The sequence below is a fragment of the Variovorax ureilyticus genome (genome assembly GCF_037889935.1).
Taxonomy (GTDB): domain Bacteria; phylum Pseudomonadota; class Gammaproteobacteria; order Burkholderiales; family Burkholderiaceae_C; genus Variovorax; species Variovorax ureilyticus.
On record NZ_JBBKZU010000010.1, the window covers coordinates 111147 to 165222 of the forward strand.

The following is a 54076-nucleotide window of genomic DNA, read 5'->3' on the forward strand; positions in this document are numbered from 1 at the left end:
GCGTTCATGGGCTTGCTGTACTTGGTGCCGAGCACGAACACATGGCCGACCTCGATGCCGCGTTCGATGGCCAGCACGCCCTTTCCATCGGGCGACGGATCACCGGCGACCACATTGCGAAGGTCGGCCACGGCGTCGGGCTCCGGCAGGTCGCGGCCCCAGTTGACGCCGGTGATGTGGAAGTCGACTTCGTTGGCGCCACAGATCCAGTCCGCCATGACGGCCACTTCGCGGTCGGCGACGATCCTGACCGGCTGCTTGAGGTTCAGCGGCCCGAGGTAGCCCGGCTTGCATCCGAAGTGGTCCTCGATCTCGGCGGTGGTCGCGAAGCGGAAGCCCTTGTCCAGCCCCGGCACCTTGCTGACCTTGATCTCGTTCATGTCATGGTCGCCACGAACCAGCAGCAGCCAGACCTCGGCACCCTTGACCTCGCCGGCCTCATCGAGGAGATCGGTCGCGAGAACCAGCGACTTGACCGTGGTCGACAGCGGCACCTCGAGCAGTTCGGCAACGTCCTCGCAGGTGGCCTTGCCCGGCGTCGGCGTCCTGGTCATCGGCTTGGCCGCCGCGGGACGGGGGCCAGTCGGCGCGAGCGCCTCCGCCTTTTCCATGTTGGCGGCGTAATCGCTGTCCGGGCAGTAGACGATGGCGTCCTCGCCGGTCGCTGCGATGACCTGGAATTCCTGGCTCACATCGCCGCCGATCGCGCCGCTGTCGGCAGCCACGGCCCGGTAGCGCAGGCCGAAGCGGTCGAAGATCCGCCGGTAGGCATCGGCCATCACCTTGTAGCTGCCCTTGGCGCTGTCCAGGTCCCGATCGAAGCTGTAGGCGTCCTTCATGATGAACTCGCGGCCGCGCATCAGGCCGAAGCGCGGACGGCGTTCATCGCGAAACTTGGTCTGGATCTGGTAGAAGTTCTTCGGCAGCTGCTTGTAGCTGCGGATTTCCTGCCGGGCGATGTCGGTGACGATCTCTTCGCTGGTCGGCTGGATCACGAACGAGCGATCGTGCCGGTCCTTGATGCGCAGGAGTTCCGGGCCGTAGGCCTGGAAGCGGCCGCTCTCTTCCCAGTATTCGGAGGGCTGAACCACCGGCATGGTCAACTCGACCGCGCCCGCACGGTTCATTTCCTCGCGCACGATCGCCTCGACCTTGCGGATCACGCGCAGGCCCATCGGCATGTAGGTGTAAATCCCGGTGCCCAGCTTCTTGATCATGCCGGCCCGCATCATGAGGCGGTGGCTGACGACTTCGGCATCCGCCGGCGCTTCCTTGAGGGTGGAGATAAAGAACTGGGAAGCTTTCATCGGGCGCGCAAAGTCTAGAGGTTGGGGGCAACGGGACGGGCCTTGAGGCCCAGGGACTGGCCGCTTGCCCTGCGCAACTCGGCAGGCATAATCGACTCAGTTCAAAAAATTGGGGTTTGATTATGCTCGACCGGGACGGCTTCAGGCCCAACGTCGGCATCATCCTGCTCAACCAGAGAAACCAGGTTTTCTGGGGCAAGCGAATTCGTACGCATTCCTGGCAGTTTCCGCAAGGCGGCATCGATCGCGGCGAGAGTCCCGAGCAGGCCATGTTCCGGGAACTGCACGAGGAAGTAGGCCTCCACCCGGAGCACGTGCGGATCGTGGCCCGTACCCGCGACTGGTTGCGCTACGAGGTGCCGGATCGGTTCATCCGCCGTGACGCACGCGGCCACTACAAGGGCCAAAAGCAGATCTGGTATTTACTGCAATTGATCGGGCACGACTGGGACTTGAACCTGCGTGCCACCGATCATCCGGAATTCGACGCATGGCGCTGGCACGACTACTGGGTGCCGCTGGACGTGGTCGTCGAATTCAAGCGCGGCGTCTATGAAATGGCGCTGACTGAACTTGCCCGCTACCTGCCCCGGCAGGATTTTCGCAACCGCTTCCTGCGCAGCAACGTGCGCGCCCGCGAATTCGAGCGACATCCGCCCGGATCGGGCCACGAGCCGACTTTCGAACTGCCCCCCGGTGCCAGTTTCGATCCCAATCCGAATGCCAATCTTGCGAATGAGCCTCCCTCGACCAGCGACCCATTGCATGCTCCGCGCTAGCCGGGGCGCTGTACTTGCCTGCCTTCTTGCCGCCTCGGGACTCGCAAATGCCGAGCTGTTCGGGAACTCCGACTGGAAGGAATCAGAAGCGCCTCCCGCTCCCGCCTTCAGCCAGGACAAGCTGATCGACATCGAGATGCCGCGCTACTCGAGCCTGAAGTTCGGCATCGACCCGAACACGATCAAGGTGAGCGGCGATGGCGTCGTGCGCTACGTGATCGTCGCCACGAACAAGGAAGGCGGCGGATTCAACGCCTTCTACGAGGGCGTGCACTGCGCCACCGACGAATACAAGACCTACGCGCGCGCCTCCAGCCCGGGGGCATGGGAAGCCGCCCCCAATCCCGAGTGGAAGCGGATCGGCGATCGCGCCTCGCGCCACACCCAGGCCGTGGCGCTCCAGGGGCTCTGCCGCGGTCACGCACCGCGCGCGTCGGTCTCGGAAATGGTCCGGTTCCTGAAGGCGCCGATCCGCGAAGTCGAGTGAGCGATCAGCGGCCCATCAGGACCATGTTGTCCCGATGGACCATTTCGGCCTCGGCGACATAGCCAAGAAGGCGCTCGAACTCGGAGGACGGCTTGCGACACAGCAGACGCGCTTCGGCGCTCGAATAGTTCGCGAGGCCCCGGGCCACCTCGAGCCCCTGCTCGTCGCGGATCGCGATCACGTCGCCGCGAGAAAACTCCCCGTCGACGCCGGTCATGCCGATCGGCAGCAGGCTCTTGCCTTCCAGGCGCAGCTTGGCCGCGGCGCCAGCATCCACGGACACGGCGCCGCGCAGTTGCAGGTGGTCGGCCATCCATCGCTTGCGCGCCTGATGCTTGGCGGTCTGCGCGAGCAGGAGCGTCCCGATGGATTCCCCCCGCGTCAGCCGCAGGAGCGCATCAGGCTCGCGCCCCCAGGCGATCACCGTCGAAGCGCCGGAACCCGCCGCGCGCTTGGCCGCAAGGATCTTGGTGAGCATGCCGCCTCGCCCGATGCTGCTGCCTGCGCCGCCGGCCATGACCTCCAGCGCGGGATCGCCGGCGTTCGCCTCGTGCACGAAGCGCGCGTCCGGTTCCTTGCGCGGGTCGGCGGTGAACAGGCCCTTCTGATCCGTCAGGATGACCAGGGCATCGGCCTCGACGAGGTTGGCCACCAGTGCGCCGAGCGTGTCGTTGTCGCCGAACTTGATCTCGTCGTTGACGACGGTGTCGTTTTCATTGATGACCGGCACCACGCCCAGCGCCAGCAGTGTGACAAGGGTGGTGCGCGCGTTCAGATAGCGCTCGCGGTCGGCCAGGTCCGCGTGGGTGAGCAGGACCTGCGCACTCCCGAGGCCGTTCTCTCGCAGCTTGGTTTCATAGATCTGCGCGAGGCCCATTTGGCCGACCGCGGCGGCGGCTTGAAGCTCGTGGACTTCATGCGGACGAACGCGCCAGCCGAGCCGCTTCATCCCTTCGGCGATCGCGCCGCTCGACACCATGACGACTTCTCGGCCATCGCGTACCAGCGTCGCCAGCTGCCGGCACCATTCGCCGATGGCGTTCTCGTCCAGGCCGCGGCCCTCGTTGGTGACAAGGCTCGAGCCCACCTTCACGACGATGCGGCGGGCGTCACGAAGAGCAGTCGAACCAGAACTCGAAGTCACGGAAGCGATGGCCATCTTGATGCTGTTGAACCGGCCGCCTCGCGGGCGACCCGGAGAATTACAAACTCACGAAAACCGCGGGTCGACTTCTGCAGGCGGCTGCTCGGCTGCCTGCTGAGCCTTCACCTGCTGATAGACCGCCTGGACGAGCGGCTCGCAGCCCTCGCGCGTCAGCGCGGAGATCTCGAAAACCGGTCCCTTGAACCGAAGGCGCTTGACGAAATCCTTCACACGCGCAGCGCGCTCATCGACTGGAATCATGTCCAGCTTGTTCAGGACCAGCCAGCGCGGCTTTTCGTACAGCGTCGGATCGTACTTCTTGAGTTCGCCGACGATCGCCTTCGCCTGCCCGACCGGATCGACGCCTTCGTCGAACGGCGCGAGATCGACGACGTGCAGCAACAGGCGGGTGCGCTGGAGATGACGCAGGAATTGATGGCCCAGGCCGGCGCCTTCGGAGGCGCCTTCGATCAGGCCGGGCAGGTCGGCCACGACGAAGCTCTGCTCGGGCCCGACCCGGACGACGCCGAGATTGGGGTGAAGGGTCGTGAAGGGATAGTCCGCCACACGCGGCCGTGCGTTGGAAACGGCGCTGATGAACGTCGACTTGCCGGCGTTCGGCATGCCCAGCAGCCCGACGTCGGCGAGGACCTTCAGTTCCAGCTTGAGATTCTTCTTCTCGCCGGGCCAGCCGGGCGTCTTCTGACGCGGGGCGCGGTTGATCGCGCTCTTGAAGCGCATGTTGCCGAATCCACCGTCCCCGCCCTTGGCGATGGTGATCACCTCGCCCGGGTTCAGGAGCTCGTACAGCACCTCGCCGGTCTCGGCATCGGAAATGATGGTTCCGACGGGCATCTTGAGGGTGATGTCGTCGCCCGCGGCGCCGAACATGTCCGACCCCATGCCATGCTGGCCCCTCTTGGCTTCGTGGCGACGCGAATAGCGGAAATCGACCAACGTGTTGAGGTTCGGATCGGCGACCGCGAAGACGTGGCCGCCTCGACCGCCGTCGCCGCCGTTCGGGCCGCCGAACTCCTTGTATTTCTCATGGCGGAACGACACGCAGCCGTTGCCGCCATCGCCAGCAGCAACGTCGATGAAGGCTTCGTCCACGAACTTCATGAGATGTCCAGTTTACAAATGAAGAAGCCCCGGCAAAGCGGGGCTTCGAAAGATCGAAGTGATCGGCTCAGGCCGGGGTCACGTTGACCGTCTGCTTGTTGAGAGCACCCTTGGTGCCGAACGACACGTGGCCGTCGACCAGTGCAAACAACGTGTGATCCTTGCCGACGCCGACGTTCACACCGGGGTGGAACTGGGTGCCGCGCTGGCGCACGATGATCGAGCCTGCGCTGATCAGTTCGCCGCCGAAGGCCTTCACGCCGAGCATCTTGGGCTTCGAATCGCGCCCGTTTCGCGTAGAGCCGCCGCCTTTTTTCTGTGCCATGGAATCAGCTCCAGTACTAAATCAAGCGGCAATCGCGCCGATTTGCAGCTCGGTGAACTGCTGGCGATGGCCTTGACGTTTCTGATAGTGCTTACGACGGCGCATCTTGAAGATGCGAACCTTGTCGTGCTTGCCGTGCGACAACACCGTTGCCGTAACCGTTGCACCGGACACCAGGGGCGTACCGACCTTGATTGCGCTGCCGTCGCCGACTGCGAGCACTTGGTCGATCACGATTTCCTGGCCTACGTCCGCAGCAATCTGTTCTACTTTGATTTTCTCGCCGGAAGCAACGCGATACTGCTTGCCGCCGGTTTTTATGACCGCGTACATGTGGACCTCTTGGGAAAAGATGGCTCTACGGCGAATTCCGCAGAGCCTGAGATTCTAGCACGCCACCGACAATCAAGCATCAGCCGCGGCCGCCCGGATCCCTCACGGCATGATCCCTCCCTATAATCGTCCGCTTCCGGCCCAGCGCCATCGTCGCACTTCCACGCAGCGCGCAAGCGCCCTCGCCTTGTCAGTTTCTGCCCCAGACACCTCCCCCGCCGCCGGCGTACTCCGCCTGATCGCCGACGACATGGCTGGGGTCGATCGCGTGATCGCACGGCGCCTCGACACCGGCGTGCCGCTCGTGAGCGAAGTTTCGAAGTACATCATCTCCGCCGGCGGCAAGCGGCTGCGCCCAGCCCTTCTTCTGTTGATGGCGGGTGCGCTGGGTTATCAGGAGGACCAGCGCTTCAACCTTGCAGCGGTCGTGGAGTTCATTCATACAGCCACCTTGCTGCATGACGACGTGGTCGACGAATCCACCCTTCGGCGCGGACGGCCGACCGCCAACGAATCCTTCGGAAACCCCGCGAGCGTGCTGGTCGGCGACTTTCTGTACTCGCGCGCATTCCAGATGATGCTGGACGCGCATGACATGCGCGTCATGGAAATCCTGGCGGAAGCGACCAACGTCATCGCCGAAGGCGAGGTCCTTCAATTGATGAACATGCACGACGCCTCGCTCGACGAAGAGGCTTATCTGCGGGTCATTCGCTCCAAGACGGCGAAGTTGTTCGAAGCCAGCACGCGCCTTGCCGCCGTACTTGCCAAAGCCCCCTCGGATGTAGAGGAGGCCTGCGCGACCTACGGCCAGGCGCTGGGCACCGCATTCCAGGTCATTGACGACGTGCTGGACTACGCCGGCGACGCCAGCGAAACGGGCAAGAACGTGGGCGACGATTTGCGCGAGGGCAAGACGACGCTGCCTCTCATCCTCGCCATGCAACGCGGAACACCGGAGCAGCGCGACCTCATTCGCGCCGCCATCGAAGCAGGCGACACCACGCAGCTGCCGCAGATCGTCGCAATCGTCAGAGAAACCGGCGCACTGGAAGCCACGAGAACGGCCGCCGCGGCAGAGGCACAACGTGCGATCGATGCACTTTCCGGCTTCCCGGTGAATTCTTACTCTTCCGGTTTGCTACAATTGGCGGCTCAGTTGCTTGAGCGACGCGCCTAAGTCACCACGAAGGACGACTCTCTTTCTTTGCAACCATCGGGGTGTAGCTTAGCCTGGTAGAGCGCTACGTTCGGGACGTAGAGGCCGGAGGTTCGAATCCTCTCACCCCGACCAGATTTCCTGGTCTTTGCTCATTTCGCGAATCACCGCACCGCGGCACATCGCGCAATTCTTCAACAACGACACGATGCCTCGACATCGCTGCTGTTGGGCATCGACAACATCTTCTGCCTTATGACGGGATCAGCCCAGTCCTTCGGCCCGCAGGACTGCTGCTAAGATGGCCCTCCCTCTGCCGCGGTGGCAAGGTGGGCCCGATCGTCGCCACGACTCGCTCGGGATCTGGAAGCCGGAGGTATTAATCCCCGCTCAGCCCGACCAGCCTTTTGTGCCGCAAACGCCAAATGCTTCTCTGGCAAAGACGGCTCTGCGGTTTACAGTGCGAAGGCGATCAGCGATGATCCTGAAGCAAATTCTCACGTTTTTTACATTCGTTGAATGGCCGCTGCCGAACCCCTGATCAAAGAAAACTCGCCAGTCGCTCTGCCGGGACTTGCGCGTGCCTTGGTTTCGGCCGGAAAACTCCCCGCGAAGGCCGCGGAGGACATCTACCAAAAATCGCTGAGCGGACGGACCAGCTTCATTGCAGAGTTGACCGGCACCGGAGCCGTTTCGGCGGCCGACTTGGCGCACACCTTGTCGAGCGCCTTCGGCGCCCCGCTTCTCGACCTCGACGCGATCGATCCGCAGCGCCTGCCAAAGGATCTCCTGGACGCCAAGCTGTGCCAGGCCTACCGCGTGGTCGTCCTCAGCAAGCGCAACAACCGGCTCATCGTCGCGACCGCGGACCCATCGGACCAGCAGGCAGCGGAAAAAATCAAGTTCGCCTCGCAGATGGGCGTGGACTGGGTCATTGCCGAGTACGACAAGTTGTCGCGGATGATCGAGGCGGCCGCAGTGACCGCCTCCGAAACCATCGACAACATCATCGGTGCCGAGTTCGAATTCGATGATGTGTCGGCGGATGCCGCCAGCGACACGGCCGAGCAGGCAGTCGCCGAAGTCGAAGATGCGCCAGTCGTCCGCTTTCTGCACAAGATGCTGCTCGACGCGTTCAGCATGCGCGCGTCGGACATTCACTTCGAGCCGTACGAACACAACTATCGCGTGCGCTTTCGGATCGACGGCGAACTGCGCGAGATCGCGAGCCCACCGACAGTCATCAAGGACAAACTCGCTTCGCGCATCAAGGTGATCTCGCGGCTCGACATCTCAGAGAAGCGCGTCCCGCAGGACGGGCGGATGAAGCTGAAGATCGGTCCGGACCGCGTGATCGACTTCCGCGTGAGCACGCTTCCCACGCTGTTTGGCGAGAAGATCGTGATCCGTATTCTGGACCCGAGCAGCGCCCGCCTCGGCATCGACGCTCTCGGTTATGACGCGGACGAGAAGGAACGCCTGCTCAACGCCATCAACCGCCCTTACGGGATGGTGCTGGTGACCGGACCGACCGGTTCCGGCAAGACCGTGTCGCTCTACACCTGCCTGAACCTGCTCAACAAGGCCGGCGTGAACATCGCGACGGCTGAAGATCCGTCCGAAATCAACCTGCCCGGCGTCAACCAGGTCAACGTCAACGAAAAGGCCGGCCTGACTTTCGCGGCCGCGCTTCGCGCATTCCTGCGGCAGGATCCGGACATCATCATGGTCGGCGAAATCCGCGACCTGGAAACTGCCGACATCGCGATCAAGGCCGCACAGACGGGTCACCTGGTGCTGTCGACCCTTCATACCAACGACGCGCCGACCACGCTGACGCGGATGCGCAATATGGGCATCGCGCCCTTCAACATCGCGTCGAGCGTGATCCTGATCACGGCCCAGCGTCTTGCCCGCCGCTTGTGCACCGCGTGCAAGGCACCTTCGGATATTCCCAAGCAGGCACTGCTGGATGCAGGCTTCAAGGAACACGAACTCGATGGCACGTGGAAGCCCTATCACCCGGTCGGCTGCTCTGCCTGCAACGGTGGCTACAAGGGGCGTGTCGGCATCTATCAGGTGATGCCGATCAGCGAAGAGATCCAGACGATCATTCTTCGGGACGGGTCGGCGCTCGACATTTCGAGGCAAGCCGAAGCCGAAGGCGTACGTTCGCTGCGTCAGTCAGGATTGAAGAAGGTCATGCAGGGACTGACGTCGCTTGAAGAAGTGCTCGCAGTCACCAACGAATAGCGTTCAATCGCGGAGAACCAATGGCAACGGCAGCAGCATCAAACCGAACGCTCAAGGAATACATCTTCGAGTGGGAAGGAAAGGACCGCAACGGCAAGGTCGTGCGCGGAGAGCTTCGCGCAGCCGGCGAGAACCAGGTCCAGGCTGCATTGCGGCGCCAGGGCATCCTCACGACGAAGATCAAGAAGCGGCGGATGCGGGCGGGCAAGCCGATCAAGCCGAAGGACATCGCCATCTTCACACGGCAGCTGGCCACCATGATGAAGGCCGGCGTGCCGTTGCTCCAGGCCTTCGACATCGTGGGCCGCGGCAACGCCAACCCCAGTGTCGCGAAGCTGCTCAACGACATTCGCAGCGACGTCGAAACCGGCACGTCGCTGTCGTCCGCATTCCGCAAATTCCCGAAGTACTTCGACAACCTCTATTGCAACCTCGTGGAAGCAGGTGAGGCCGCCGGTATTCTGGAAGACCTGCTCGACCGCCTCGCCACCTACATGGAGAAGACAGAGGCCATCAAGTCGAAGATCAAGTCGGCGCTGATGTACCCCACCTCCGTGATCGTGGTCGCCTTCGTGGTGGTGGCGATCATCATGATCTTCGTGATCCCCGCCTTCAAGCAGGTATTCACCTCCTTCGGCGCGGATCTGCCCGCGCCCACGCTGATCGTCATGGGCATCAGCGAGTTTTTCGTTTCCTACTGGTGGCTGATCTTCGGCGTGCTCGGCGGCGGGATCTATTTCTTCCTCCAGGCCTGGAAGCGAAACGAGCGCATGCAGCAGGTCATGGACCGCCTCCTGCTTCGCCTGCCGATCTTCGGCGATCTCATCGACAAGTCTTGCGTGGCGCGCTGGACCCGAACACTCGCGACCATGTTCGCGGCCGGCGTGCCGCTCGTCGAAGCGCTGGATTCGGTGGGGGGCGCCTCCGGCAACTCGGTGTATGCGGAAGCAACGACCAAGATCCAGCAGGAAGTGTCGACCGGCACGAGCCTGACCACGGCGATGACCAACGCCAATCTGTTTCCGTCGATGGTTCTGCAGATGACCGCCATCGGCGAGGAATCCGGTTCCATCGATCACATGCTGGGCAAGGCAGCGGATTTCTACGAACAGGAAGTCGACGACATGGTCGCGGGCCTCTCGAGCCTGATGGAGCCGATCATCATCGTGTTCCTCGGCGTCATCATCGGTGGCATCGTGGTGTCGATGTACCTGCCCATCTTCAAGCTCGGCCAGGTCGTCTGATGCTCGTCTCCCAGGGTGTGGACGCCGCCTTGGCGGGTGTCCTCGGGCTGCTGATCGGCAGCTTTCTCAACGTGGTGATCTATCGCCTGCCCAAGATGCTCGAGCAGCAATGGGCCGCGGAGTGCGCCAGCCTGAACGGCGGCGAAGCGCCGGCCGCAGAACGGTTCAATCTCATGGTGCCGCATTCGCGTTGCCAGCAATGCGGCCATGCCATCCGCTGGTACGAGAACATCCCGGTGCTGAGCTATCTCGTCCTTCGCGGCAAATGCTCTTCATGCAGGACGCCGATCAGCCTGCGCTACCCATTGGTCGAACTGGTTACGGCCGCGCTGTTCGCGTGGAGCGTGTGGCACATGCCCGGGCAGTCCGGAAGCCTTGCCTGGTGCGGATTCGCGGCGGCGCTTCTTGCCTTGGCGCTGATCGACTGGGACACGACGCTTCTGCCTGACGACATCACACTCCCCTTGTTGTGGGCCGGGCTCCTGGCTTCCATCGCGGGCTTCACAGGTGTCAGCCTGACGAACGCAGTGTGGGGCGCCGTCGCGGGCTATACCTCTCTCTGGGCGGTCTACTGGCTGTTCAAGCTGACCACCGGGAAGGAAGGCATGGGCTACGGCGACTTCAAGCTCTTCGCCGCATTTGGCGCATGGTTCGGCTGGCAGGCGCTGGTGCCGATCATCCTGATGGCGTCGGTGATCGGCGTCATCATCGGACTCGCGCTCAAGTTCAACAGCGGATTGCGCGAAGGCGGCTACGTCCCCTTCGGCCCATTCCTGGCGGGCGCCGGCTTCACCGCGATGCTGTTCGGCCCCGACGCGATCCTTCGCGTGATCGGCCTTTGAAGGAGCGCGCGCGATGCGCATCGGCTTGACCGGCGGCATCGGAAGCGGCAAGAGCACGGTGGCCGCCATGCTCGTCGCGCGCGGCGCGAAGCTGGTGGATACCGATGCGATTGCGCGATCCATCGCCGAACCGGGTGGCGCCGCAGTGCGCGCACTCGTCACGGAATTCGGCCCCTCGATCCTGACGCCCGAAGGTGGCATGGACCGGGCACGGATGCGGGAACTCGTGTTTTCCGACGTTCAGGCGAAGAAGCGGCTCGAAGGCATCCTCCACCCCTTGATCGGCGCCGAGTGCGAGCACCAGGCGGCCTCCGCCGAGCCCGGCCAACTCGTCGTCTTCGATGTGCCGCTGCTGGTGGAGTCGAAGCGCTGGCGTGCCATCGTCGATCGCGTCCTCGTGATCGATGCGAGCGAGCAGACGCAGTTGGAGCGCGTCATCGCCCGCTCCGGCTGGGCGCCCGACGCGGTCCGTGCCGTCATTTCGCAGCAGGCGCATCGCACCCTTCGCAGAGCTGCAGCGGACGCAGTGATCTACAACGAAGGGCTGGGCCTTGCGGAACTCTCCGCCCACGTCGAGGGTCTCTGGGAGCGGTGGACCGTCGCCAGCGCGCGATAATCCCCGGTTGGCCGGCCTCCAGCGCCGGAGAACAAGAAAGCGGCGTGCCAGCGAGCCCCGCGGCAACGCTTCCCCAAGATGCTCTTCAACTCGTACGCGTTCATCTTCTGCTTTTTCCCGATCGTCCTTTTCGGGTTCTTCCTCGTCGGAAAGCGGAATGTGCGCGCTGCAGCCGGCTTCCTCTCGCTGGCGTCGCTGTTCTTCTACGGCTGGTGGAGCGTCGAAGCCCTGCCGCTGCTGCTGGCATCGATCTGTTTCAACTACTGGGCGGGCCTCCGCCTGACGCGCGGACCCGGCCGCACCGATGCGGGCCGAAAGCGCATGCTCGTGTTCGCGCTGACGGTGAACCTGGCGGTACTCGCCACTTTCAAGTACGCGAACTTCTTCCTCGCCAATGTGAACGAGGGGATCGCCGCAGCGGGATTCACCCCCGTGGCGATGCTGCACATCGCGCTGCCGATCGGCATTTCCTTCTACACGTTCACGCAGATCGCGTTCCTGGTGGACTGCTGGCAGGACAAGGTCCACGAACGCAGCTTCATTCACTACGTGCTGTTCGTCACGTACTTCCCCCACCTGATCGCGGGCCCGGTGCTGCATCACGCGCAGATGATGCCGCAGTTCGCCAATCCGGCGACGTACCGCGCGGACACCAACAAGATCGCGCTCGGCCTGGCCATCTTCGTCTTCGGCCTCGCCAAGAAGCTCCTCATCGGCGACAAGGTGGGTGAGTACGCCGACCTCATGTTCAACGGCGTGCACAACGGCACGACCCCCATGCTCTACACGGCATGGCTCGGCGTGCTCGCCTACACGCTGCAGATCTATTTCGATTTCTCGGGCTATTCGGACATGGCCGTGGGCCTGTCGTTGTGCCTGGGCGTGAAGCTCCCGCTCAACTTCAACTCGCCCTACAAGTCGACCAACATCATCGAGTTCTGGCGCCGCTGGCACATCTCCCTGTCGACCTTTCTCCGCGACTACCTCTACATCCCCCTGGGAGGCAATCGCAAGGGGCCGGCGCGCCGCTACCTGAACCTGTTCATCACCATGCTGCTCGGTGGCCTGTGGCACGGCGCCGCATGGACCTTCGTGATCTGGGGCGGCCTGCATGGCATGTACCTCGTGATCAACCATCTCTGGAACAGCAAGATTCGTCGCGATTCGAAGCCCGGCCGGCTGGCGAAGGTCCTCGGATGGTTCGTCACGTTCCTGAGCGTCATGATTGCCTGGGTGGTCTTCCGCGCGGACAGCATGCATGCGGCGATGGAGATCTACAAGGGCATGCTGGGGTTCCACGGAACCGCGCTGGAGGCATTTACCGAGTTCGGTCCCGTCCCGTCTCGCAAGCCGGAGTTCTTCCAGACCCTGCTCGTCGGGCTCTTCATCTGCCTTGCACTGCCACCGACCATTACGCTGCAACGCTGGGTTCCGCAGGCCGAGTCGCTGGCCGGCCGGCCGCGGGCGTCGCTCGCGTTCACTGCAGTCATGGCGCTCCTGACAGTCCTGCTGCTGGGGCTCTGCGTCTCGAGGCTGGGCTCCTACAGCCCGTTCCTCTATTTCCAGTTCTGATATGACGCCCGCAAAACTTTGGCTGCAAGTGTTCACGGCTGGCTTCGCCGTGATCGTTGCGATGCTGATCATCACGTTGAACACGCCCATTCCCTATGGCGATCTGTCACGCATCGGAATGGTCTCCGATCACGAGTTCGGGTGGCAGAAGGACCAGCCGCAAGTCGACAGGGCCTTCCTGCGCGCATCGCCGATCAACGAAGCCGATGTCCTAGTGATCGGCGACAGCTTCTCCGCCACGGCTCGTTGGCAATCCGTGCTGAAGCAGCATGGCTATCGCTTCGCGACGGTCTTCTGGAGCGAATTTCACGAGTCGCTCTGCGACGATTTCGACGATTGGCTCGACCGCGCAGGGTTCAAGGGCAAGCTGGTCATCATCGAGAGCGTCGAACGCCTCCTCGCAGACCGTTTGGCCAACACGCAGAAATGCAAGGCAATGGGCAATGTCCCCGGCACCCGCATCGAGCCCTTCTTCGAGCCGGTCGAAAAAGTGCCGGGCTTCGCGCTCAACTGGAAGGCCAGGTTGACCTCGGGCTATGTCACCTACCGCAACACACGCGCTGCGAAAGAGGCCCAGGGGCCGACGCTGGCCGTCAATCAGAGCTGGGTCCGTCCAGTGCCCGATGGCTGCTCGCTGTTCAGCAACCGGCTGTGCGACAAGGCATTGTTCTTCAAGGACGATGACGACAATGGCGAACTGACGGTCCAGCACGTCGAGCAGATGCGCGCATTTTCCGAGGCGCACCACAGCCGGTCCATCATCTGGATGGTGATCCCCAACAAGACGACGACGTACCTCACGCCGGAACACTCGCAAGATTTTGTGACTGCTTTTGCAAGGGCCGGGCTGGGACCGGACCTCTTCACCTTTGCCAAGGAACAGAAGACCAAGATCCGGGACTTCTACTTCCCGAATGACACCCACACGTCGCTGTTCGGGCAACTGGCGCTCGGAGAGGTCATGCTCGGCGCCGTCCGCAAGATAATTCCGGAGCCTCCTGCGAAGTCTTCTTGAGGCTATGATCAGCATCGGAAGACGTCACGCGTGATCCTTTACGAGTACCCATTCAACGAGCGCATCCGGACCTACCTTCGGCTGGAGCACTTGTTCCGCCGTCTCGGTGAGCTGGTGCCGGCAGAGTCGGCTCTGCTGCACCACTACGCGCTCGTCACGATCTTCGAGATCATGGACGTCGCGGCCCGCGCCGACCTCAAGGCCGACGTGCTGAGGGACCTCGACAAGCACAAGAACGTGTTCAACAGCTATCGCGGCAACCCCGCGATCGCCGAGACAGTGCTCGATCAGGTCGTCAGCAAGCTCGAAAGCAATTTCAACACGTTGAACACGGTGCCGGGCAAGGCCGGGCAGGCGCTCACCGAGAACGAATGGCTGATGAGCATTCGCAGCCGAGCGAGCATTCCCGGCGGAACCTGCGAGTTCGACCTGCCGGCCTACTATGCTTGGCAGAACCGCCGCGCCAACGATCGGCGCGCCGACCTCGAACGCTGGTCATCCACGCTCGCTCCGTTGGCGGAGTCGATCTATCTGCTGCTCAAGCTCTTGCGCGATGCGGATGTCCCGTACAAGGTCATCGCGTCGAAAGGTCAATTCCAGCAGGCGCTTCCGCAAGGGCGGAGCTTCCAGCTGCTGCGGCTGCGGATCGACCCCAAGCTCGGGTTCATCCCGGAAATCAGCGGCAACCGTCTGATGGTCTCGGTGCGTCTGATGCGGCAGGAAGCCGATGACCGCCTGCATCAAAGCACCGAAGACACTCCGTTCGAACTGACGCTCTGTGCATGAGCACGGATTCTTCATCTCCGATCGGGGAACGCATCGTCAAATGCCCGGCGTGCGGGAAGGACAGTCTCTACAGCGCACGCAACCCTTACAGGCCTTTCTGCAGTGCGCGCTGCAAGGGCATCGACCTGGGCGCCTGGGCGAGCGAGGAATTCAGGGTGCCGGCAGAGTCACCGCCAGACGATGATCCGTTCGGCGATCCGAAGAGGCAGTAGACGTCGAGACAGCCGGCCGGTCATGCCGCCGGCGTGACCACGGCATTCGGCAAACCACGCTCTTCGGCTAGCCATGCCAGCACGGGGAGCGCCCCCGGCAGCACCGGTGACACATCGAGCGGCAGTTGCTGCCAGCACATCGATTGCCCTTCGCGCATCTCGAAATCGCCGGACCAGTCGGTCACCTTGCACCAGTGCAAGCGAACCAGCGCATGGGGATAGTCGTGCTCGGTCACCTTCCACACGTCGGCGCCGGCGATGGTGATGCCGAGTTCCTCGTGCAACTCGCGCCGCAGCGCCTGCTCGACTGTCTCCCCGGCTTCGATCTTGCCGCCTGGGAACTCCCAGTAGCCCGCGTAAGGCTTGCCTTCGGGCCGGGTGGAAAGCAGCAGCGCGTCGTCCCCGCGAACGAGGATGCCGACGGCGACCTCCGTGTGCTTTCGAGGTGCGGTCATGGTCTCAGCTGCGCCCCGCATAGTCACGGGCAAACTGATAGGCCACGCGTCCGCTGCGCGATCCGCGCTCGAGCGCCCACACGAGCGCCTCGGGTCGGGCCGCCTCGATCGCCTTGGCGTCGATGCCAAAGGACGACAGCCACTGCGCGACGATCGTCAGGTATTCGTTCTGCGTGAACGGATAGAAGCTCACCCAAAGGCCGAAACGCTCGGACAGGGAAATCTTCTCCTCGATCACCTCGCCCGGATGCACCTCGCCGTCCTCTGTGTGGGTGTAGCTGAGGTTGTCCTTCATGTACTCGGGCAGCAGATGCCGTCGATTGCTGGTCGCGTAGATCAGCACATTCGGCGTCGCCGCGGCCACGGAGCCGTCGAGGATGGATTTGAGCGCCTTGTAGCCGGGCTCGCCTTCGTCGAAGCTCAGGTCATCGCTGAACACGATGAACTTCTCGGGCCGCCCGGCAACCACTTCGACGATGTCCGGCAGGTCGGTCAGCTCGGCCTTGTCAACTTCGATCAGGCGCAGCCCCTGCGGCGCGTAGGCCTGCAGACAGGCCCGGATCAACGACGACTTGCCAGTGCCGCGCGCGCCGGTCAAAAGGACGTTGTTGGCCGGCTTGCCTTCCACGAACTGGCGGGTGTTGCGCTCGATCTTCTCCTTCTGGACATCGATCTCCTTGAGCGCATCCAGCGGCATCGACGCCACATGCCGGATCGGCTCCAGCGTCCCATGGCCCGAGCTGCGGCGGCGATAGCGCCACGCGATGGAGGCATTCCAGTCCGCCGGCGCAGCCAACGGTTGCGGAAGAATCGATTCGATCCGGCAGATCAGTTGTTCAGCGCGCTCGATCAGACGTTCGAACTTCTCGTTCATGACAGCGACCGCCCGGCTGCCCGAATGACGCTGAGCGCTCCCTCGGGGGGCAGCGGACGCAGCGAGCGTGGGGGCTTCATGATCTGTAATCGGCGTTGATCGACACGTAGTCGTGGCTCAGGTCGCAGGTCCAGACCGTGTCTGCCGCGGTGCCGCGGCCGAGCACGATGCGGACGGTGATCTCGCTCTGCTTCATCACGCGCTGCCCGTCTTCTTCGCGATAGGAGGGGTTTCGGCCGCCCTTCACCGCCACGTGCACGTCGTCCAGGTACAGGTCGATGCCCGTCTGGTCGAGGTCGGCGATACCGGCATAGCCGACGGCCGCCAGGATACGCCCCAGGTTCGGGTCGCTCGCGTAGAACGCGGTCTTCACCAGCGGCGAATGCGCAACGGCATAGGCGACCTGGCGGCACTCGGCACCATCGCGGCCGCCTTCGACACGGACAGTGATGAACTTGGTCGCGCCTTCACCGTCGCGCACGATCGCCTGCGCCAGTTGGCGAGCCACGTTCTGCATCGCTTGCAGCAGCGCCTGGCCCGATGCGGAGTCGAGCGAAGTGATCGTCTGGTGCGCCGCCTTCTGCGTGGCGATGACGACGAAGGAGTCGTTGGTCGACGTATCGCCGTCGATCGTGACGCGGTTGAACGATGCGTCGGCCAGCGCCTTGGAAAGCGGCTGAATCAGGGCCGAATCGATCTTGGCATCCGTTGCCATGAAGCCGAGCATGGTGGCCATGTTCGGACGGATCATGCCGGCGCCCTTGCTGATGCCGGTGATCGTGACCGTCGCGCCGTCGATCTGCACCTGCTGGCTGAAAGCCTTGGGCACGGTGTCGGTGGTCATGATGCCTTCGGCTGCACGCGCCCAGTGGGTGGGCGATGCGTCGGCCAGCGCCGCCGGCATGCCGGCTTCGATCCGATCGATCGGCAGCGGCTCCATGATCACGCCGGTGGAGAACGGCAGGATCTGCTCGGGCGCCAGATTCAGCTGCCGCGCCAGCGCGATGCAGGTGGCCCGCGTGCGAGCCAAGCCGTCTTCACCGGTCCCGGCGTTCGCATTGCCCGTGTTGATCACCATCGCACGGATACCCAGATCCCGGGCCAGGTGATCGCGGCAGACCTGCACCGGTGCGGCGCAGAAGCGGTTCTGCGTGAACACGCCGCCCACCGCGGCGCCTTCGTCGATCAGCACGACGGTAAGGTCCTTGCGGTTCGGCTTGCGCACGCCGGCTTCGGCGACGCCGATACGAACGCCGGGCACCGCGTGGAGCGCGGCGGGATCGGGAGCGGAAAGATTCACGGGCATGGCGATGTCCTGCTGACGAATATCAAGTGAGCTTGCCGTGGCACTGCTTGAACTTCTTGCCGCTGCCGCAGGGGCAAGGATCGTTGCGTCCCACGCGCGCGAATGCCGCCGCGCCTGCACTCAAGCCACTCGCGGCCTGGCGGCGCATGCTCTCTTCGTCCACGCGGACTTCGACATCGCCGGTCTCGGTGGGTGCGCTGTAGGTGATGTTCGACAGGTTCTCGCCGCGGCTTTCCATGGCCTCGGCCGCCTGCTCGAGCTGCTCGCTGGACTGCACGCGAACCGTCATCAGCTGGCGGGTCACCTCGTTCTTGACCGAATCGAGCAGCTGGCCGAACAGTTCGAAAGCCTCGCGCTTGTACTCCTGCTTGGGCTGCTTCTGCGCGTAGCCGCGCAGATGAATGCCCTGGCGCAGATAGTCCAGCGACGCCAGGTGTTCGCGCCAGTGCGTGTCGATGCTCTGCAGCAGGACCATGCGCTCGAACTGCGTGAAGTTCTCCTGGCCGATCAATGCCACCTTGGCACTGAATGCCTCGTTGGAGGCAGCCACCACCTTTTCGACGACGTCTTCGTCGCCGACCGCGCTGGCGGCCTCGACCTCCTTGCGAAGCGGCAGGTCGATCTGCCAGTCTTCCGCGAGCACCTTTTCGAGACCGGCCAGGTCCCATTGCTCCTCGACCGTTTCGGCGGGCACGTACTGGCGCACCAGGTCGGTGAAGCAGCCTTCGCGCAGCGCTTCGATCTGCGCAGTCAGGTCGGCCGCGTCGAGGATGTCGTTGCGCTGCTGGTAGATGACCTTGCGCTGATCGTTCGAGACGTCGTCGTACTCGAGCAGTTGCTTGCGGATGTCGAAGTTGCGCGCCTCGACCTTTCGCTGCGCGCTCTCGATGCTGCGCGTGACGATGCCAGCTTCGATGGCCTCGCCATCGGGCATCTTGAGCCGGTCCATGATGGCCTTCACGCGGTCGCCCGCGAAGATGCGCATCAAGGGGTCGTCCAGGCTCAGGTAGAAACGCGACGAGCCTGGGTCACCCTGCCGGCCGGAACGGCCGCGAAGCTGGTTGTCGATACGGCGCGACTCATGGCGCTCGGTGGCGATGATGCGCAGGCCGCCGACGGACTTGATGAACTCGTGGTCCTTGTCCCACTGGGCACGCAGTCGTGCGACTTCGGCCGCCTTGGCCGACGGATCGGCCGCTTCGTCGGCTTCGACTGCCTCGATGGCCTTCTCGACGTTGCCGCCCAGCACGATGTCGGTACCGCGACCGGCCATATTGGTCGCGATCGTGATCATCTTGGCGCGACCCGCCTGAGCCACGATCTCGGCCTCGCGCGCGTGCTGCTTGGCGTTGAGCACCTGGTGCTCCAGACCGGCCTTCTGGAGCAGGCTGGAGATGATCTCGGAGTTCTCGATCGACGAGGTGCCGACCAGCACGGGTTGGCCCCGCTCATTGCATTCGCGGATGTCCTGGATGGCCGCTTCGTATTTCTCGCGCGTGGTCTTGTAGACGCGGTCGAGCTGGTCCTCGCGCTTGCTGGGCCGGTTCGGCGGAACGATCACCGTCTCCAGGCCGTAGATCTCCTGGAACTCATAGGCCTCCGTATCGGCCGTACCGGTCATGCCTGCGAGCTTGCCGTAGAGGCGGAAGTAGTTCTGGAAAGTGATCGAGGCGAGCGTCTGGTTCTCGGACTGGATCTCGACGCCTTCCTTGGCTTCGACGGCCTGGTGCAGACCATCGCTCCACCGGCGTCCGGTCATCAGGCGGCCGGTGAACTCGTCCACGATGATCACTTCGCCCTGCTGGACGACGTAGTGCTGGTCGCGGTGGTAGAGGTGCCGTGCACGCAACGCTGCATTCAGGTGATGCATCAGCGTGATGTTCGCCGGATCGTAGAGCGATGCGCCCTCCGGCAACAGCTTGAATTCCGACAGGACCTGCTCGGCCTTTTCATGCCCATCCTCGGTCAGGAACACCTGGTGGGTCTTCTCGTCGACCGTGAAGTCGCCCGGCTTGGTGACGCCTTCGCCGGTGCGGGGATCGGCCTCGCCTTCCTGACGCACGAGCAGCGGCACGACCTTGTTGATCGCCAGATAGAGGTCGGTGTGGTCCTCGGCTTGTCCGCTGATGATCAGCGGGGTGCGGGCTTCGTCGATCAGGATCGAGTCCACCTCGTCGACGATGGCGTAGTTCAGTCCGCGCTGAACCCGGTCGGCGGGTTCATACACCATGTTGTCGCGCAGATAGTCGAAGCCGTACTCGTTGTTGGTGCCGTACGTGATGTCGCTACCGTAGGCTTGCTGCTTTTCTTCGCGCGGCATCTGGGGCAGGTTGATGCCCACCGACAGCCCCAGATAGTTGTAGAGCCGCCCCATCCACGTGGCGTCGCGGCTGGCGAGGTAGTCATTGACGGTCACCACGTGCACACCCTTGCCGGTGAGCGCATTGAGGTACACCGGCAGCGTCGCCGTCAGCGTCTTGCCTTCGCCGGTGCGCATTTCCGAAATCTTGCCGTAGTGCAGCGCCATCCCGCCGAGGAGCTGGACGTCGAAGTGACGCATCTTCATGACCCGCTTCGAAGCCTCGCGCACGGTCGCAAAGGCTTCCGGCAGCAGCGAATCGAGCGCTTCGCCGTTGGCGACGCGGTCCTTGAATTCCTGGGTTTTGGCGCGCAGCGCGGCTTCATCCAGCTTCTCGAACGACGGCTCCAGCGAGTTGATGCGTTCGACCGTCTTGCGATACTGCTTCAGAAGTCGATCGTTGCGACTGCCGAAAATTTGAGTCAGGAAGTTGGTGGCCATGAATGGAGATCGAAGCACACTCGCTGCATGCGGATGCTTCGACCGAAATCCCTAAGATAGACGAGAAGGAACTTGGGCGCGCTTTGCCGCAAAACAAGCCAAATGGCTGGCGGGAAGCCGGCAAACCGCGCATTTTAGCCCTCTTGTTTGATTCCCTGATTGCAGACCATTCCCATGAATCGCCGCTTCAACGCCGTCTCCGTTTTCCAGGCTACGGAAGAGTCGCCGACCCTCGCGAGCCTGACGGCGCGCGCACGTGACGCATCCGAAAGACTCGCGGCCATCCAGGATCTGATCCCCCTGGAGTTGCGCCCAAGCGTCAAGGCCGGCCCCGCGGAGGACGACGTCTGGTGCGTGCTCGTGACCGGCAACGCGGCAGCGGCCAAGCTGCGCCAACTGATTCCTGCGTTCCAGTCGCGGCTGAAGGCCCGCGGGTGGCATGTCGCAACGCTCCGAATCAAGGTCCAGACGCGAAGCTGACGTGGCGTGCGCCGCCATCCGGCAATGAAAAAGCCCCGGAGGGCAGGCCTGCCCGGGGCTTCTGAATGGTGCCGCTTGTCGGAATCGAACTGACGACCTACCGCTTACAAGGCGGTTGCTCTACCAACTGAGCTAAAGCGGCGAAGAAGGGGATTCTAGCGATCGCAAACTTGCGCCGACCTCACTTGATCCGCTTCAGCGAGGGGCGGGATCCGCCCCCGGCGGGCGGCCGCGGCGGGTCCTCGGGTTGGGTCGGCGCAGAACCGGCTTCGACGGTTTCCTCCGCACCTTCGCCCGTGACCAGATGGACGACCCCCCGCCCAGGATCGCCTTCCGACACTCGCGTGGCATCTCGCAACGGCGCGCGCGGCGACGTGGTCGCGGGCGGGGAGACCGGCGCCGCAGCGCCCGGATTGGCCTCGGACGGCTGGACCGGTACCGGCGCGGGGAACGCCATCCCCTGCCCGTTCTCGCGCGCATAGATCGCGATCACGCGGCTGACCGGCACGATGATCTCCCGCGCAGTGCCCGCGAAACGCGCCTTGAATTCGATGAACTCGTTGCCGAGATTCAGCGAGCTCGTCGCGTCGAAACTGATGTTCAGCACGATTTCGCCGTTCTTGACGTACTCGCGCGGGACCTGGACCGTGTCGTCGACCTGGACCGCGACATACGGCGTGAAGCCGTTGTCCGTGCACCATTCATACAAAGCCCGAATGAGATACGGGCGTGTCGAGGACGATTCGAGCGCGTTGATCATGACCGGCTTCGCCAGCGTTTCACTTCCGCATGACCTTTTCGGACGGGGTCAGTGCTTCGATGTAGGCCGGACGGGAAAAGATGCGTTCAGCGTACTTCAAAAGCGGCGCCGCGTTCTTGCTGAGGTCGATGCCGTAGTAGTCCAGGCGCCACAGCAGCGGGGCGATCGCGACGTCGAGCATCGAGAAATTGTCGCCCAGCATGTACTTGTTCTTGAGGAACACGGGTGCGAGCTGCGTCAGGCGGTCGCGGATGTGCGAACGGGCCTTTTCGAGGGCCTTTTCATTGCCCTTGGAGCTGCGGTTCTCAAGCGTCGAAACGTGCACGAACAGTTCCTTCTCGAAGTTGAGCAGGAACAGGCGCACGCGCGCGCGGTCGACCGGATCGCCCGGCATCAGTTGCGGATGCGGGAAGCGCTCGTCGATGTACTCGTTGATGATGTTCGACTCGTACAGGATCAGGTCGCGCTCCACGAGGATCGGCACCTGCCCGTACGGATTCATCACGCTGATGTCTTCCGGCTTGTTGTAGAGATCGACGTCGCGAATCTCGAAATCCATGCCCTTTTCGAACAGCACGAAACGGCAGCGGTGAGAAAAAGGGCAGGTCGTTCCCGAATACAAGACCATCATGGCGAAAGGCTCCTAAAAATCAAAAAGAGTGGGTCGCGTACGCAACCCACTCTGCGGGACCAGGCGCGCGGGGCGCCCGATCGGCATGGCGTTACTTGACGTCTTTCCAGTACGCGGCATTCAAGCGCCAAACAAAGACCACTGCCATGACAAGGAACAGCAGCACCCAGACGCCCACGCGGACACGTGTGTTCTGCGCCGGCTCGGCCATCCATTGCATGTAGCTGACGAGGTCGCCGACGGCCTGGTCGTACTGGACTGGCGTCATGGTTCCGGGCGTGATCTGCTCCCAGCCCTTGAACACTTCGACCTCGTGGCCGTGCGATTCGACCTTGTCGAAGATCGGCCGGCGCTCGCCCTGCAGTTCCCACAGCACATGCGGCATCGCGACGCTCGGGAATGCCAGGTTGTTCCAGCCCGTGGCCTTCGTTTCGTCGCGATAGAAGGTGCGCAGGTAGGTGTAGAGGTAGTCGGCGCCGCTGCCGCCGTGTCCGGCGCGCGACCGGGCGACCAGCGTCAGATCAGGCGGAATGCCGCCGAACCACTCCTTTGCCTGGCGCGGATCGATGTTGGCCTTCATGGTTTCACCGACCTTGTCGGTCGCGAACAGCAGGTTGTCCTTGATCTGCTGCTCGGTGATACCGAGGTCCTGCAATCGGTTGTAGCGCATGAACGCCGCCGAATGGCAATTGAGGCAGTAGTTGACGAAGAGCTTCGCGCCGTTCTGCAGCGCCGCCAGGTCGGTCGTGCGGTTCGGCGCCTTGTCCCAGGGGATGGCTTCTTCAGCGGCATGCGCGCCCGCCACGAAACCAAGCGCCGCAATCAACGTGAGGATCAGTTTCTTCATTCTTGTGTTCTCCCGGTCAGTGGGCCGCGAAAGTCACGCGCTCAGGGACCGGCTTGAATTCGCCCAGACGACTCCACCATGGCATCAGCAGGAAGAAGCCGAAGTAGAACAGCGTCCCGACCTGCGACACCCGTTCGCCGACAGGCGATGGCGGCTGCACGCCGAGGTAGGCGAGAACCACGAAGTTGATCACGAAGATGCCGTACATGTACTTGTGCCAGCCCGGACGGTAGCGGATCGACTTCACCGGGCTGTGATCCAGCCACGGCAGGAAGAACAGGATGATGACGGCGCCGCCCATGACGACCACGCCCCAGAACTTGGCGTCGATCGACAGCATCATTGCCGCGACACCGACGGCGACCACGACGATCAGCCCCTTGAAGATCGATGGGATGCGCGTCTTCCACACGCCGAACGCGGCGCCTGCGACAACGCACGCGATGAGCGCATACATCATCTCGCTCGTGATGGCGCGAAGCATCGAATAGAACGGCGTGAAGTACCACACCGGCGCGATGTGGTTCGGCGTCTTCAGCGAATCGGCCGGAATGAAGTTGTTGTACTCGAGGAAGTAGCCACCGGCCTCGGGCGCGAAGAAGATCACCGCCGAGAAGATCGTGAGGAACACCACCGTGCCGAAGATGTCGTGCACCGTGTAGTAGGGGTGCGACGGGATGCCGTCCAGCGGATGACCATCGGGCCCGCGCTTGGCCTTGATCTCGATGCCGTCCGGGTTGTTCGAGCCCACTTCGTGCAGCGCGATCAGGTGAGCGACCACCAGGCCCAGCAGCACCAGCGGCACCGCGATCACGTGGAAGCTGAAGAAGCGGTTGAGGGTCGCGTCGCTCACCACGTAGTCGCCGCGGATCAGGATCGCGAGGTCCGGACCGATGAACGGAATGGCGGAGAACAGATTGACGATCACCTGAGCGCCCCAGTAGCTCATCTGGCCCCACGGCAGCAGGTAGCCCATGAAGGCCTCGGCCATCAGGCAGAGGAAGATGGCGCAACCGAAGATCCAGATCAGTTCGCGCGGCTTGCGGTAGCTTCCGTAGATGAGGCCGCGGAACATGTGCAGGTACACCACGATGAAGAACGCCGACGCGCCCGTGGAGTGCATGTACCGGATCAGCCAACCCCAGGGCACGTCGCGCATGATGTACTCCACCGACGCGAAGGCGAGCGCGGCGTCGGGCTTGTAGTGCATCACGAGGAAGATGCCGGTCACGATCTGGATCACCAGGACCAGCATCGCGAGCGAGCCGAAGATGTACCAGAAGTTGAAGTTCTTGGGCGCGTAGTACTTGCCCCACTGGTCTTCCCAGAGCTTGGTCAACGGGAAGCGGTTGTCGACCCAGTTGAGGAGCTTCTCGTTCGCTGGTGCGTTGGGGGAGATTTCCTTGAAGTCAGCCATGTCGTTCTCCTCAAGCCTTCTTGTCTTCGCCGATCAGGAGGCGGGTGTCGGAGAGGTACATGTGGGGAGGGACTGGCAGATTGTCCGGCGCCGGCTTGTTCTTGAAGACCCGTGCCGCAAGGTCGAAGGTGGAGCCATGGCACGGGCACAGGAAGCCACCTTGCCAGTTATCGGGCAGCGAGGGCTGGGGGCCGGCCTGCAACTTGTCTGTCGGAGAGCATCCGAGGTGCGTGCAGATACCGACGACCACCAGTATCTCTGGCTTGATCGAGCGGTGCTCGTTGCGCGCGTAAGGGGGCGTGAATTCGTCCGGATTGCGCTTGGACTGCGGATCGGCGAGCAGCGGATCGAGCTTGGGCAGTTCGGCGAGCTGCTCGGGCGTGCGCTTGAGGATCCACACCGGCTTGCCGCGCCATTCGACGGTCATCTTCTCGCCCGGCTGAAGGCCGCCGATGTCAACCTCTACCGGAGCGCCGGCAGCCTTGGCTCTTTCGGATGGCTGGAAAGTGCTGACGAACGGCACGGCGACAGCCACTCCGCCCACAGCTCCTGCACAACCCGATGCGATCAACCACGTCCGCTTGCTGGTGTCAACCCGGGCGTGGCCGGCTGCGCTATCACTCATGGGGGATCCTCAATGTTCTTCGCTAAGGTCTTGGGGTCAACCAACGATTGTAGCGGAGCGTAAATCGCGAATTCAATGCAAAGAGACGCGCATAAGCGACACATTGCGTTCGTATTAATCCCGATCAAACACGGCCCTATACTGACCAGCCTTTCGCAATTCCGGACAGAGGTACCCACATGAGCTTTCTCAAGGAGTTTCGTGAATTCGCCGTCAAGGGCAACGTGATCGACCTCGCGGTCGGCGTGATCATCGGTGGCGCCTTCGGCAAGATCGTCGAATCCTTGGTGGGCGACATCATCATGCCGATCGTTGGGCTGGTGTTCGGCAGGCTCGATTTCTCGAATCTCTATATCCTGCTCGGACCCAAACCGCCAAATGTGGCCGATACGCTGGTGGAACTGAAGAAGGCCAACGTCCCGGTGCTGGCCTACGGCAATTTCATCACCGTCGCGGTCAACTTCGCGATTCTTGCCTTCATCATTTTCTTGATGGTCAAGCAAATCAACAGGCTGCGGAAGACGCAAGAAGCACCGCCGCCAGCGACACCGGAAGATATCGTGCTGCTGCGCGAGATCCGCGACAGCCTCAAGCAGCGCTGATCGACGCCGCGGCGAAACTCAATCCGCTTTCGCCGCTTCGCCTGAGAGCGAACGCGCCATACGAACCGCCTCGATCAGGCTCGACGCATCGGCGCGGCCGGTCCCCGCGATATCGAACGCCGTCCCATGATCGGGACTCGTGCGCACCAGCGGCAATCCCAGCGTCACGTTGACGCCCTTCTCCACGCCCAGGTACTTCACGGGAATCAGACCCTGGTCGTGATACATCGCGACCACCACATCGAACTCGCCGTTGCGCGCGCGCATGAAGATGGTGTCCGGCGCGTGCGGACCATCCGCATCGATGCCGTCTTTCCGCGCGACCGCGACGGCAGGCGCAATGATGTCGTGTTCCTCGGTGCCGAAGAGGCCACCCTCCCCTGCATGAGGGTTGAGGCCCGCGACACCGATTTTCGGTGGCCTGCCCAGCACTGCAGTCAACGAACGGTGCGTGATCCGCAGCGTCTCCAGAACACCCTCGAACGTCACCGCATCGATGGCCTGGCGCAGCGACATATGGATGCTCACGAGCACGGTCCGCAATTCGTCGTTGGCGAGCATCATCCTTACCGGCACGTCGGAAACCGGCCGGCCGAGATGCGTAGCGGCCTCGGCTTGGAGCAGTTCCGTGTGACCAGGAAAGCTGAAGCCGGCCGCGGCCAGCGCTTCCTTGTGCAGGGGCGCGGTCACCATGGCCGCAATGTCGCCACGCAGGGCGGCGCGCGCAGCCCAGACGACGCAATCGCCTGCGATCCGTCCTGCGGAGGCACTGATCTCGCCGAGCGGAATGGACGCGTCTGCCGCCTCCACCACTTGCAGCACCGGCACGCAGTTCGGCGGTACTTCGGCCACATCCGCAAGCGATTCGATCTCGGCAACAGGTAGTGCGAGAGCACCGGGCGCCGCAAGCCATCGTGCGGCGCGCCGTACAAGAGCGACATCGCCAGCGACGAAGCATCCGCGCATGTGCTCGCCCGCATCACGGAACGCCTTGACGATGGTCTCGGGACCGATGCCCGCAGGGTCACCCAAGGTGACGGCGATGGGAAGCGACACGGTGCTCAGGCGGGGTTGTCGATATCGATGAATTCGTGCGCGAGCCCCAGTTGCTGCGCCACATGGCCCGCCACCGCCGGCGCGCCGTAGCGCTCGGTCGCATGGTGCCCGCAGGCGAGGAACGCGACGCCCATCTCGCGCGCGTAATGGGCCTGGGGTTCGGAGATCTCGCCCGTGATGAAGGCATCCGCACCGGCGGCGATCGCGGCCTCGAAGTAGCCCTGCGCGCCGCCGGTGCACCATGCGATGTTTCTGATCGGCCGAGCCGCGCCCTCCACGAGCGTGACCGACTTGCCCAGCGCCTTTTCCACATGTGCGGCCAGTGCCTTCGCGCTCGCAAAAGACTCGCCGTTGGCCCGCGCGCCGAGAAAGCCAAGCTCCTGCTCGCCGAAGCGCCCGGTCGAGCCGGCGTGTGCCGCCAGCCCCAGCCTGTCGCCCAGCTGCGCGTTGTTGCCGAGTTCGGGATGCGCATCCAGCGGCAGGTGGTAGGCGAACAGGTTGACGTCATCGCCGAGCAGCAGACCCAGGCGCTGCCGCATCCACCCCGTCACACGGCCATCCTGTCCGCGCCAGAACAGCCCGTGGTGCACGAAGATCGCATCGGCTTCGGCGTGGATCGCGGCTTCGATCAATGCGCGGCTCGCGGTCACGCCGGAGACGATCTTGCGGACCGTGGTGCGACCCTCGACCTGCAGGCCGTTGGGTCCGTAGTCCTTGAATCGTTCGGGAGCCAGCAGAAGATCGAATGCGTGAAGGAGTTCGTGGCGGGTCGTACTCATTGCGCCATTGTGGACCCGGCCGGGACGCCTCGCATCGCATGGCCGCGTGTTGCAAGGGGCAACAGGCCGAGCACGAAGCCCAGCGCCGCCAGCAGGCCGACATAGTGCGCGGGCGCCATCGGATCCTTCTCCAGCCACAGCGTGAGGACCACCGGTGTGAGGCCGCCGAAGATGGCATACGACATGTTGTAGGCGAACGAAAGCCCCGTGAAGCGCACCGCCGCAGGGAAAGCCCGGACGCCGGCGATCGGCACCGTCGCGATGGTGCCTACGAAGAAGCCCACCAGCCCGTAGTGCCACACGAGCGATCCCGGTGTGCCGGGCAGACTCGTGTAGAACAGGTAGGTCGTGACGAAAAGACCGCCCCAGCCGATCAGCATGACCGCGCGCGTGCCGATGCGATCCGATGCCCAGCCGACCACGATACAGCCGAGCGTGAGCATCAGCGTGACCACCGCGTTCGCCTCGAGCGCGAGCGTGGCCGGCACGTGATGAACCTTCTGCAGGTAGGTGGGCGTGTACAGAACCACCACCACGATCGCGGCGGAAAGCACCCACGTCAGCAACGCCACGAACACGCTCGCGCCGCGATGCTCGCGCAGCACGGTCTTGAGGGGAAGTTCACGCGCGACGTTGCGTCGATCCGCGAGTTCCCGGAAGACCGGCGTCTCGTGGAGAAAGCGTCGCAGATAGACCGACACCAGCCCGAAGACCCCGCCCAGGATGAACGGAATCCGCCAGGCAAACCCGGCCACCTCGGCCGTCGAGTAGTGCCTGTTGATAGCCACCGCCACGAGCGAGCCCAGCAGGATCCCGCCCGTGATGCCCGACGTCAGCGTGCCCACGCCGAAGCCATAGCGGCGCGCCGGCACATGCTCGGCCACGAAGACCCAGGCGCCGGGCATTTCGCCGCCGATCGCGGCGCCTTGCAGCACCCGCATCGCGAGCAACAGCAGCGGGGCAGCCACGCCGATGCTGGCGTAGGTGGGCAGGAGGCCGATGACGAGCGTCGGCGCCGCCATCAGGAAGATCGAGAGCGAGAACATCCGCTTGCGGCCGACCTTGTCGCCGAAATGCGCGATCACGATGCCGCCCAGCGGCCGCGCCAGATAGCCCGCCGCGAAGATGCCGAAGGTCTGGAGCTGGCGCAGCCAGTCCGGCATGTCGACCGGAAAGAAAAGCGCGCCAATCACCGTGGCGAAGAAGACGTAGATGACGAAGTCGTAGAACTCGAGCGTGCCGCCGAGCGCCGACAGCGCCAGCGTCTTGTAATCACGGACGTCGAGCGGGCGTGAGGGAGCGGCAGCGGATGACGCCGAGGCGCCAGGGGCTAGAGCTTGTGCAGTCATGGGCGAACGAAGAGAAACCGGAGAGATCGGCCCTCGGCGGACCGAGGCCAGGACTCTTGCGTAGGCGGCTTCTCGCTGCAGGGTCTTGCGCGCGCCGCGCCGAAGAGATCCTTGTAGGGCACCCGGCTGCAAGCGCCGTCATTTTAGGGTTTTCCCTTATTTCTTGACTTTCATAGGGATGAACTCAGCGCCTGCAGCCGCCAGTTCGACCGAATGACTGAGGGACAATCGACGTTTTGGCGCCGCATGAACGGCGCTTGCTTTCACCGTTTTCTCTGCTTTTTCATGAAACGCACCTGGTTGCTGTTTTCACAGGCCGTCACCGTCCTCCTCGCGGCCTATTTCGTGGTCGCCACACTCAAACCCGAGTGGCTCGACAAGCGGGCCCGTTCGCTCGGCGGCGTCGTTTCGGTGGTCGAAGCACCGCCCGTCCCCCAGACTGTCGCGCCCGGCAGCCTGAGCGCCGCGGCGAAGAAGGCGTCCCCCGCCGTGGTGAGCATCAACACCAGCAAGGCTGCGCAGCTCAATCCGCGCAACAACGACCCCTGGTTCCGCTTCTTCTTCGGCGACCAGGGGACGGACCAGCCTCAGGTCGGACTCGGCAGCGGCGTCATCGTGAGCGCCGAGGGATACATCCTGACCAACAACCATGTCGTGGAGGGCGCGGACGAGATCGACGTCACGCTCAACGACGGGCGCCACGCGCGGGGGAAAGTGATCGGGACCGACCCCGAGACGGACCTGGCGGTCCTCAAGATCGAACTCGACAAGCTCCCGGTGGTCGTCCTTGGCAACTCCGATGCGCTGCAGGTCGGCGATCAGGTGCTCGCCATCGGCAACCCGTTCGGTGTCGGCCAGACCGTCACGAGCGGCATCGTGTCGGCACTGGGCCGCAACAAGCTCGGCATCAACACCTTCGAGAACTTCATCCAGACCGACGCGGCGATCAACCCCGGCAATTCGGGCGGCGCGCTGATCGACGTGAACGGAAACCTCGAGGGAATCAACACCGCGATCTATTCCCGCTCCGGCGGCAGCATGGGGATCGGGTTCGCCATCCCGGTCTCGACGGCCAAGCAGGTGCTCGAGGACATCGTGAAGTCCGGGCGCGTCACCCGCGGCTGGATCGGGGTGGAGCCGAACGATCTTTCGCCGGAATTGGCCGAGACCTTCGGCGTGAAAGCCAATTCGGGCGTGATCATCACCGGCGTGCTGCAGAACGGCCCGGCTGCCAAGGCCGGCGTGCGGCCCGGCGACGTCATCACCGGCGTCGGCGAGAAGAACGTGGGCAATGTTCAGGAACTTCTGACCGCCGTCGCCGGGCTCAGGCCGGGCAATGCCACCCGCTTCGCTCTGCAGCGCGGCGGGGACAAGCTGGAACTGGACGTGACGCCAGGTTCACGGCCGAAGTCGCAGATCCGCCGCGCGCCGGACCAGACGGAATAGCGATCCGGCGATCCGCTCAGGACTGGGCGGAATCGGCGCTTTCTTCCGGCGCCTTGCTGTACTTGGTGAAGTAGCGCGCCCCGATGATGCCCACCTCGTACAGCAGGCACATCGGGATGGCCAGCGCCAGTTGCGACACGACGTCCGGCGGGGTCAGCACCGCCGCGACGACGAACGCGACGACGATGAAATAGCCGCGGAAGGAGCGCAGCTTCTCGATCGTGACCATCTCGAAGCGCACCAGCAGCATCACCACGATCGGCACCTGGAACGCCACGCCGAAGGCGATGTAGAGCGAAAGAATCGCCTCGACGTAGGAGGCGATGTCAGGCGTGGCCGCGACCGCAGCCGGCGTGAATTTCTGGATGAAGCCGAACATCTTGTCCAGCACGAAGAACTGGACGAAGGCGATGCCGGCATAGGCCAGCAGGCTGCCGAAGATGATCAGCGGCAGCGCAAAGCGCTTTTCGTGGCTGTAGAGGCCCGGCGCCACGAACATCCAGCACTGGTACATGAGCCACGGCAGGGCGAGCAGCACCGCCGTCATCAACAGCACCTTCAGCGGCACGAAGAACGGCGAGAAGACGCCGATCGCGATCAGCTTCGCGTCGTGCGGCATATGCGCACGGATCGGCACCGCGATCAGGTCGATCAGCCCGCTGGGGCCCGGCCAGATCGCGAGCAGGACGCCGGCCACCGCAAGACCATAGAGGCAATAGAGCAGGCGATCCCGCAGCTCCATCAGGTGTTGGACGAAGGGCTGTTCGGTACCAGCCAGTTCGTCTTCTTTGTTCTTGTCTGTGGGGTCGGCCATGTGGGGGCGCGGTCGGGAATTCGGGGCGCGCGGGGCGCGACCTGATCACGCCGGAGCTAGTTGATCTTGTGGGGGCGGTAGCGCGCCACGCGCGCCGCGCCTGAGAGCGCCTTGGTGCGCACGCCGTTGCGAGACTTGTACCACTGCGGCGTGGCGCCCTGCTTCAGGCGCCAGTTCTTGCGCGGATGCTTGTACTGGGGGTAGACCGGCGGCGCGTCGATCGCTTCGGAGGACGACTGGCCGATGTCGGAAAACTGCTTTTCGAGTTCGCTGGCCCCGGAATGGATGCTGTGCTCCACCTCGCGGGCGGCATCCTGCACCGTATCCTTCATCTTGCGAAGTTCGTCGAGGTCCATCGAACGATTGACCTCGGCCTTGACATCGTTCACGTAACGCTGCGCCTTGCCGAGCAAGGTGCCGACGGTGCGCGCCACGCGCGGAAGCTTTTCCGGTCCGAGCACGATCAGCGCAATCGCGCCGATCAGCGCCAGCTTGGAGATCCCGAGATCGATCACGGACAGGCGTCGATCAGGACTTCTGACGTGCTTCGACGTCGATCGTCGACTTGTCGGCCGCCGCGTTGTTGGTGACCTGTGCGCTCGGGGCCGGCGGCGTTTCGGGCGCAGCGCCGTCCTTCATGCCGTCCTTGAAACCCTTGACTGCGCCGCCGAGGTCTGACCCCATGTTGCGAAGCTTCTTGGTGCCGAAAATCATCACGACGACCAGCAGCACGATCAGCCAGTGCCAGATGGAAAGAGAGCCCATGGATTACTCCTGAAGAATGTGAACAATTTTAGTCGGGGCGCAAATGCCGCTCGACGGGACGGATATCAGCCTCTCAGCCATGGCCGCGGGCCGCCCATGACGTGGACATGCAGATGCTGGACTTCCTGGCCACCTTCCGCCCCGGTATTCACCACGATGCGGAAACCGCCCTCCGGATACGGCCTGCAGCCCTGCTCTACCGCGAGCTTCGGCGCCAGCGTCATGATCTTCCCGAGCAGCGGGGCGTCGTCCGAAGTCACCTGGGCCATCGAGGGCACATGGTGCTTGGGCACGATCATGAAGTGCACCGGCGCCCACGGCGCGATGTCGTGGAAGGCAAAAAGCTCCTCATCCTCGTAGACCTTCCGGGAGGGAATCTTCCCTTCGATGATCTTGCAGAAGATGCAGTTGGGATCAGAGGACATTCGATGGCTCCATGGATCGGCCCGCATTCATTTGCACCATCCCCTTGACGATGCGATAGAGGAACCAGAGGGAAATCAGCGCCCAGGCCGCCCAGCCCGGCAGGAAAAGAAGCAGCCACAGCCAGGAAGTCAGCAGGTACAGCAGGCCGGCCCACAGCACGGAGCGGATGCGCCAGCTGAAATGCGACGCCTGCCAGGTGCCCGCGGCATCGTCCCGCTTGACCAGATCGATGACGAGTGCGATCAGCAAGAGCCCGATGGAGGCCTGCGCGCCCGGCAGCACGGCGCCCACGGCCACCACCAGGTGCAGGATGTAGCTGACCCAGCCCCAGGTCTTGAGGGAGTCATCGGGGTCCACGGTGACGATGTCGTTGGGCATGGCGTCCTCTCAATCGTTCGAAGCATCGCGCGCCTCTGCCTTACGCAGAGCCTTTTCCTCGATGCCGCTGGTGCCTTCGCGGCGCTCGAGCTCCGCCACCACGTCGCTCGGCGCGAAGCCGTAGTGCGCCAAGGCGATCATGCTGTGGAACCACAGATCGGCGACTTCGTTCACCAGTTTCGTGCGGTCGCCGCCATGGTCGGCGTCTTTCGCGGCCATCACGACCTCGGTCGCTTCCTCGCCGATCTTCTTGAGGAACGCATCCGGGCCGCGGTGGAGCAGCCGGGCCACGTAGCTTTTGTCGGGGTCGCCGCCGCGTGCGGGCAGGCGGCTTTCGATGACGGCGGCGAGGCGCGCCAGCGCGTCCTCGGCATTCCGCCCGGAGGTGTCGGTGCTCATCTTGGGGTGGGTGTGTAGATCGATGCGGGGTCTTTCAGGACCGGTTCTGCCACGACCCAGCGGCCATTCTCGTACTTGCTGAAGAAGCAGCTGTGACGGCCGGTGTGGCAGGCGATGCCCGGCTCATGGCCAAGTTGCGTAACCTTGAGCAGCACGACATCGTTGTCGCAGTCGAGGCGGATTTCGTGCACGGTCTGCACGTGGCCCGATTCCTCGCCCTTGAACCAGAGCTTGGCGCGCGAGCGGCTGAAATACACGGCACGGCCGGTTTCCGCCGTCTTGGCCAGCGCCTCGCGGTTCATCCACGCGAACATCAGCACGTCGTTGCTGCCACGTTCCTGCGCGATGACCGGCACGAGGCCGTTCGCGTCCCATTTCACTTCGTCCAACCAGTCCATCGGGCTATTGTCGGCGGAATGGATGTCACACCGCCGGCGATCGGTTACTGCCGTACGGGAATGCCGCGCGCGGCCATCTGCGCCTTGGCCTCGCCGACGGTGAATTCGCCGTAGTGGAAGATGCTGGCCGCCAGCACCGCATCGGCGCCGCCGATCTGGATGCCGTCCGCCAGGTGCGCCAGGCTGCCGACGCCGCCGGAGGCGATCACGGGAACGCTGACCGCGTCACTCACCGCCCGGGTGAGTTCGAGGTCGAAGCCGCTCTTCGTGCCGTCGCGGTCCATGCTTGTCAGCAGGATCTCGCCGGCGCCGCGGCGCGCCATTTCGACCGCCCACTGCACTGCGTCGAGGCCGGTGTTCTTGCGGCCGCCATGGCTGTAGACGTCCCAGCCGGGCCCGCGGGTCGCGGCATCCTCGGCGCTGCGGCGCTTGGCATCGATGGCCACCACGATGCACTGCGCCCCGTATTTCCGCGAGGCATCCTCGATGACCTGCGGATTGGCGATCGCGGCCGAATTGAAGCTGGTCTTGTCGGCGCCGGCATTCAAGAGCCGGCGCACGTCCGCGACCGTCCGGACGCCACCGCCGACGGTCAGCGGAATGAACACCTGCGAGGCGACGGCCTCGATGATGGGCAGGATCAGGTCCCGGTCGTCGCTGGTCGCCGTGATGTCGAGGAAGGTGAGCTCGTCGGCGCCCTGCGCGTTGTAGCGGGCAGCGATCTCGACCGGGTCGCCGGCATCCCGCAACTCGACGAAATTGACGCCCTTGACGACACGGCCGCCGGTGACGTCGAGGCAGGGGATGATGCGTTTGGCAAGCATGGGAGATAGAGGAGCAAGGATTCAGGAGACGGTGAGCTGCTGCCAGCCCTGCCACTGCGCGCCGGGCGCCAGCAGCACGGACTCGTCGATGCGCGCGGCCTCGACACACAGCATATGGCGCCAGCCGTCATCCGGCAGGTCGTCGAGCTTGGCGCTCAGCACAGGCCCCGGGTTCCACACCACGGTTTCGGTGCAGCTGGCGCTCTGGGAGATTTCGAGCGTGCCGGACGGCTGCACGAGTCGCAGGGGCCCTGCGGGTGACGCATAGACGCTGTCGAATTCGCTGCCGAAACGCAGCGCCTGAGCGACCTCGACATGCCGGTCGTCGCGCACGGCATCCCAGCGGTTGGCACCCTGGAGGCCCTCGAGCCCGGCTGCCGTGACATCGTCGACGCGAAGATAGGAATGCAACGCCGCGGCGAACGACCACGGCCCGCTGCCGGTGTTGTCGATCGTCAACGCGATCCGCAACGAATGCGGTGCGAGCGCGACGACAAGACGCGCTCGAAACGAATGCGGCCAGATCGCACGCATCGCGGCATCGTCGTGCAGCGAAAGGGTGGCGATAGCGTGCTTGCCGTTCACCTCGACCGATTCCGCGTGCCAGGCGACATTGCGCACGAAACCGTGCTTGGGCAGGGAACCGCGCATGTTGAACTGCGGCCAGCAGATCGGCACGCCGCCGCGAATGGCGCTCTGGCCGTCGAAGCGCGCATCGGGGCTGAGATAGAGCCGCTCCACGCCATCGGCGGTGATCCACGACAGGACGTGAGCACCATGCAGGGCCACCATGCAACTGTCGCCGCCGGGCAGCGAGAAGCGCACCACAGGTTGGCCTCGAAAGATCGACGTTTGGACAGACATGGCCCGATTCTAGGATTGGCCCGGGTCGGGATTGCAGCCGGCTCTGTTTTCGCTTGAAATCTCATTGGCAGACGCTCGCGAATGCGGGTCGTCGGCCAGGAGCGACTCGCCGGTCGCCATCACGAGGAGTAGCCATGAGAAGAAAGCTGCCGCCCGCCGCCTGGATCCTGATCGCGATGGTGATCGGGATCATCGTGGGCTACATGGTCTTCGTGAGTTTCCCGAACAAGCGAACAGCGGCGGAAATCGCGGGCTATATCTCGATCGTCTCCGACGTGTTCCTGCGGCTCATCAAGATGCTGATCGGCCCGCTGGTGTTCTCCACGCTGGTGGTGGGCATCGCGCATATGGGGGACGCCGCATCGGTGGGGCGGGTCTTCGGCAAGGCCCTGGGGTGGTTCATCACCGCGTCGCTGGTCTCGCTGGTGCTGGGCCTGGTCATGGCCAACCTGCTGCAGCCGGGGCACAACCTGGGGCTGCCGCTGCCCGACATCGGGGCCTCGGCGAATCTCGCGACCTCCAAGTTCACGCTGAAGGATTTCATCGCCCACATGGTGCCCAGATCGTTCGTGGAGGCGCTCGCCAACAACGAGATCCTGCAGATCGTCGTGTTCTCAATGTTCTTCGGCGTCGCGCTCGCCTCGCTCGGCGAAAAAGGCAAGACGCTGGTCGCCTCGATCGACGAGCTGTCGCACGCCATGCTCAAGATCACCGGCTACGTGATGAAGCTGGCGCCGCTCGCGGTGCTGGCCGCCATGGCCGCGACGGTGGCGGTCAACGGCCTGGACATCCTGATCAAGTTCGCGGTGTTCATGGGCGGCTTCTATCTGAGCCTCTTCCTGCTGTGGGGCCTGCTGGCCCTGGCCGGGTTCATCTTTCTCGGCCCGCGCATCGTGAAACTGCTGCAGTACATCCGCGAGCCCTTCCTGCTGTCGTTCGCCACCGCCAGTTCGGAAGCGGCGTACCCGAAGATCCTGGTGGCGCTCGACCGCTTCGGCGTGAAGCGCAAGATCTCCAGTTTCGTGATGCCGATGGGTTATTCATTCAACCTGGACGGCTCGATGATGTATTGCACCTTCGCAGTGCTCTTCATCGCGCAGGCCTACGACATCCATCTGTCGATCGCCACCCAGTTCACGATGCTGCTGATCCTGATGCTGACCTCCAAGGGAATGGCCGGCGTGCCGCGCGCCTCCCTGGTGGTGATCGCGGCGACGCTGAACCAGTTCAACATCCCCGAGGCCGGGCTGCTCCTGATCCTCGGCGTGGACACCTTCCTGGACATGGGCCGCTCGGCCACCAACGCGGTGGGCAATTCGATCGCCACCGCCGTGGTCGCCAAGTGGGAAGGCGAGCTGCTGTCCGAGAGCGAGGCAGACGCCAACGCGCGCTCCATGGACAAGGAGAGCGCCGCCACCCTCGCCAATCCGATGCACGCCTGAGGCCGATCATGACCATCGTGCGGACGCTGGCGACCATCGGGATCCTGTGGGCGGCCCTCGCCGGCATCGTGCCGCAGGCTTCGGCGCAGACCGAGCCGACGCCGACAACGCCGGCGGCACTCAGCGGCACGCTCGCCAAGGTGCGCGACGCGGGCGCCGTGACCATCGGCTACCGCGAATCGTCGATCCCCTTCTCGTTCCTCTCGCCGCGCAACGAGCCGATCGGCTACTCGATCGAACTCTGCAAGGCGCTGATCGAGGCCATGAGCGACGCGGTGCACAAGACGCTCGCGACGAGATGGGTGCCGGTGACCGCCGAATCGCGCATCGACGCGGTAGTCAGCGGGAAGGTCGATCTCGAATGCGGCTCGACCACCAACAACCTCGAGCGGCAGAAGCGCGTGGCGTTCTCGCCGACGATCTTCGTCTCCGGCACCAAGCTGCTGGTGCGGAAGGATTCGCCGATCAAATCGTTCCGGGACCTGGGCGGCCGCGCCGTCGCGGTGACCAGCGGCACGACCAACGAGAAGACGATGCGCGACATCGCCGCCCGCTTCAAGATCAACATGAACCTGCTGGTTTCGCGCGACCACGCCGAATCGTTCGCGCTGGTGAAGTCCGGGAAGGCCGAGGCGTTCGCAACCGATGACGTGCTGCTCTACGGCCTGATTGCACAGGACCGGGGCGGCGGCGACGGCGAGAGCAACTACGAGGTCGTCGGCGAGTTTCTTTCGTACGACCCGTATGGCGTGATGTACCGGAAGGACGATCCGCAGATGACGCGGGTCGTCAACGACACCTTCCACGATCTCGCCGAAGACGGCGAGATCGAGCGGCAGTACAAGCGCTGGTTCCTGCGCAAGCTGCCTTCGGGCACTGCGCTGAACCTGCCGATGAGCCCTCAGCTCGAGACCATCATCCAGACGATGGCTGTGCGCTCGGAATGAGCCGCTGAGGCGTCAGGCCGCGTCGGCCAGTTCGTCCGCTCGCGCCTGCGCGGCGGCGAAATCGAGATCGCCGGAATAGATCGCGCGGCCGCAGATCACGCCCTCGACGCCCTCGTCCTCGATGGCGCAGAGCTTTTCGATGTCGGTCATGTTCGACAGCCCGCCCGAGGCGATGACCGGAATCGTGAGCGCCTGCGCCAGGCGCACCGTCGCATCGATGTTGATGCCCGAGAGCATGCCGTCGCGGCCGATGTCGGTGTAGATGATCGACTCGACACCGTAGTCCTCGAACTTCTTGCCGAGGTCGGCCACTTCGTGACCGGTCAGCTTGCTCCAGCCGTCCGTCGCCACCTTGCCGTCCTTGGCGTCCAGGCCGACGATGATGTGGCCGCCGAAGGCGCTGCACGCATCCTTGAGGAAGCCGGGGTTCTTGACCGCGGCAGTGCCGATGATCACATAGCGCAGACCGTCGTCGATGTAGCGCTCGATGGTGTCCAGGTCACGGATGCCGCCGCCCAGTTGCACGGGGATGTCCTCGCCGACCTCTCGCAGGATCGCCTTGATCGCCGCATGGTTCTGCGGCTTGCCCGCAAAAGCCCCGTTCAGGTCGACCAAGTGCAGCCGCCTGGCTCCGGCCTCCAGCCACTTGCGCGCCATCGCGGCGGGATCTTCGCTGAACGTGGTCGACTGGTCCATGTCGCCCTGCTTGAGGCGAACGCAATGGCCATCTTTGAGGTCGATCGCAGGAATGAGAAGCATGGTGCAGGAGTGCTTGGAACGAGCGATGAAATCGCGGGAAATCGAAGCGGGGTGAGGAAATGGAAGGCGGAATCGTACCCAGAATCCGGCGCGCCCATCCGCGACCGGGGCCGGGCGGGCGATGCGTCTATGGGCTCAAGGATTCCAGTGGAGGAAGTTTCGATAGAGCTGCAACCCATGGTCTGCGCTCTTTTCGGGGTGGAACTGGGTGGCAAAAATATTATCGCGTGCGACGGCGGCGGTAAAGCGTTCGCCGTAGTCCGCCTCGCCGACGCTGTGCGCGCGGTCGGCCGGCTTCGCGAAGAAACTGTGCACGAAGTAGAAGTAGCTCTGGTCCGACACGCCGGCCCATACCGGATGCGGTCCCGTCTGCACGACCTGGTTCCATCCCATCTGCGGAACCTTGTAGCGGCTGCCGTCGGGCTGCCTGCGGCCCTCGAGTTCGAACTTCCTGACCTCGCCCGGGATGAGCCCGAGCCCATCGGTCGGCCCCTCTTCGCTGCGCGACAGCAGCATCTGCATGCCGACGCACACGCCGAAGAGCGGCTTGCTCGCTGCCGCCTCGAGCACGGAGTCGAGCAGCCCCGAGTCGCGGAGTTCGCGCATGCAATCGGGCATGGCACCCTGTCCCGGCAGCACGACGCGGGTGGCGCGGCGGACCACGTCAGGATCGGAGGTGACGAACACCTCCACCCCGACCTGATCGGCCGCATGCTGGACCGCCTGCGATACCGATCGCAGGTTGCCCATGCCGTAGTCGATCACGGCGACAGTGTTCTTCGTCATGGATGAGTCTCCGCGCAGCAACGGTTCCGGTTCAGAGCGATCCCTTGGTGGAAGGAATGACGCCCGCCGAACGCGGATCGAGTTCCAGCGCCGCACGCAGTGCCCGGGCGAAGGCCTTGAACACCGTCTCGCACTGGTGGTGCGCATTGACGCCCTTCAGGTTGTCGATGTGCAACGTGACGAACGCGTGATTGACGAAGCCGTGGAAAAACTCGGACGTGAGCTGCGTGTCGAAGGTGCCGAGCATCCCGCTCGTGAATGGCACATCCATCACCAGGCCGGGGCGGCCCGAAAAGTCGATCACCACGCGGCTGAGCGCCTCGTCGAGCGGCACGTAAGCGTGCCCGTAGCGGCGGATGCCCTTCTTGTCGCCGACCGCCTTCGCGACTGCCTGCCCGAGCGTGATGCCGACGTCTTCCACCGTGTGGTGGCCGTCGATATGCAGGTCGCCCTTGCAGTCGATGTCCAGATCGATCAGGCCGTGGCGGGCGATCTGGTCGAGCATGTGGTCGAAGAAGCCGATGCCAGTCGACAGATTTGCCTTGCCGGTGCCGTCGAGGTTGACGTGGACCGTGATCTTCGTCTCCGCCGTGTTGCGGGTCACGGATGCGGTGCGCGCACCGGCGGCGACGACTGCTTCAGGGGCCGTGGGGGTATTCATAGTGAGGATTCCAGTGCCGCGAGCATCCGCGCGTTCTCGTCGGCGGTTCCGACGGTCAGCCGCAGGCAGTTCGCGAGCAATGGGTGCATTTTAGAAACGTTCTTGACCAGCACTCCGGCGGCCTTCATGCCCTCGAAAGTCCTGGCGGCATCGGGCACGCGGATCAGGATCATGTTCGCCTCGCTCGCCCAGCTCTTCACGGCGGGCAGCCGTGCGAGGCCCTCGAAGATCCGGGCGCGCTGACTGCGGATGTCCGCCGCCTGTTCGGCGAACACGTCGGCGTGCTCCAGCGCGAACAGCGCGCACTCGCAGTTCAGAACGCTGATGTTGTAGGGCGGCCGTACCTTGTCGATCTCCGAAACCAGCGCGGTCGGTCCCATCAGGTAGCCGAGGCGGACACCGGCAAGGCCGAACTTGCTCAGCGTCCTCATCAGCAAGACGTGGTGGTGCCGCGTCACGCGGTCGATGTAGCTCTTGCCCGCGAAAGGCTGGTAGGCCTCGTCGATGACGACCAGGCCGCCCTGCTCGCCCTGCGCCTGCACGATCCGCTCGATGGCGGTGTCGTCCCACAGATTCGCCGTCGGATTGTTCGGATAGGCCAGGTAGACGATGGCGGGCTTTTCGCGCGCGATGGCTTCCAGCATCGCGCGTTCGTCGAGCTCGAAGTCGGCGGTCAGCGGCACGCCGACGAAGCGCAGGCCCTGCAACTGCGCGCTCATCGCGTACATCACGAAGCCGGGAACCGGCGCGAGGATGGCCGCACCGGGCAGGTCGCAGGCCATGGCCAGGAGCGAGATCAGCTCGTCCGAGCCATTGCCGAGCATCAGCGAGAAGCCTTCCGGCATGGCGGCGTACTCGGCCAGGGCGCGCTGCAGGTCGGCGCCGCGCGGACCCGGGTAGCGGTTGAGCGCCAGTGCCCCCAGACGCTGGCCGAGCGCGACCTGCAACGCCGGCGGCAGGCCGTGCGGGTTCTCCATGGCATCGAGCTTGAGCATGCCGCGCGCATCCTGGACGGCATAGGCGTGCATCGATTGCACGTCGGCGCGGATGCGGCCGAGTGCGCGGTTCGTCGGGGTCGTGGATGTCATTCGGTTCAGGGCGAGCAGCGATAGCTGTTGCGCAGGGCGGCGGCAAGCACCAGCTGCACCGGCATGTCCGCCTCGTAGCTGTCCGGGTTGCGCGTCAATTCGGTCTGGTAGAGCGAGCGCGCCATGGCCGGCTCCAGCTTCCGGCCGTTGACGCAGAAATGCGGCTTGAGCCCCGCGCGCTGGTCGGCGTCGTTGGCTTCGCGCAAGCCTTCCATGACACCCACCAGGTAGTAGTTCGCGTAGGCCTTGCCGTCCTTCTCGTTGGCCTCGAGCGTGCGCAGCTCGCGGATCGACATCGCCTGCGCCCCACCGACGAATGCCACCGCTGCAAAAAAGAGCAGCTTCGATGCAAACGGTCGCCAGGAACCCCGCGGAACCGGCTTTGCCGGGCCGCTGGGGTTGCCCCCGGAGAGGGGGTGTCCGAGCCACACGCAGTGGGCGAGGCTGGGGGTGAGCATTATCTGATCCGCATACGCGCCGCTTCGGCGTGGGCGGTCAGGCCCTCGCCCTCTGCCAAAGTCACGGCGACGCGCCCCAAGGCTTGGGCGCCGGTTTCGCTGACTTCGATGAGGCTCGATCGCTTCTGGAAGTCATAGACGCCCAGCGGCGAGCTGAAGCGCGCGGTGCCGCTGGTGGGCAGCACGTGATTGGGACCCGCGCAGTAGTCGCCAAGGCTTTCGCTGGTGAAGGCGCCCAGGAAGATCGCGCCCGCGTGCTTGAGCAACGGCTCCCAGCGGTGCGGCTCTCGACTGCTGACCTCCAAGTGCTCGGGCGCGATCCGGTTGCTGATCTCGCACGCCTCTTCCATGCTGCGCGTCTGGATCAGCGCACCGCGCCCGTTCAGCGAGGCCGCGATGATTTCCGCGCGGGGCATCGACGGCAAGAGCCGGTCGATCTCCTGCTGCACGCGCTCGATGTAGCCTGCGTCGGGGCACAGCAGGATGCTCTGCGCGAGTTCGTCGTGCTCGGCCTGGCTGAAGAGGTCCATGGCGACCCACTCGGGCGGCGTGGTGCCGTCGGCGAGCACCAGGATTTCGCTCGGCCCCGCGATCATGTCGATGCCGACGGTGCCGAAAACCCGGCGCTTCGCCGCAGCCACGTAGGCGTTGCCGGGCCCGGTGATCTTGTCGACCGCCGGGACCGCAGCGGTGCCGTAAGCCAGCGCCGCCACCGCCTGCGCGCCGCCGATCGTGAAGGCGCGGGTCACCCCGGCCACGTGCGCCGCGGCCAGGACGAGCGGGTTCTTCTCGCCGCCTGGCGTCGGCACGACCATGACGATCTCGCCCACGCCCGCGACATGCGCAGGGATGGCATTCATCAGCACGCTCGACGGATAGGCCGCCTTGCCGCCGGGCACGTAGATGCCGACACGGTCCAGCGGCGTGACCTTCTGGCCGAGCAGGGTGCCGTCCGCGTCACGGTAGCTCCAGCTTTCGCCGCTGGCCTTCTTCTGGGCCTCGTGGTAGCTGCGCACCCGGCTTGCGGCCGCTTCGAGTGCGTTGCGCTGCTCGGCCGGCAGCGATTCGAAGGCGCCGCGAAGTTCGGCGGCCGTGAGTTCCAGCGAAGCCATGCCGGCGGCCTCCAGCCGATCGAACCGGCGCGTGTATTCGAGCACCGCATCGTCGCCGCGCCGCTGGACGTCCGCGAGGATATCGGCCACCACCTGCTCGATGGCCGCATCCGCCTCGGCGGACCAATGCAGGCGCGCCTTGAACTCTGCCTCGAAGGTGGCCGTTGCGGTCGACAGACGCAGCGGGGTGGCTTTCAGATTCATTGCAATGTCACGCAGAAGGAATGGCCGACTCGAACGCATCGACGATACGCCGGATCGCTTCGCGCTTGAGCTTCAGCGCCGCCTGGTTGACCACCAGCCGCGCGCTGATGTCCATGATGCGCTCGACCTCGACGAGGTGATTGGCCTTGAGGGTGTTGCCGGTCGAGACCAGGTCGACGATGGCGTCGGCGAGCCCCGTCAGCGGCGCCAGCTCCATGCTGCCGTAGAGCTTGATCAGGTCGACGTGCACGCCCTTGCTGGCGAAGAAGTCGCGGGCGAGCCCGACGTACTTGGTCGCCACCTTGATGCGAGAGCCCTGCTTCACGGCGGAGGCATAGTCGTAGTCGGCCCGCACCGCCACGCTCAGGCGGCAGGCGGCAATGCGCAGGTCCAGCGGCTGGTACAGGCCCTGGTTGCCGTGCTCGAGCAGCACGTCCAGACCGGTCACGCCCAGGTCCGCGCCGCCGTACTGCACGTAGGTCGGCACGTCCGATGCACGTACCAGCACGACGCGAACGTCCGCGCGGGTCGTCGCCAGGATGAGCTTGCGCGACTTGTCGGGGTCCTCGGTCACCTCGATGCCCGCGGCAGCGAGCAGCGGCATGGTCTCCTCGAAGATCCGGCCCTTCGAGAGCGCAAGCGTGATCATGGCTGCACCTCGGCCGGGCCGGCCACGCGCTCGATGTCTGCGCCGATGCCGCGCAGCTTCGACTCCATGCGGTCGTAGCCGCGATCGAGGTGATAGATCCGATCGACCAGCGTCTCGCCGTCGGCCACGAGCCCGGCGATCACGAGGCTTGCCGATGCGCGCAGATCGGTCGCCATCACGGTCGCGCCCGACAGTTGCGAGACGCCCTCGATCACCGCCACCTTGCCGTCGGTCTGGATGCGCGCGCCCAGGCGCAGCATCTCGTCGACGTGCATGAAGCGGTTCTCGAAGATCGTCTCGGTCACCGTCGAGGTGCCCTCGGCGATCACGTTGAGCGCCATGAACTGCGCCTGCATGTCCGTCGGGAAACCCGGGTATTCGGTCGTGCGGAAGCTCTGGGCCTTGAGGCGTCCGTGGCTCCGCACGCGGATGCCTTCGTCGGTGCCGGTGACGTCGGCACCGGCGGCACGCAGTTTCTCGATCACCGCATCGAGATGATCGGTGCGGCCGTGCTTCAGCATCACATCGCCGCCGGTCGCCGCCACCGCGCAAAGGAAGGTTCCCGCCTCGATGCGGTCCGCGACCACCTGGTGCGTGCATCCACCGAGCTTCTCCACGCCCTGAATCCGGATGCGGCTGGTGCCGTGGCCTTCGATCTTCGCGCCCATCGAGATCAACATTTCGGCCAGGTCGGTGATCTCGGGCTCCTGCGCGGCGTTCTCGAGCACCGTCTCGCCCTCGGCCAGTGCGGCGGCCATCAGGAAATTCTCGGTGCCGGTGACGGTCACCATGTCGGTCGTGATGCGCGCACCGTGCAGCCGCTTCCGGCCGCCGCCGATGCTCGCGATCATGTAGCCGTGTTCGACCACGATCTCGGCGCCCATCGCCTGCAGGCCCTTGATGTGCTGATCCACCGGCCGCGATCCGATCGCACAGCCGCCCGGCAACGACACCTTGGCGCGCCCGAAGCGGGCGATCAGCGGGCCGAGTGCGAGCACCGACGCGCGCATGGTCTTGACGAGTTCGTACGGCGCCTCGGGAACTTCGAGCGAGCGCGCGTTGATGCGCACCGTCCCGTTGTCGTCGCGATCGGCGACCACGCCCATGTTGTGGACCAGCTTGAGCATGGTCTCGACGTCTTTCAGCCGCGGCACGTTGTGGAGCGTGACCGGCTGATCGGTCAGCAGCGCCGCGCACAGTTCGGGCAGGGCGGCGTTCTTGGCGCCGGAAATGCGTACCTCGCCGCGAAGCGTACGCCCGCCGCGAATCAGAAGTTTGTCCATGAAGAATCCAGCGGAGGTCTAACGGGAGGGAGTCTGGTTCGCCCACTCGGCGGGCGTGTAGGTCTTCATCGAGAGCGCATGCACCTCGTCGGTGTGCATTTTCGCACCCAGGGTCGCGTAGACCAGCTGATGGCGCTGGATGGCGCGCTTGCCCTCGAACTGGGGCGACACGATGGTCGCGTACCAGTGGCGGCCGTCACCTTCGAGCGTGATGTGGTCGCAGGCAAGGCCCGCCTCGATGATCGATTGGAGTTCTTCCGCAGTCATGGTTTCAGTAGAAGCTAAAGGGCGGCGTCATCCGCGAATCTTGTAGCCGATGCGAAGCAGGTGCACCGCGATCGCGCTCACCACCAGCCAGGCGCCGCCGACGATCGCCAGGCTGGTCCATGGCGACACGTCGCTCACGCCGAAGAAGCCGAAGCGAAAGCCGTCGATCATGTAGAAGAACGGGTTGAGGTGGCTCACCGCCTGCCAGAACGACGGGAGCGACCCGATCGAATAGAACACGCCCGAGAGGAAGGTCATCGGCATGATCAGGAAGTTCTGGAACACCGCCATCTGATCGAACTTCTCGGCCCAGAGCCCGGCGATCAGCCCCAGCGTGCCGAGGATCGCAGCGCCCAGAAAGGCGAAGACGATGATCCACCATGGCGCGACGAAGCCCGGCATCGCGAAGAGCGAGGTCACCACGAACACGCCGAGCCCGACCGCCAACCCGCGCACGACCGACGAACCGACGTAGGCCAGGAACCAGCCCCAGTGCGACAACGGCGTGAGCAGCACGAACACCAGGCTGCCCATGATCTTGCTCTGGATGATGGAGGACGAGCTGTTGGCGAAAGCGTTCTGCAGCACGCTCATCATCACCAGGCCCGGCACGAGGAAGGCGGTGTAGCTCACGGTGCCGTAGACCTTGACGTGGTCCTCGAGCACATGGCCGAAGACCATCAGGTACAGCAAGGCGGTAAGTATCGGCGCGCCGACAGTCTGGAGGCCGACTTTCCAGAAGCGCAGGATTTCCTTGTAGAGCAAGGCGCGCCAGCCCAGCGCGTTGACCATCATCTTGCAACCTCCAGGGGCGTCTGCTCGCCGGCCATCAGGTCGATGAAGACATCTTCCAGATCGGCCTTTCGCATTTCCACATCCTCGACATCGAGTCCGGCTTCACGGATCGCCGCCAGCAATTGCTCGACCTCGTGCGCGTTCTGCGCCGGGAGCTGGACGATGCGGCCCGTGACGCGCGCATGCTGGGCGATCGACCAGGGCAGCATGCCGTCGGTCTTGAAGCGAAGCACGTTGCTCGCGGCGGAGCGCAGGAGTTCGCTCGTGCGGTCGAGGGCGATCACGCGCCCCAGCTTCAGCATCGCGATGCGGTGGCACAGCGCCTCCGCCTCCTCGAGGTAATGGGTGGTGAGCAGCACGGTGCTGCCCTGCTTGTTGAGTTTGGCGACGAACTGCCACAGAGTCTGGCGCAACTCGACGTCGACGCCCGCCGTGGGCTCGTCGAGCACGATCACCGGCGGCTTGTGCACCAGCGCCTGCGCGACGAGCACGCGGCGCTTCATGCCGCCCGAGAGCTGGCGCATGTTGGCGGTCGCCTTGTCCGCGAGGCCCAGGCTGTGCAGGAGCTCGTCGATCCAGTCGTCGTTCTTGCTGATGCCGAAGTAGCCGGACTGGATGCGCAAGGTCTCGCGCACATTGAAGAAGGGGTCGAAAACGAGTTCCTGCGGCACGATGCCGAGGTGACGGCGGGCTTGGGCGTACTCGCGCTGGACATCGAAGCCGTGCACCGCAATCGTGCCTGCGCTGGGGCGCGAAAGGCCGGCGAGCATGCTGATCAGCGACGTCTTCCCCGCGCCATTCGGGCCCAGGAGACCGAAGAATTCGCCCTCCTCGATCTCGAAACTCACGTTGTCGACGGCACGCAGACCCGGTTTTCCCTGGGCCCGTTGCTGGCGTGAAGCAGGATAGGTCTTCGAGACCGATTGAAAGGAGATCGCAGGCATGGGAGCCGGCGATTTTACGGTCCTGGGTTTTTTTCTATGGCGCGGCCGGCAAAAGACCGGCCACGCCGTACAGCGAGGCGAGCTCGCGCAGGCGCGGAGGGAGGCCCTTCACCGCGAAACCGCGCCCGAGCGCTGCGGACTCGCGGCGACATTCGAGCAGCACCGCCAGCGCCGAGGAGTCGAAGTGAACCAGCGCGGTGGCGTCGACCACCGTGGCGCTGCCGGTCTGGCCCGCCAACCCGCGCTGGAGCATGTACACGCAGGTGGAAGCCTCGTCGTGGGTCAACTTCGGCGGCAGGACCAGCATGATCGGTTCAGCCCTTGGCCTTGGCGTTGGCGCTGGTGCTGTTGGACTTGTTGCGCGCAGCGAGGGTGGCGATCAGGCCGTCGATGCCGTTGGCATTGATCTGCTGCGCGAACTGGCTGCGGTAGGTATCGACCAGCCAGACGCCCAGAACGTTGATGTTGTAGATCTTCCAGCCGCCAGCCTCTCCGGGTGTCTTTTCGAGGCGGTAGTCGAGTTGCACCGGATCGCCGCTGCCACGCACTTCGGTGCGCACGAGCACTTCCTTGTCATCCGGGGAGCCGCGGAAGGGACGCACGTTGACGGTCTGGTCGCTGACCTGTTCGAGCGCACCCGAGTAGGTCCGCACCAGCAGGGTCTTGAATTCCTCTTCCAGCCGCTTCTGCTGCTCCGGCGTGGCCTGGCGCCAGGCTGGGCCCACGGCGGAAGACGTCATGCGCTGGAAGTTCACGTTCGGCATGACCTTGGCGTCGACCAGCGCCATGATCTTGGTGAGGTCGCCGGCCTTGATGGACTTGTCGGCCTTGATGGATTCGAGCACGTCGGTCGAAAGGCGCTTGACGAGCGCATCGGGTGCCTCGTCCGCCGCGTGGGCCGGTCGCACGGATGCGACCGCGGCGCCGACCAGCAGCAGGCCGGCCATCACGAAACGCCCGAAGGCACGGCGTTGAAGAATCTGGTTCATTGGAAATCCCTGTTTCAAATCACAAAATCGCTGTAACGAACGATTGGAGACAGCCTACCCGGCCGGGTTCCTCCGGCCAAGGAGCCGCTGCAACCGAATGCAAGCGTGCGTGCAGCGTCAGTTTCCGTCGTCGGGCAGGTTTCCGTCGTGCACTTCGCTCCGTCGACGCTGTAGGAAAGCATCGCGCGTGAACGTGTAGCGGTCGAGTGCCGCGTCATCGAGCAGTTGGCTGGCCCGCAGCAGGTTGGATCGCAGATCCACCAGCCGAAGCGCGATCAGCGAATTGCGCACCGGAATGTCGGACACGTAGCTGAGCGCATCGCCCCGGAAGTCCACCGGAAGGGCCACCGTGTCGCGCAGGGTCGACGGGCCGAGCAGCGGCAGCACCAGATAGGGGCCACTGGGGACGCCCCAGCGACCCAGCGTCTGGCCGAAGTCCTCGGAATGACGGTCGATGCCGGCCTCGGTCGCGATGTCGAGAAGGCCACCCAGACCAAAGAATGTGTTGACGTTCACCCGCATGAAGGTCTGGGCGCTGTCCTGCAGCTTCAGTTGCGCAACGCTGTTGACGAAGCTCCAGATGTCCGAGAGGTTGCCGAAGAAGTTGTTGACGCCGGTCCGCACCGGCGAGGGCAACACGCGCTGGTACACCGTGGCCACCGGGCGCAGCACCGCATCGTCGACCGTGTCGTTGAATCGTGCGACCTGGCGATTGAATGGCTCCAACGGGTCCGCCGGATTGGCGTTCGGGCCGGTTGCGCAACCCGTCACCAGTGCCAACGCGGCGACGGACAAGGCCGTGCGCGCAGCGCTGGGGATGGCAGAACGCGAAGCGGAAGGGATTCGTGCTTTCATTTCTTGTTGGTGTTGCCCTGCGGACTGCTTCCTTCGGCGGCCTTGCTATAGAGGAACTGCCCGATGAGATTTTCGAGAACCACGGCCGACTGCGTCGCAGTGATGACGTCGCCCGGTTGCAGGTTCTTCTCGTCCGCGCCCGCTTCGATCCCGATGTACTGCTCGCCGAGCAGGCCGCTGGTGAGGATCTTGAGGGAGCTGTCCTTCGGAAAGCTATATCGGCTCTGCAACGCCAAGGTTACAGTGGCCTGGAAGCTCTTGTCGTCGAATCCGATCGACTCGACGCGACCGACCACGACGCCCGCGCTCTTGACCGCCGTCTGCGGCTTCAGGCCGCCGATGTTGTCGAAGCGGGCGGTCACCGGATAGGTCTTCTGGAAGTTCAGGCTCAACAGGTTGGCCGACTGGAGCGCAAGGAAAAGCAGCGCCGCCGCGCCGATCAGCACGAACAGGCCGACCCAGATATCTTTGTTGGAACGTTGCATTTCTTGCACTCTCCTGATCGTTTCGTCAGATGCTGAACATCATGGCGGTGAGCATGAAATCGAGACCCAGCACCGAAAGCGATGCCACCACGACCGTTCGCGTCGTGGCGCGCGAGACGCCCTCGGGCGTCGGCTGCGACTCGTAACCCTCCAGCAGCGCGATGAACGTGACGGTCAGGCCGAAGACGATGCTCTTGACCACGCCATTGCCCACGTCGCGCCAGACATCGACGCCGCTCTGCATCTGGCCCCAGAACGCGCCAGGGTCGACGCCCAGCATCAACACCCCGACCACATAGCCGCCCAGCACGCCGACCGCGCTGAAGACGGCAGCAAGCAGCGGCATCGTGATGACGCCGCCCCAGAACCGCGGCGCGAGAATGCGCTGCACCGGGTCGACCGCCATCATCTCCATGGCGCTCAATTGCTCGCCGGCCTTCATGAGGCCGATCTCGGCGGTGAGCGACGTGCCCGCGCGCCCGGCGAACAGCAAGGCCGCGACCACCGGGCCCAGTTCACGCACGAGGCTCAATGCCACAAGCAGTCCGAGCGCTTCCGACGATCCATAGCGCTGCAGCGTGTAGTAGCCCTGAAGGCCGAGCACGAAGCCCACGAAGAGACCCGACACCGCGATGATCGCGAGCGAGTAGTTGCCCAGGAAGTGGATCTGGTCGCGCACCAGCCCGAACCGGCGGAAGCTGTGCATGCCACCGATGAAGAGGCGCAGGAACAACCGGGCCCCGAGCCCCAGGTCCGCGAGCTTGCTGCGCACAGCGAAGCCGACGTCCGATGGGCGGTACCAGCTCATTGGGGAACCTCCGCGCAGGAGCGCTGCGGTATTCGCCTTGGGGCGGCCCGGCGTCTGATTGAAGTACCTTCGCGCAGCAGCGCTTGGGTATTCGCCTTCGGAGCGGCCGGGCGGCTCATGCCCGCCCTCCGTGGCTGTTGCCGAAATCGTCCTCGACCGTCATGGCCGGGTAGTGGAAATGCACGGGTCCCTCGGGCAGCGCATTGACGAATTGGTGCACCAGCGGGTCTTCGCTGCGGCGCACGTCCTCGGGCCGCCCTTGCGCCGCAATGCCGCCGTTGGCCAGGATGATCACGTGATCGGCGATGCGGAAGGTCTCTTCGAGGTCGTGCGAGACGATGATGCTCGTCAGCCCCAGCGTGTCGTTGAGCTGCCGGATCAGGCGCGCCGCGGTGCCGAGCGAAATCGGATCGAGGCCCGCGAAGGGTTCGTCGTACATGACGAGGTCCGGGTCCAGCGCGATCGCACGCGCCAGCGCCACGCGGCGCGCCATGCCGCCCGAGACCTCGCTGGGCATCAACTCGCGTGCGCCGCGCAGGCCGACGGCGTCGAGCTTCATCAGCACGATGTCCCGAATGAGCGACTCGGGCAGGTTGGTGTGCTCGCGCAGCGGAAACGCCACGTTGTCGAACACGCTCATGTCGGTGAAGAGAGCGCCGAACTGGAAAAGCATGCCCATGCGGCGCCGCACGGCATAGAGACCCGCGGCATCGAGCTTGCCGACGTCCTGCCCATTGACAAGCACTTCGCCGCGCCGGGCCCGGATCTGGCCACCGACCAGGCGCAGAACAGTCGTCTTGCCGCCGCCGGATGCGCCCATGAGCGCAGTGACCTTGCCGCGCGGCACGGCGAAGGAGACGTCGTTGAGGATCGCGCGTGAGTCGTAGCCGAAGGCAACGTGGCGGAACTCGACGAGCGACTTATCTGTTGTTGGATCCATGGCAATGAAAAAAGCCGGGGCGTCTTTCGACATCCCGGCTTGCGGTAACCCAATGATACGGGAATGCCGGTTCAGACCTCGCCGACCGGCGTTTCCAGGGCGTTCCGGCCCAACAGGAGTCTCAGCGCGGCAGGTCGCTGAAGCCCATCAGGAATTCATCGACCGCGCGGGCGGCCTGACGGCCTTCGCGGATGGCCCAGACGACCAGCGACTGGCCCCTGCGGATGTCACCGGCGGCGAACACATTCGGCACGTTGGTCGCGTAGCCGCCGATGAAGTCGACGCTGGCCTTGGCGTTGCCGCGCGCATCCTTGTCGACGCCGAACGCGTCCAGCACGCTGGCCACGGGGCTGACGAAGCCCATGGCGAGCAGCACGAGGTCCGCCTTGAGCACCTGCTCGCTGCCCGGAACCTCGATCATCTTGCCGTCCTTCCACTCGACGCGGACCGTCTTCAGGCCGGTGACCTTGCCCTTCTCGCCGATGAATTCCTTGGTCGAGATCGCGAATTCGCGCTCGCAACCTTCTTCGTGGCTCGAGCTGGTGCGCAGCTTGTACGGCCAGTAGGGCCACGTCAGCGGGCGGTTCTCCTCTTCGGGCGGCTGCGGCAGCAGCTCGAACTGCGTCACACTGACCGCGCCGTGGCGGTTGCTGGTGCCGACGCAGTCGGAGCCGGTGTCGCCGCCGCCGATGACGATCACATTCTTGCCGTCGGCACGGATCTGGCCCTTGACCTTGTCGCCGGCGTTGATCTTGTTCTGCTGCGGCAGGAACTCCATCGCGAAGTGGATGCCGTCGAGATCGCGGCCCGGCACGGGCAGGTCGCGCGATTGCTCGGCGCCGCCGGTCAGCACGATGGCGTCGAACTCCTTCTGGAGTTGCGCGGGCGTGACGGTTTCCTTGGCCCAGTTCGTGACCTTGGAACCCTTGCCCAGCGGGTCCTTGGCCGCGCCGACCATGACGCCGGTGCGGAAGGTGACGCCCTCGGCCTTCATCTGCTCCACGCGGCGGTCGATGTGCGACTTCTCCATCTTGAAGTCGGGGATGCCGTAGCGCAGCAGGCCGCCGATGCGGTCGTTCTTCTCGAACAGCGTCACGTCATGGCCGGCGCGCGCCAGTTGCTGCGCCGCCGCCATGCCAGCCGGGCCGGAGCCGATCACCGCGACCTTCTTGCCGGTCTTGTGCTTCGCGACGCGCGGCATGACCCAGCCTTCGTCCCAGGCGCGATCGATGATCGCGTGCTCGATCGACTTGATGCCCACCGCGTCGTCGTTCACGTTGAGCACGCAGGCCGCCTCGCAGGGCGCGGGGCAGATGCGGCCGGTGAATTCCGGGAAGTTGTTGGTCGAATCGAGCACCACGAAGGCGCTCTGCCAGTCGGCGCGATAGACGAGATCGTTGAAGTCCGGAATGACGTTGTTGACCGGGCAGCCGCTGTTGCAGAACGGCGTGCCGCAGTCCATGCAGCGCGCGCCCTGAACCTTGGCCTGCGCGTCGTTCAGGCCGACGACGAACTCCTTGTAGTGCTTGACCCGTTCCTCGACGGGCTTGTAGCCCTCCTCGATCCGTTCATGCTCCATGAAGCCGGTGATTTTTCCCATCGTGCTTACCTCTGTTCTTCGTTCTGGTTGGCGTCAGACTGCCGCCACCGGCTTCGCGGCGGCATGGGGTTCCATGCCCGCGTGTGCGTTGTTGCCGCTGCTCGTGAGTTCGACCTCGCGGTCGTGCATCTCGGCCAGCGCGCGCTTGTATTCGTTCGGGAACACCTTTACGAACTTGGCGCGCGAAACGGCCCAGTTGTCCAGCAGTTCACGTGCGCGCTTGCTGCCGGTCCAGCGATGGTGCTCTTCGAGCAGCTTCTTCAGGCGCGCCTCGTCGGTCTCGCCGTCGTGCCACACCTTGCGATGCACGCTCGCGGTCTGCTCGGCCGAGGTCAGGACCTTGTCCAGCGACACCATCGAGAGGTTGCAGCGCGAGGCGAACTGGCCGTCCTCGTCGTAGACGAAGGCGACGCCGCCGCTCATGCCGGCCGCGAAATTGCGGCCGGTCTTGCCGAGCACCGCCACCGTGCCGCCGGTCATGTATTCGCAACCGTGATCGCCGGTGCCTTCGACCACAGCCGTGGCGCCGGACAGGCGTACCGCGAAGCGTTCGCCGGCCACGCCGCAGAAATAGGCTTCGCCGGTTGTCGCGCCGTAGAGCGCGGTGTTGCCGACGATGGTGTTGCGGATCGCTTCACCGCGGAAGTCCAGGCTCGGACGAACCACCACGCGGCCGCCCGAGAGGCCCTTGCCGGTGTAGTCGTTGGCGTCGCCGATCAGGTACAGCGTGATGCCGCGCGCCAGGAAGGCCCCGAACGACTGGCCGCCCGTGCCTTCGAGCTGGATGCGGATCGAATCATCCGGCAGGCCCTGCGGATGCACCTTGGTGAGCGCACCCGAGAGCATCGCGCCCACCGAACGGTTCACGTTGCGGGCCACCTCGATGAACTGCACCTTCTCGCCCTTGTCGATCGCGGGGCGCGAGCGCTCGATGAGCTTGTTGTCCAGGCTCTTCGCGAGGCCGTGGTCCTGCTCTTCGACGTGGAAGCGCGGCACGTCGGCCGGCACGTTCGGCTGCGCGAACAGGCGGCCGAAGTCGAGGCCGCGCGCCTTCCAGTGCTCGATGCCCTTGCGGGTGTCAAGCAGGTCGGCGCGGCCGATCAGGTCGTCGAACTTGCGCACGCCGAGCTGCGCCATGATCTGGCGGACTTCCTCGGCGACGAAGAAGAAGTAATTGACGACGTGCTCGGGCCTGCCCGAGAACTTCTTGCGAAGCACCGGGTCCTGCGTGGCCACGCCCACCGGGCAGGTGTTCAGGTGGCATTTGCGCATCATGATGCAGCCCTCGACGACCAGCGGCGCGGTCGCGAAGCCGAATTCGTCCGCGCCGAGCAGCGCGCCGATGGCGACGTCGCGGCCGGTCTTCATCTGGCCGTCGGCCTGCACGCGGATTCGGCCGCGCAGGCGGTTGAGCACCAGCGTCTGCTGCGTTTCGGCCAGGCCGATTTCCCACGGGCTGCCCGCGTGCTTGATCGACGACCAGGGCGAAGCGCCCGTGCCGCCGTCATGGCCG

The 54076-nt window shown here is 64.4% G+C and carries 61 protein-coding genes and 2 tRNA genes (2 of these 63 only partly in view); 17 read left to right on the forward strand and 46 right to left on the reverse strand.

Annotation, left to right across the window (positions count from 1 at the left end; translation table 11 throughout):
• Positions 1 to 1307: the 5' portion of a proline--tRNA ligase gene (locus WKW77_RS22120; RefSeq protein ID WP_340359032.1), read on the reverse strand. The gene continues 442 nt to the left of window position 1, outside the view; the window shows 1307 of its 1749 coding nt (coding positions 1-1307); it begins with the start codon at positions 1305 to 1307; its stop codon lies beyond the left edge, outside the window.
• Positions 1308 to 1429: 122 nt separating this feature from the next.
• Here WKW77_RS22120 and WKW77_RS22125 point away from each other — a divergent pair, with 122 nt between their 5' ends.
• Entirely contained in the window at positions 1430 to 2086 is a 657-nt protein-coding gene (locus tag WKW77_RS22125) for an RNA pyrophosphohydrolase (protein WP_340359200.1), read from the forward strand.
• Positions 2073 to 2573 carry a CNP1-like family protein gene (locus tag WKW77_RS22130; protein ID WP_340359033.1) on the forward strand — a complete coding sequence of 167 codons (501 nt, stop codon included), beginning with the start codon at positions 2073 to 2075 and terminating at the stop codon, positions 2571 to 2573. Before WKW77_RS22125 ends, WKW77_RS22130 begins: the two co-directional genes overlap by 14 nt.
• A 4-nt stretch (positions 2574 to 2577) precedes the next feature.
• Here WKW77_RS22130 and proB read toward each other — a convergent pair whose 3' ends face one another.
• From proB to rplU, 4 genes are all read right to left on the reverse strand, one after another.
• Entirely contained in the window at positions 2578 to 3717 is a 1140-nt protein-coding gene (gene proB / locus WKW77_RS22135) for a glutamate 5-kinase (RefSeq protein ID WP_340359201.1), read from the reverse strand.
• 66 nt (positions 3718 to 3783) lie between these two features.
• The gene (gene cgtA / locus WKW77_RS22140) at positions 3784 to 4839 is read right to left on the reverse strand and encodes an Obg family GTPase CgtA (protein ID WP_340359034.1); all 1056 of its coding nucleotides are present in this window, start codon (positions 4837 to 4839) and stop codon (positions 3784 to 3786) included.
• 67 nt (positions 4840 to 4906) lie between these two features.
• Positions 4907 to 5164, reverse strand: coding sequence for a 50S ribosomal protein L27 (rpmA, locus tag WKW77_RS22145; protein WP_093163771.1), 258 nt, complete (start codon positions 5162 to 5164; stop codon positions 4907 to 4909).
• Positions 5165 to 5185: 21 nt separating this feature from the next.
• Positions 5186 to 5497 carry a 50S ribosomal protein L21 gene (gene rplU / locus WKW77_RS22150; protein ID WP_088955919.1) on the reverse strand — a complete coding sequence of 104 codons (312 nt, stop codon included), beginning with the start codon at positions 5495 to 5497 and terminating at the stop codon, positions 5186 to 5188.
• 187 nt (positions 5498 to 5684) lie between these two features.
• Between rplU and WKW77_RS22155 the strand changes: the two genes are divergently transcribed.
• The 10 genes from WKW77_RS22155 to WKW77_RS22200 all read left to right on the forward strand — a co-directional run bounded on the left by WKW77_RS22155 (position 5685) and on the right by WKW77_RS22200 (position 15196).
• A complete protein-coding gene (locus WKW77_RS22155; protein ID WP_340359202.1) occupies positions 5685 to 6677 on the forward strand; it encodes a polyprenyl synthetase family protein in 993 nt (330 codons plus the stop codon).
• 37 nt (positions 6678 to 6714) lie between these two features.
• Positions 6715 to 6791, forward strand: a tRNA-Pro gene (locus WKW77_RS22160).
• A gap of 384 nt (positions 6792 to 7175) precedes the next feature.
• Positions 7176 to 8909: a type IV-A pilus assembly ATPase PilB gene (gene pilB / locus WKW77_RS22165; protein ID WP_340359035.1), complete on the forward strand. Its 1734-nt coding sequence runs from the start codon at positions 7176 to 7178 to the stop codon at positions 8907 to 8909.
• A 20-nt stretch (positions 8910 to 8929) separates the two neighbouring features.
• The gene (locus WKW77_RS22170) at positions 8930 to 10153 is read left to right on the forward strand and encodes a type II secretion system F family protein (RefSeq protein ID WP_340359036.1); all 1224 of its coding nucleotides are present in this window, start codon (positions 8930 to 8932) and stop codon (positions 10151 to 10153) included.
• Positions 10153 to 10995, forward strand: a complete 843-nt coding sequence (locus WKW77_RS22175) for a prepilin peptidase (RefSeq protein WP_340359037.1) — start codon at positions 10153 to 10155, stop codon at positions 10993 to 10995. The genes WKW77_RS22170 and WKW77_RS22175 overlap by 1 nt, the downstream gene beginning before the upstream one ends.
• A 13-nt stretch (positions 10996 to 11008) precedes the next feature.
• The gene (gene coaE / locus WKW77_RS22180; protein WP_340359038.1) at positions 11009 to 11611 is read left to right on the forward strand and encodes a dephospho-CoA kinase; all 603 of its coding nucleotides are present in this window, start codon (positions 11009 to 11011) and stop codon (positions 11609 to 11611) included.
• Between the two features lie 78 nt (positions 11612 to 11689).
• The gene (locus WKW77_RS22185) at positions 11690 to 13183 is read left to right on the forward strand and encodes an MBOAT family O-acyltransferase (RefSeq protein ID WP_422823243.1); all 1494 of its coding nucleotides are present in this window, start codon (positions 11690 to 11692) and stop codon (positions 13181 to 13183) included.
• Position 13184: 1 nt separating this feature from the next.
• On the forward strand, positions 13185 to 14198 hold the full coding sequence (locus WKW77_RS22190) for an alginate O-acetyltransferase AlgX-related protein (protein ID WP_340359040.1): 1014 nt from the start codon (positions 13185 to 13187) through the stop codon (positions 14196 to 14198).
• Between the two features lie 30 nt (positions 14199 to 14228).
• The gene (gene zapD, locus WKW77_RS22195) at positions 14229 to 14984 is read left to right on the forward strand and encodes a cell division protein ZapD (protein ID WP_340359041.1); all 756 of its coding nucleotides are present in this window, start codon (positions 14229 to 14231) and stop codon (positions 14982 to 14984) included.
• Positions 14981 to 15196 carry a DNA gyrase inhibitor YacG gene (locus tag WKW77_RS22200; protein WP_340359042.1) on the forward strand — a complete coding sequence of 72 codons (216 nt, stop codon included), beginning with the start codon at positions 14981 to 14983 and terminating at the stop codon, positions 15194 to 15196. The genes zapD and WKW77_RS22200 overlap by 4 nt, the downstream gene beginning before the upstream one ends.
• A gap of 20 nt (positions 15197 to 15216) precedes the next feature.
• Here the strand turns inward: WKW77_RS22200 and WKW77_RS22205 are convergent, their stop codons facing one another.
• The 4 genes from WKW77_RS22205 to secA form a co-directional block, all read right to left on the reverse strand.
• On the reverse strand, positions 15217 to 15651 hold the full coding sequence (locus WKW77_RS22205; protein ID WP_340359043.1) for an NUDIX domain-containing protein: 435 nt from the start codon (positions 15649 to 15651) through the stop codon (positions 15217 to 15219).
• Between the two features lie 4 nt (positions 15652 to 15655).
• Positions 15656 to 16525 carry an ATP-binding protein gene (locus WKW77_RS22210; protein WP_340359044.1) on the reverse strand — a complete coding sequence of 290 codons (870 nt, stop codon included), beginning with the start codon at positions 16523 to 16525 and terminating at the stop codon, positions 15656 to 15658.
• 76 nt (positions 16526 to 16601) lie between these two features.
• Positions 16602 to 17831 (reverse strand): bifunctional glutamate N-acetyltransferase/amino-acid acetyltransferase ArgJ, encoded by a 1230-nt coding sequence (gene argJ / locus WKW77_RS22215; protein WP_340359045.1) that lies wholly within the window; start codon positions 17829 to 17831, stop codon positions 16602 to 16604.
• A 22-nt stretch (positions 17832 to 17853) separates the two neighbouring features.
• Positions 17854 to 20631: a preprotein translocase subunit SecA gene (gene secA, locus WKW77_RS22220; RefSeq protein ID WP_340359046.1), complete on the reverse strand. Its 2778-nt coding sequence runs from the start codon at positions 20629 to 20631 to the stop codon at positions 17854 to 17856.
• A 174-nt stretch (positions 20632 to 20805) separates the two neighbouring features.
• Between secA and WKW77_RS22225 the strand changes: the two genes are divergently transcribed.
• Positions 20806 to 21111, forward strand: a complete 306-nt coding sequence (locus WKW77_RS22225; RefSeq protein WP_340359047.1) for a hypothetical protein — start codon at positions 20806 to 20808, stop codon at positions 21109 to 21111.
• Positions 21112 to 21177: 66 nt separating this feature from the next.
• Here the strand turns inward: WKW77_RS22225 and WKW77_RS22230 are convergent.
• The 6 genes from WKW77_RS22230 to petA all read right to left on the reverse strand — a co-directional run bounded on the left by WKW77_RS22230 (position 21178) and on the right by petA (position 25391).
• Positions 21178 to 21253: transfer RNA gene (locus tag WKW77_RS22230), tRNA-Thr, on the reverse strand.
• A 39-nt stretch (positions 21254 to 21292) separates the two neighbouring features.
• A complete protein-coding gene (locus WKW77_RS22235; protein WP_340359048.1) occupies positions 21293 to 21871 on the reverse strand; it encodes a ClpXP protease specificity-enhancing factor in 579 nt (192 codons plus the stop codon).
• A gap of 19 nt (positions 21872 to 21890) precedes the next feature.
• Positions 21891 to 22502 carry a glutathione S-transferase N-terminal domain-containing protein gene (locus tag WKW77_RS22240; protein ID WP_088955903.1) on the reverse strand — a complete coding sequence of 204 codons (612 nt, stop codon included), beginning with the start codon at positions 22500 to 22502 and terminating at the stop codon, positions 21891 to 21893.
• A gap of 91 nt (positions 22503 to 22593) precedes the next feature.
• The gene (locus tag WKW77_RS22245; protein WP_340359049.1) at positions 22594 to 23349 is read right to left on the reverse strand and encodes a cytochrome c1; all 756 of its coding nucleotides are present in this window, start codon (positions 23347 to 23349) and stop codon (positions 22594 to 22596) included.
• Positions 23350 to 23365: 16 nt separating this feature from the next.
• Positions 23366 to 24766 (reverse strand): cytochrome b, encoded by a 1401-nt coding sequence (locus tag WKW77_RS22250; RefSeq protein ID WP_340359050.1) that lies wholly within the window; start codon positions 24764 to 24766, stop codon positions 23366 to 23368.
• A 10-nt stretch (positions 24767 to 24776) separates the two neighbouring features.
• On the reverse strand, positions 24777 to 25391 hold the full coding sequence (gene petA, locus WKW77_RS22255; protein WP_340359051.1) for a ubiquinol-cytochrome c reductase iron-sulfur subunit: 615 nt from the start codon (positions 25389 to 25391) through the stop codon (positions 24777 to 24779).
• A 179-nt stretch (positions 25392 to 25570) separates the two neighbouring features.
• Between petA and mscL the strand changes: the two genes are divergently transcribed.
• The gene (mscL, locus tag WKW77_RS22260; protein ID WP_340359052.1) at positions 25571 to 25993 is read left to right on the forward strand and encodes a large conductance mechanosensitive channel protein MscL; all 423 of its coding nucleotides are present in this window, start codon (positions 25571 to 25573) and stop codon (positions 25991 to 25993) included.
• An 18-nt stretch (positions 25994 to 26011) separates the two neighbouring features.
• Here the strand turns inward: mscL and pdxA are convergent, their stop codons facing one another.
• From pdxA to WKW77_RS22275, 3 genes are read right to left on the reverse strand one after another with little or no spacing between them, the layout of a single operon-like run.
• Positions 26012 to 27049: a 4-hydroxythreonine-4-phosphate dehydrogenase PdxA gene (gene pdxA / locus WKW77_RS22265; RefSeq protein ID WP_340359053.1), complete on the reverse strand. Its 1038-nt coding sequence runs from the start codon at positions 27047 to 27049 to the stop codon at positions 26012 to 26014.
• A 5-nt stretch (positions 27050 to 27054) separates the two neighbouring features.
• Positions 27055 to 27828, reverse strand: a complete 774-nt coding sequence (locus WKW77_RS22270) for a Nif3-like dinuclear metal center hexameric protein (protein WP_340359054.1) — start codon at positions 27826 to 27828, stop codon at positions 27055 to 27057.
• Positions 27825 to 29177 carry an MFS transporter gene (locus WKW77_RS22275; RefSeq protein WP_340359055.1) on the reverse strand — a complete coding sequence of 451 codons (1353 nt, stop codon included), beginning with the start codon at positions 29175 to 29177 and terminating at the stop codon, positions 27825 to 27827. Before WKW77_RS22275 ends, WKW77_RS22270 begins: the two co-directional genes overlap by 4 nt.
• Before the next feature lie 285 nt (positions 29178 to 29462).
• On the opposite strand from WKW77_RS22275, the gene WKW77_RS22280 reads away from it, so the two are divergent.
• Positions 29463 to 30623 (forward strand): S1C family serine protease, encoded by a 1161-nt coding sequence (locus tag WKW77_RS22280; RefSeq protein ID WP_340359056.1) that lies wholly within the window; start codon positions 29463 to 29465, stop codon positions 30621 to 30623.
• Positions 30624 to 30639: 16 nt separating this feature from the next.
• Here the strand turns inward: WKW77_RS22280 and tatC are convergent, their stop codons facing one another.
• The 9 genes from tatC to WKW77_RS22325 all read right to left on the reverse strand — a co-directional run bounded on the left by tatC (position 30640) and on the right by WKW77_RS22325 (position 35491).
• Positions 30640 to 31437, reverse strand: a complete 798-nt coding sequence (tatC, locus tag WKW77_RS22285; protein WP_340359057.1) for a twin-arginine translocase subunit TatC — start codon at positions 31435 to 31437, stop codon at positions 30640 to 30642.
• 56 nt (positions 31438 to 31493) lie between these two features.
• Complete coding sequence (gene tatB, locus WKW77_RS22290) at positions 31494 to 31952, reverse strand: Sec-independent protein translocase protein TatB (RefSeq protein ID WP_340359058.1); 459 nt, start codon at positions 31950 to 31952, stop codon at positions 31494 to 31496.
• 13 nt (positions 31953 to 31965) lie between these two features.
• Positions 31966 to 32202 (reverse strand): Sec-independent protein translocase subunit TatA, encoded by a 237-nt coding sequence (gene tatA / locus WKW77_RS22295; protein ID WP_340359059.1) that lies wholly within the window; start codon positions 32200 to 32202, stop codon positions 31966 to 31968.
• Between the two features lie 65 nt (positions 32203 to 32267).
• Positions 32268 to 32627 (reverse strand): histidine triad nucleotide-binding protein, encoded by a 360-nt coding sequence (locus tag WKW77_RS22300; RefSeq protein WP_340359060.1) that lies wholly within the window; start codon positions 32625 to 32627, stop codon positions 32268 to 32270.
• Positions 32617 to 33006 (reverse strand): DUF4870 family protein, encoded by a 390-nt coding sequence (locus WKW77_RS22305; protein WP_340359061.1) that lies wholly within the window; start codon positions 33004 to 33006, stop codon positions 32617 to 32619. The genes WKW77_RS22300 and WKW77_RS22305 overlap by 11 nt, the downstream gene beginning before the upstream one ends.
• Before the next feature lie 9 nt (positions 33007 to 33015).
• Positions 33016 to 33405, reverse strand: a complete 390-nt coding sequence (locus tag WKW77_RS22310; RefSeq protein WP_340359062.1) for a phosphoribosyl-ATP diphosphatase — start codon at positions 33403 to 33405, stop codon at positions 33016 to 33018.
• On the reverse strand, positions 33402 to 33803 hold the full coding sequence (hisI, locus tag WKW77_RS22315; RefSeq protein ID WP_340359063.1) for a phosphoribosyl-AMP cyclohydrolase: 402 nt from the start codon (positions 33801 to 33803) through the stop codon (positions 33402 to 33404). The genes WKW77_RS22310 and hisI overlap by 4 nt, the downstream gene beginning before the upstream one ends.
• A gap of 44 nt (positions 33804 to 33847) precedes the next feature.
• Positions 33848 to 34627: an imidazole glycerol phosphate synthase subunit HisF gene (hisF, locus tag WKW77_RS22320; protein WP_088955887.1), complete on the reverse strand. Its 780-nt coding sequence runs from the start codon at positions 34625 to 34627 to the stop codon at positions 33848 to 33850.
• Between the two features lie 21 nt (positions 34628 to 34648).
• On the reverse strand, positions 34649 to 35491 hold the full coding sequence (locus WKW77_RS22325) for a D-hexose-6-phosphate mutarotase (RefSeq protein ID WP_340359064.1): 843 nt from the start codon (positions 35489 to 35491) through the stop codon (positions 34649 to 34651).
• Positions 35492 to 35625: 134 nt separating this feature from the next.
• Here WKW77_RS22325 and WKW77_RS22330 point away from each other — a divergent pair, with 134 nt between their 5' ends.
• Together WKW77_RS22330 and WKW77_RS22335 are read left to right on the forward strand one after the other, a co-directional pair.
• Complete coding sequence (locus WKW77_RS22330) at positions 35626 to 36933, forward strand: dicarboxylate/amino acid:cation symporter (RefSeq protein ID WP_340359065.1); 1308 nt, start codon at positions 35626 to 35628, stop codon at positions 36931 to 36933.
• Between the two features lie 8 nt (positions 36934 to 36941).
• Positions 36942 to 37880: an amino acid ABC transporter substrate-binding protein gene (locus tag WKW77_RS22335; RefSeq protein WP_340359066.1), complete on the forward strand. Its 939-nt coding sequence runs from the start codon at positions 36942 to 36944 to the stop codon at positions 37878 to 37880.
• Between the two features lie 12 nt (positions 37881 to 37892).
• Here the strand turns inward: WKW77_RS22335 and hisA are convergent, their stop codons facing one another.
• The 19 genes from hisA to WKW77_RS22430 all read right to left on the reverse strand — a co-directional run.
• A complete protein-coding gene (gene hisA, locus WKW77_RS22340; protein WP_340359067.1) occupies positions 37893 to 38639 on the reverse strand; it encodes a 1-(5-phosphoribosyl)-5-[(5-phosphoribosylamino)methylideneamino]imidazole-4-carboxamide isomerase in 747 nt (248 codons plus the stop codon).
• Between the two features lie 135 nt (positions 38640 to 38774).
• Positions 38775 to 39425: an imidazole glycerol phosphate synthase subunit HisH gene (gene hisH / locus WKW77_RS22345; protein WP_340359068.1), complete on the reverse strand. Its 651-nt coding sequence runs from the start codon at positions 39423 to 39425 to the stop codon at positions 38775 to 38777.
• 31 nt (positions 39426 to 39456) lie between these two features.
• Entirely contained in the window at positions 39457 to 40086 is a 630-nt protein-coding gene (gene hisB / locus WKW77_RS22350) for an imidazoleglycerol-phosphate dehydratase HisB (protein WP_340359069.1), read from the reverse strand.
• Positions 40083 to 41174 (reverse strand): histidinol-phosphate transaminase, encoded by a 1092-nt coding sequence (gene hisC, locus WKW77_RS22355; RefSeq protein ID WP_340359070.1) that lies wholly within the window; start codon positions 41172 to 41174, stop codon positions 40083 to 40085. The genes hisB and hisC overlap by 4 nt, the downstream gene beginning before the upstream one ends.
• Positions 41175 to 41179: 5 nt before the next feature.
• A complete protein-coding gene (locus WKW77_RS22360) occupies positions 41180 to 41497 on the reverse strand; it encodes a Rap1a/Tai family immunity protein (protein ID WP_340359071.1) in 318 nt (105 codons plus the stop codon).
• A 134-nt stretch (positions 41498 to 41631) separates the two neighbouring features.
• A complete protein-coding gene (hisD, locus tag WKW77_RS22365; protein WP_340359072.1) occupies positions 41632 to 42948 on the reverse strand; it encodes a histidinol dehydrogenase in 1317 nt (438 codons plus the stop codon).
• 7 nt (positions 42949 to 42955) lie between these two features.
• Positions 42956 to 43597, reverse strand: a complete 642-nt coding sequence (hisG, locus tag WKW77_RS22370; RefSeq protein ID WP_340359073.1) for an ATP phosphoribosyltransferase — start codon at positions 43595 to 43597, stop codon at positions 42956 to 42958.
• Positions 43594 to 44880: a UDP-N-acetylglucosamine 1-carboxyvinyltransferase gene (gene murA / locus WKW77_RS22375; RefSeq protein WP_340359074.1), complete on the reverse strand. Its 1287-nt coding sequence runs from the start codon at positions 44878 to 44880 to the stop codon at positions 43594 to 43596. Before murA ends, hisG begins: the two co-directional genes overlap by 4 nt.
• 18 nt (positions 44881 to 44898) lie before the next feature.
• Complete coding sequence (locus WKW77_RS22380) at positions 44899 to 45147, reverse strand: BolA family protein (protein WP_340359075.1); 249 nt, start codon at positions 45145 to 45147, stop codon at positions 44899 to 44901.
• 27 nt (positions 45148 to 45174) lie between these two features.
• Entirely contained in the window at positions 45175 to 45939 is a 765-nt protein-coding gene (locus WKW77_RS22385; protein WP_093164086.1) for an ABC transporter permease, read from the reverse strand.
• Positions 45939 to 46886 carry an ABC transporter ATP-binding protein gene (locus tag WKW77_RS22390; protein ID WP_340359076.1) on the reverse strand — a complete coding sequence of 316 codons (948 nt, stop codon included), beginning with the start codon at positions 46884 to 46886 and terminating at the stop codon, positions 45939 to 45941. Before WKW77_RS22390 ends, WKW77_RS22385 begins: the two co-directional genes overlap by 1 nt.
• A 34-nt stretch (positions 46887 to 46920) precedes the next feature.
• Positions 46921 to 47193 carry an STAS domain-containing protein gene (locus WKW77_RS22395; RefSeq protein WP_093163840.1) on the reverse strand — a complete coding sequence of 91 codons (273 nt, stop codon included), beginning with the start codon at positions 47191 to 47193 and terminating at the stop codon, positions 46921 to 46923.
• A gap of 7 nt (positions 47194 to 47200) precedes the next feature.
• Complete coding sequence (locus tag WKW77_RS22400; RefSeq protein WP_340359077.1) at positions 47201 to 47875, reverse strand: MlaC/ttg2D family ABC transporter substrate-binding protein; 675 nt, start codon at positions 47873 to 47875, stop codon at positions 47201 to 47203.
• A 117-nt stretch (positions 47876 to 47992) separates the two neighbouring features.
• A complete protein-coding gene (locus WKW77_RS22405; protein WP_340359078.1) occupies positions 47993 to 48730 on the reverse strand; it encodes an MlaA family lipoprotein in 738 nt (245 codons plus the stop codon).
• Complete coding sequence (gene mlaD / locus WKW77_RS22410; RefSeq protein WP_340359079.1) at positions 48727 to 49215, reverse strand: outer membrane lipid asymmetry maintenance protein MlaD; 489 nt, start codon at positions 49213 to 49215, stop codon at positions 48727 to 48729. The genes WKW77_RS22405 and mlaD overlap by 4 nt, the downstream gene beginning before the upstream one ends.
• 25 nt (positions 49216 to 49240) lie before the next feature.
• Positions 49241 to 50023 carry a lipid asymmetry maintenance ABC transporter permease subunit MlaE gene (gene mlaE, locus WKW77_RS22415; protein ID WP_340359080.1) on the reverse strand — a complete coding sequence of 261 codons (783 nt, stop codon included), beginning with the start codon at positions 50021 to 50023 and terminating at the stop codon, positions 49241 to 49243.
• Between the two features lie 115 nt (positions 50024 to 50138).
• Positions 50139 to 50963: an ABC transporter ATP-binding protein gene (locus WKW77_RS22420; protein WP_422823245.1), complete on the reverse strand. Its 825-nt coding sequence runs from the start codon at positions 50961 to 50963 to the stop codon at positions 50139 to 50141.
• Between the two features lie 121 nt (positions 50964 to 51084).
• A complete protein-coding gene (locus tag WKW77_RS22425; protein WP_340359082.1) occupies positions 51085 to 52563 on the reverse strand; it encodes a glutamate synthase subunit beta in 1479 nt (492 codons plus the stop codon).
• 33 nt (positions 52564 to 52596) lie between these two features.
• Positions 52597 to 54076 carry the final stretch of a glutamate synthase-related protein gene (locus WKW77_RS22430; RefSeq protein ID WP_340359083.1) on the reverse strand. It continues 3263 nt past the right edge of the window, so 1480 of the gene's 4743 nt are visible here — the last part of the coding sequence; its start codon lies off the right edge, out of view — the gene reads right to left on this strand; it ends in the stop codon at positions 52597 to 52599.

What these genes read in the sequence shown, in the direction of transcription:
- hisA (WP_340359067.1), bottom strand. Translation starts at nt 38,639, where the DNA reads ATGCTTCTCATTCCTGCGATCGACCTCAAAGATGGCCATTGCGTTCGC.
- WKW77_RS22210 (WP_340359044.1), bottom strand. Translation starts at nt 16,525, where the DNA reads ATGAACGAGAAGTTCGAACGTCTGATCGAGCGCGCTGAACAACTGATC.
- WKW77_RS22390 (WP_340359076.1), bottom strand. Translation starts at nt 46,886, where the DNA reads ATGCCTGCGATCTCCTTTCAATCGGTCTCGAAGACCTATCCTGCTTCA.
- hisF (WP_088955887.1), bottom strand. Translation starts at nt 34,627, where the DNA reads ATGCTTGCCAAACGCATCATCCCCTGCCTCGACGTCACCGGCGGCCGT.
- WKW77_RS22300 (WP_340359060.1), bottom strand. Translation starts at nt 32,627, where the DNA reads ATGTCCTCTGATCCCAACTGCATCTTCTGCAAGATCATCGAAGGGAAG.
- rpmA (WP_093163771.1), bottom strand. Translation starts at nt 5,164, where the DNA reads ATGGCACAGAAAAAAGGCGGCGGCTCTACGCGAAACGGGCGCGATTCG.
- WKW77_RS22175 (WP_340359037.1), top strand. Translation starts at nt 10,153, where the DNA reads ATGCTCGTCTCCCAGGGTGTGGACGCCGCCTTGGCGGGTGTCCTCGGG.
- WKW77_RS22125 (WP_340359200.1), top strand. Translation starts at nt 1,430, where the DNA reads ATGCTCGACCGGGACGGCTTCAGGCCCAACGTCGGCATCATCCTGCTC.
- WKW77_RS22395 (WP_093163840.1), bottom strand. Translation starts at nt 47,193, where the DNA reads ATGCTGGTCCTGCCGCCGAAGTTGACCCACGACGAGGCTTCCACCTGC.
- WKW77_RS22335 (WP_340359066.1), top strand. Translation starts at nt 36,942, where the DNA reads ATGACCATCGTGCGGACGCTGGCGACCATCGGGATCCTGTGGGCGGCC.
- WKW77_RS22325 (WP_340359064.1), bottom strand. Translation starts at nt 35,491, where the DNA reads ATGTCTGTCCAAACGTCGATCTTTCGAGGCCAACCTGTGGTGCGCTTC.
- coaE (WP_340359038.1), top strand. Translation starts at nt 11,009, where the DNA reads ATGCGCATCGGCTTGACCGGCGGCATCGGAAGCGGCAAGAGCACGGTG.
- WKW77_RS22245 (WP_340359049.1), bottom strand. Translation starts at nt 23,349, where the DNA reads ATGAAGAAACTGATCCTCACGTTGATTGCGGCGCTTGGTTTCGTGGCG.
- WKW77_RS22280 (WP_340359056.1), top strand. Translation starts at nt 29,463, where the DNA reads ATGAAACGCACCTGGTTGCTGTTTTCACAGGCCGTCACCGTCCTCCTC.
- WKW77_RS22405 (WP_340359078.1), bottom strand. Translation starts at nt 48,730, where the DNA reads ATGAAAGCACGAATCCCTTCCGCTTCGCGTTCTGCCATCCCCAGCGCT.
- mlaD (WP_340359079.1), bottom strand. Translation starts at nt 49,215, where the DNA reads ATGCAACGTTCCAACAAAGATATCTGGGTCGGCCTGTTCGTGCTGATC.
- hisB (WP_340359069.1), bottom strand. Translation starts at nt 40,086, where the DNA reads ATGAATACCCCCACGGCCCCTGAAGCAGTCGTCGCCGCCGGTGCGCGC.
- WKW77_RS22330 (WP_340359065.1), top strand. Translation starts at nt 35,626, where the DNA reads ATGAGAAGAAAGCTGCCGCCCGCCGCCTGGATCCTGATCGCGATGGTG.
- WKW77_RS22130 (WP_340359033.1), top strand. Translation starts at nt 2,073, where the DNA reads ATGCTCCGCGCTAGCCGGGGCGCTGTACTTGCCTGCCTTCTTGCCGCC.
- hisD (WP_340359072.1), bottom strand. Translation starts at nt 42,948, where the DNA reads ATGAATCTGAAAGCCACCCCGCTGCGTCTGTCGACCGCAACGGCCACC.
- hisG (WP_340359073.1), bottom strand. Translation starts at nt 43,597, where the DNA reads ATGATCACGCTTGCGCTCTCGAAGGGCCGGATCTTCGAGGAGACCATG.
- secA (WP_340359046.1), bottom strand. Translation starts at nt 20,631, where the DNA reads ATGGCCACCAACTTCCTGACTCAAATTTTCGGCAGTCGCAACGATCGA.
- WKW77_RS22305 (WP_340359061.1), bottom strand. Translation starts at nt 33,006, where the DNA reads ATGCCCAACGACATCGTCACCGTGGACCCCGATGACTCCCTCAAGACC.
- WKW77_RS22400 (WP_340359077.1), bottom strand. Translation starts at nt 47,875, where the DNA reads ATGAACCAGATTCTTCAACGCCGTGCCTTCGGGCGTTTCGTGATGGCC.
- pilB (WP_340359035.1), top strand. Translation starts at nt 7,176, where the DNA reads ATGGCCGCTGCCGAACCCCTGATCAAAGAAAACTCGCCAGTCGCTCTG.
- WKW77_RS22380 (WP_340359075.1), bottom strand. Translation starts at nt 45,147, where the DNA reads ATGACTGCGGAAGAACTCCAATCGATCATCGAGGCGGGCCTTGCCTGC.
- WKW77_RS22190 (WP_340359040.1), top strand. Translation starts at nt 13,185, where the DNA reads ATGACGCCCGCAAAACTTTGGCTGCAAGTGTTCACGGCTGGCTTCGCC.
- cgtA (WP_340359034.1), bottom strand. Translation starts at nt 4,839, where the DNA reads ATGAAGTTCGTGGACGAAGCCTTCATCGACGTTGCTGCTGGCGATGGC.
- rplU (WP_088955919.1), bottom strand. Translation starts at nt 5,497, where the DNA reads ATGTACGCGGTCATAAAAACCGGCGGCAAGCAGTATCGCGTTGCTTCC.
- tatA (WP_340359059.1), bottom strand. Translation starts at nt 32,202, where the DNA reads ATGGGCTCTCTTTCCATCTGGCACTGGCTGATCGTGCTGCTGGTCGTC.
- tatC (WP_340359057.1), bottom strand. Translation starts at nt 31,437, where the DNA reads ATGGCCGACCCCACAGACAAGAACAAAGAAGACGAACTGGCTGGTACC.
- WKW77_RS22235 (WP_340359048.1), bottom strand. Translation starts at nt 21,871, where the DNA reads ATGATCAACGCGCTCGAATCGTCCTCGACACGCCCGTATCTCATTCGG.
- WKW77_RS22200 (WP_340359042.1), top strand. Translation starts at nt 14,981, where the DNA reads ATGAGCACGGATTCTTCATCTCCGATCGGGGAACGCATCGTCAAATGC.
- WKW77_RS22240 (WP_088955903.1), bottom strand. Translation starts at nt 22,502, where the DNA reads ATGATGGTCTTGTATTCGGGAACGACCTGCCCTTTTTCTCACCGCTGC.
- hisH (WP_340359068.1), bottom strand. Translation starts at nt 39,425, where the DNA reads ATGACGAAGAACACTGTCGCCGTGATCGACTACGGCATGGGCAACCTG.
- hisI (WP_340359063.1), bottom strand. Translation starts at nt 33,803, where the DNA reads ATGGACTGGTTGGACGAAGTGAAATGGGACGCGAACGGCCTCGTGCCG.
- WKW77_RS22310 (WP_340359062.1), bottom strand. Translation starts at nt 33,405, where the DNA reads ATGAGCACCGACACCTCCGGGCGGAATGCCGAGGACGCGCTGGCGCGC.
- WKW77_RS22385 (WP_093164086.1), bottom strand. Translation starts at nt 45,939, where the DNA reads ATGGTCAACGCGCTGGGCTGGCGCGCCTTGCTCTACAAGGAAATCCTG.
- petA (WP_340359051.1), bottom strand. Translation starts at nt 25,391, where the DNA reads ATGAGTGATAGCGCAGCCGGCCACGCCCGGGTTGACACCAGCAAGCGG.
- WKW77_RS22270 (WP_340359054.1), bottom strand. Translation starts at nt 27,828, where the DNA reads ATGAGTACGACCCGCCACGAACTCCTTCACGCATTCGATCTTCTGCTG.
- WKW77_RS22170 (WP_340359036.1), top strand. Translation starts at nt 8,930, where the DNA reads ATGGCAACGGCAGCAGCATCAAACCGAACGCTCAAGGAATACATCTTC.
- WKW77_RS22185 (WP_422823243.1), top strand. Translation starts at nt 11,690, where the DNA reads ATGCTCTTCAACTCGTACGCGTTCATCTTCTGCTTTTTCCCGATCGTC.
- WKW77_RS22275 (WP_340359055.1), bottom strand. Translation starts at nt 29,177, where the DNA reads ATGACTGCACAAGCTCTAGCCCCTGGCGCCTCGGCGTCATCCGCTGCC.
- WKW77_RS22250 (WP_340359050.1), bottom strand. Translation starts at nt 24,766, where the DNA reads ATGGCTGACTTCAAGGAAATCTCCCCCAACGCACCAGCGAACGAGAAG.
- murA (WP_340359074.1), bottom strand. Translation starts at nt 44,880, where the DNA reads ATGGACAAACTTCTGATTCGCGGCGGGCGTACGCTTCGCGGCGAGGTA.
- mlaE (WP_340359080.1), bottom strand. Translation starts at nt 50,023, where the DNA reads ATGAGCTGGTACCGCCCATCGGACGTCGGCTTCGCTGTGCGCAGCAAG.
- hisC (WP_340359070.1), bottom strand. Translation starts at nt 41,174, where the DNA reads ATGACATCCACGACCCCGACGAACCGCGCACTCGGCCGCATCCGCGCC.
- WKW77_RS22205 (WP_340359043.1), bottom strand. Translation starts at nt 15,651, where the DNA reads ATGACCGCACCTCGAAAGCACACGGAGGTCGCCGTCGGCATCCTCGTT.
- WKW77_RS22225 (WP_340359047.1), top strand. Translation starts at nt 20,806, where the DNA reads ATGAATCGCCGCTTCAACGCCGTCTCCGTTTTCCAGGCTACGGAAGAG.
- WKW77_RS22425 (WP_340359082.1), bottom strand. Translation starts at nt 52,563, where the DNA reads ATGGGAAAAATCACCGGCTTCATGGAGCATGAACGGATCGAGGAGGGC.
- mscL (WP_340359052.1), top strand. Translation starts at nt 25,571, where the DNA reads ATGAGCTTTCTCAAGGAGTTTCGTGAATTCGCCGTCAAGGGCAACGTG.
- WKW77_RS22420 (WP_422823245.1), bottom strand. Translation starts at nt 50,963, where the DNA reads ATGGATCCAACAACAGATAAGTCGCTCGTCGAGTTCCGCCACGTTGCC.
- argJ (WP_340359045.1), bottom strand. Translation starts at nt 17,831, where the DNA reads ATGCCCGTGAATCTTTCCGCTCCCGATCCCGCCGCGCTCCACGCGGTG.